At 72.1% G+C, this 56783-nt stretch carries 50 protein-coding genes and 2 pseudogenes (1 of these 52 running past the window's edge); 22 read left to right on the forward strand and 30 right to left on the reverse strand.

Going from position 1 to position 56783, the window contains the following annotated elements:
• Positions 1-135: 135 nt before the first annotated feature.
• Positions 136-1398, reverse strand: a complete 1263-nt coding sequence (locus tag ACIOC0_RS35050) for a helix-turn-helix domain-containing protein (RefSeq protein ID WP_402160031.1) — start codon at positions 1396-1398, stop codon at positions 136-138.
• A 386-nt stretch (positions 1399-1784) separates the two neighbouring features.
• Positions 1785-2177 (reverse strand): hypothetical protein, encoded by a 393-nt coding sequence (locus tag ACIOC0_RS35055; protein ID WP_402160034.1) that lies wholly within the window; start codon positions 2175-2177, stop codon positions 1785-1787.
• Between the two features lie 307 nt (positions 2178-2484).
• On the opposite strand from ACIOC0_RS35055, the gene ACIOC0_RS35060 reads away from it, so the two are divergent.
• Positions 2485-3012 (forward strand): universal stress protein, encoded by a 528-nt coding sequence (locus ACIOC0_RS35060; protein ID WP_130436636.1) that lies wholly within the window; start codon positions 2485-2487, stop codon positions 3010-3012.
• 92 nt (positions 3013-3104) lie between these two features.
• On the opposite strand, the gene glmS is transcribed toward ACIOC0_RS35060, so the two are convergent.
• Complete coding sequence (gene glmS, locus ACIOC0_RS35065; protein WP_130436637.1) at positions 3105-4922, reverse strand: glutamine--fructose-6-phosphate transaminase (isomerizing); 1818 nt, start codon at positions 4920-4922, stop codon at positions 3105-3107.
• A 24-nt stretch (positions 4923-4946) separates the two neighbouring features.
• Positions 4947-5204 (reverse strand): hypothetical protein, encoded by a 258-nt coding sequence (locus ACIOC0_RS35070; protein ID WP_130437517.1) that lies wholly within the window; start codon positions 5202-5204, stop codon positions 4947-4949.
• A gap of 385 nt (positions 5205-5589) precedes the next feature.
• Between ACIOC0_RS35070 and ACIOC0_RS35075 the strand changes: the two are divergent.
• Positions 5590-5889, forward strand: a pseudogene (locus ACIOC0_RS35075) (phosphoesterase); the annotation flags it as partial.
• A gap of 13 nt (positions 5890-5902) precedes the next feature.
• Here the strand turns inward: ACIOC0_RS35075 and ACIOC0_RS35080 are convergent.
• The 11 genes from ACIOC0_RS35080 to ACIOC0_RS35130 form a co-directional block, all read right to left on the reverse strand.
• Entirely contained in the window at positions 5903-6790 is an 888-nt protein-coding gene (locus ACIOC0_RS35080; protein ID WP_402160037.1) for a DUF4429 domain-containing protein, read from the reverse strand.
• A 70-nt stretch (positions 6791-6860) separates the two neighbouring features.
• Entirely contained in the window at positions 6861-8636 is a 1776-nt protein-coding gene (locus ACIOC0_RS35085) for an IucA/IucC family protein (protein WP_402160039.1), read from the reverse strand.
• Positions 8633-9196 (reverse strand): GNAT family N-acetyltransferase, encoded by a 564-nt coding sequence (locus ACIOC0_RS35090; RefSeq protein ID WP_402160042.1) that lies wholly within the window; start codon positions 9194-9196, stop codon positions 8633-8635. The genes ACIOC0_RS35085 and ACIOC0_RS35090 overlap by 4 nt, the downstream gene beginning before the upstream one ends.
• Positions 9193-10470, reverse strand: coding sequence for a lysine N(6)-hydroxylase/L-ornithine N(5)-oxygenase family protein (locus ACIOC0_RS35095; RefSeq protein WP_402160045.1), 1278 nt, complete (start codon positions 10468-10470; stop codon positions 9193-9195). Before ACIOC0_RS35095 ends, ACIOC0_RS35090 begins: the two co-directional genes overlap by 4 nt.
• A complete protein-coding gene (gene desA, locus ACIOC0_RS35100; RefSeq protein WP_402160047.1) occupies positions 10454-11920 on the reverse strand; it encodes a lysine decarboxylase DesA in 1467 nt (488 codons plus the stop codon). Before desA ends, ACIOC0_RS35095 begins: the two co-directional genes overlap by 17 nt.
• A gap of 192 nt (positions 11921-12112) precedes the next feature.
• Positions 12113-12976 carry a siderophore-interacting protein gene (locus ACIOC0_RS35105; protein WP_402160049.1) on the reverse strand — a complete coding sequence of 288 codons (864 nt, stop codon included), beginning with the start codon at positions 12974-12976 and terminating at the stop codon, positions 12113-12115.
• A gap of 152 nt (positions 12977-13128) precedes the next feature.
• Positions 13129-14175 carry an ABC transporter substrate-binding protein gene (locus ACIOC0_RS35110; protein WP_402160051.1) on the reverse strand — a complete coding sequence of 349 codons (1047 nt, stop codon included), beginning with the start codon at positions 14173-14175 and terminating at the stop codon, positions 13129-13131.
• A 177-nt stretch (positions 14176-14352) separates the two neighbouring features.
• Complete coding sequence (locus ACIOC0_RS35115; RefSeq protein WP_402160053.1) at positions 14353-15513, reverse strand: acyl-CoA dehydrogenase family protein; 1161 nt, start codon at positions 15511-15513, stop codon at positions 14353-14355.
• Positions 15513-16466 carry a hydroxymethylglutaryl-CoA lyase gene (locus ACIOC0_RS35120; protein WP_402160056.1) on the reverse strand — a complete coding sequence of 318 codons (954 nt, stop codon included), beginning with the start codon at positions 16464-16466 and terminating at the stop codon, positions 15513-15515. Before ACIOC0_RS35120 ends, ACIOC0_RS35115 begins: the two co-directional genes overlap by 1 nt.
• Positions 16463-18394, reverse strand: coding sequence for an acetyl/propionyl/methylcrotonyl-CoA carboxylase subunit alpha (locus ACIOC0_RS35125; protein ID WP_402160059.1), 1932 nt, complete (start codon positions 18392-18394; stop codon positions 16463-16465). Before ACIOC0_RS35125 ends, ACIOC0_RS35120 begins: the two co-directional genes overlap by 4 nt.
• A gap of 11 nt (positions 18395-18405) precedes the next feature.
• Positions 18406-20022 carry a carboxyl transferase domain-containing protein gene (locus ACIOC0_RS35130; protein WP_402160061.1) on the reverse strand — a complete coding sequence of 539 codons (1617 nt, stop codon included), beginning with the start codon at positions 20020-20022 and terminating at the stop codon, positions 18406-18408.
• A gap of 96 nt (positions 20023-20118) precedes the next feature.
• Here ACIOC0_RS35130 and ACIOC0_RS35135 point away from each other — a divergent pair, with 96 nt between their 5' ends.
• The 4 genes from ACIOC0_RS35135 (at position 20119) to ACIOC0_RS35150 (ending at position 23552) form a co-directional block, all read left to right on the forward strand.
• Positions 20119-20721, forward strand: coding sequence for a TetR/AcrR family transcriptional regulator (locus ACIOC0_RS35135; protein ID WP_389038506.1), 603 nt, complete (start codon positions 20119-20121; stop codon positions 20719-20721).
• Positions 20722-20888: 167 nt separating this feature from the next.
• Positions 20889-22046, forward strand: coding sequence for an acyl-CoA dehydrogenase family protein (locus tag ACIOC0_RS35140; protein WP_130436650.1), 1158 nt, complete (start codon positions 20889-20891; stop codon positions 22044-22046).
• A gap of 35 nt (positions 22047-22081) precedes the next feature.
• Positions 22082-22948: an acyl-CoA thioesterase gene (locus ACIOC0_RS35145; RefSeq protein WP_402160064.1), complete on the forward strand. Its 867-nt coding sequence runs from the start codon at positions 22082-22084 to the stop codon at positions 22946-22948.
• A 304-nt stretch (positions 22949-23252) separates the two neighbouring features.
• Complete coding sequence (locus tag ACIOC0_RS35150; RefSeq protein WP_402160067.1) at positions 23253-23552, forward strand: hypothetical protein; 300 nt, start codon at positions 23253-23255, stop codon at positions 23550-23552.
• Between the two features lie 15 nt (positions 23553-23567).
• Here the strand turns inward: ACIOC0_RS35150 and ACIOC0_RS35155 are convergent, their stop codons facing one another.
• A complete protein-coding gene (locus tag ACIOC0_RS35155) occupies positions 23568-24356 on the reverse strand; it encodes a phosphatase (RefSeq protein ID WP_402160070.1) in 789 nt (262 codons plus the stop codon).
• 95 nt (positions 24357-24451) lie between these two features.
• Positions 24452-25951, reverse strand: coding sequence for a PucR family transcriptional regulator ligand-binding domain-containing protein (locus ACIOC0_RS35160; RefSeq protein ID WP_402160072.1), 1500 nt, complete (start codon positions 25949-25951; stop codon positions 24452-24454).
• Between the two features lie 177 nt (positions 25952-26128).
• Between ACIOC0_RS35160 and speB the strand changes: the two genes are divergently transcribed.
• Positions 26129-27097, forward strand: a complete 969-nt coding sequence (gene speB / locus ACIOC0_RS35165; protein ID WP_402160075.1) for an agmatinase — start codon at positions 26129-26131, stop codon at positions 27095-27097.
• Positions 27094-28779 carry a thiamine pyrophosphate-binding protein gene (locus tag ACIOC0_RS35170; protein WP_402160077.1) on the forward strand — a complete coding sequence of 562 codons (1686 nt, stop codon included), beginning with the start codon at positions 27094-27096 and terminating at the stop codon, positions 28777-28779. Before speB ends, ACIOC0_RS35170 begins: the two co-directional genes overlap by 4 nt.
• A gap of 27 nt (positions 28780-28806) precedes the next feature.
• On the opposite strand, the gene ACIOC0_RS35175 is transcribed toward ACIOC0_RS35170, so the two are convergent.
• A complete protein-coding gene (locus tag ACIOC0_RS35175; RefSeq protein ID WP_352249748.1) occupies positions 28807-29616 on the reverse strand; it encodes an endonuclease in 810 nt (269 codons plus the stop codon).
• A 207-nt stretch (positions 29617-29823) separates the two neighbouring features.
• Positions 29824-32085 carry an ArnT family glycosyltransferase gene (locus ACIOC0_RS35180; protein WP_402160079.1) on the reverse strand — a complete coding sequence of 754 codons (2262 nt, stop codon included), beginning with the start codon at positions 32083-32085 and terminating at the stop codon, positions 29824-29826.
• Between the two features lie 169 nt (positions 32086-32254).
• On the opposite strand from ACIOC0_RS35180, the gene ACIOC0_RS35185 reads away from it, so the two are divergent.
• From ACIOC0_RS35185 to ACIOC0_RS35200, 4 genes are all read left to right on the forward strand, one after another.
• Complete coding sequence (locus ACIOC0_RS35185; protein WP_402160082.1) at positions 32255-33109, forward strand: serine hydrolase; 855 nt, start codon at positions 32255-32257, stop codon at positions 33107-33109.
• 104 nt (positions 33110-33213) lie between these two features.
• Positions 33214-36927, forward strand: coding sequence for an ABC transporter ATP-binding protein (locus ACIOC0_RS35190; RefSeq protein ID WP_402160085.1), 3714 nt, complete (start codon positions 33214-33216; stop codon positions 36925-36927).
• Positions 36928-37081: 154 nt separating this feature from the next.
• The gene (locus ACIOC0_RS35195; RefSeq protein WP_402160088.1) at positions 37082-37483 is read left to right on the forward strand and encodes a hypothetical protein; all 402 of its coding nucleotides are present in this window, start codon (positions 37082-37084) and stop codon (positions 37481-37483) included.
• A gap of 104 nt (positions 37484-37587) precedes the next feature.
• Positions 37588-39012: a S28 family serine protease gene (locus tag ACIOC0_RS35200; protein WP_402160090.1), complete on the forward strand. Its 1425-nt coding sequence runs from the start codon at positions 37588-37590 to the stop codon at positions 39010-39012.
• A gap of 44 nt (positions 39013-39056) precedes the next feature.
• On the opposite strand, the gene ACIOC0_RS35205 is transcribed toward ACIOC0_RS35200, so the two are convergent.
• Both ACIOC0_RS35205 and ACIOC0_RS35210 read right to left on the reverse strand, forming a co-directional pair.
• Entirely contained in the window at positions 39057-40844 is a 1788-nt protein-coding gene (locus tag ACIOC0_RS35205) for a glycoside hydrolase family 3 protein (RefSeq protein ID WP_402160092.1), read from the reverse strand.
• A 590-nt stretch (positions 40845-41434) separates the two neighbouring features.
• Positions 41435-42346, reverse strand: a complete 912-nt coding sequence (locus tag ACIOC0_RS35210) for a LysR family transcriptional regulator (protein ID WP_402160281.1) — start codon at positions 42344-42346, stop codon at positions 41435-41437.
• A gap of 88 nt (positions 42347-42434) precedes the next feature.
• Between ACIOC0_RS35210 and ACIOC0_RS35215 the strand changes: the two genes are divergently transcribed.
• Both ACIOC0_RS35215 and ACIOC0_RS35220 read left to right on the forward strand, forming a co-directional pair.
• The gene (locus ACIOC0_RS35215) at positions 42435-43535 is read left to right on the forward strand and encodes an EamA family transporter (RefSeq protein ID WP_402160095.1); all 1101 of its coding nucleotides are present in this window, start codon (positions 42435-42437) and stop codon (positions 43533-43535) included.
• A 104-nt stretch (positions 43536-43639) separates the two neighbouring features.
• A complete protein-coding gene (locus ACIOC0_RS35220; RefSeq protein ID WP_402160097.1) occupies positions 43640-44272 on the forward strand; it encodes a GNAT family N-acetyltransferase in 633 nt (210 codons plus the stop codon).
• Positions 44273-44315: 43 nt separating this feature from the next.
• On the opposite strand, the gene ACIOC0_RS35225 is transcribed toward ACIOC0_RS35220, so the two are convergent.
• Both ACIOC0_RS35225 and ACIOC0_RS35230 read right to left on the reverse strand, forming a co-directional pair.
• Positions 44316-45737, reverse strand: coding sequence for an MFS transporter (locus tag ACIOC0_RS35225; protein ID WP_402160100.1), 1422 nt, complete (start codon positions 45735-45737; stop codon positions 44316-44318).
• A gap of 197 nt (positions 45738-45934) precedes the next feature.
• A complete protein-coding gene (locus tag ACIOC0_RS35230) occupies positions 45935-46735 on the reverse strand; it encodes a sugar phosphate isomerase/epimerase family protein (protein WP_402160102.1) in 801 nt (266 codons plus the stop codon).
• Positions 46736-46795: 60 nt separating this feature from the next.
• On the opposite strand from ACIOC0_RS35230, the gene ACIOC0_RS35235 reads away from it, so the two are divergent.
• Both ACIOC0_RS35235 and ACIOC0_RS35240 read left to right on the forward strand, forming a co-directional pair.
• Positions 46796-47446 (forward strand): ArsR/SmtB family transcription factor, encoded by a 651-nt coding sequence (locus ACIOC0_RS35235; protein ID WP_402160105.1) that lies wholly within the window; start codon positions 46796-46798, stop codon positions 47444-47446.
• 11 nt (positions 47447-47457) lie between these two features.
• Positions 47458-47661 (forward strand): hypothetical protein, encoded by a 204-nt coding sequence (locus ACIOC0_RS35240; protein ID WP_402160108.1) that lies wholly within the window; start codon positions 47458-47460, stop codon positions 47659-47661.
• Between the two features lie 247 nt (positions 47662-47908).
• On the opposite strand, the gene ACIOC0_RS35245 is transcribed toward ACIOC0_RS35240, so the two are convergent.
• Positions 47909-48955, reverse strand: a complete 1047-nt coding sequence (locus ACIOC0_RS35245) for a LacI family DNA-binding transcriptional regulator (protein ID WP_402160111.1) — start codon at positions 48953-48955, stop codon at positions 47909-47911.
• Between the two features lie 308 nt (positions 48956-49263).
• On the opposite strand from ACIOC0_RS35245, the gene ACIOC0_RS35250 reads away from it, so the two are divergent.
• Genes ACIOC0_RS35250 through ACIOC0_RS35260 form a run of 3 tightly spaced genes read left to right on the forward strand, consistent with a single transcriptional unit; the run spans position 49264 to position 52405 of the window.
• Positions 49264-50421 carry a Gfo/Idh/MocA family protein gene (locus ACIOC0_RS35250; protein ID WP_402160114.1) on the forward strand — a complete coding sequence of 386 codons (1158 nt, stop codon included), beginning with the start codon at positions 49264-49266 and terminating at the stop codon, positions 50419-50421.
• Positions 50418-51569 (forward strand): dihydrodipicolinate synthase family protein, encoded by a 1152-nt coding sequence (locus ACIOC0_RS35255; protein WP_402160117.1) that lies wholly within the window; start codon positions 50418-50420, stop codon positions 51567-51569. Before ACIOC0_RS35250 ends, ACIOC0_RS35255 begins: the two co-directional genes overlap by 4 nt.
• A 35-nt stretch (positions 51570-51604) precedes the next feature.
• Complete coding sequence (locus tag ACIOC0_RS35260) at positions 51605-52405, forward strand: sugar phosphate isomerase/epimerase family protein (RefSeq protein ID WP_402160284.1); 801 nt, start codon at positions 51605-51607, stop codon at positions 52403-52405.
• A gap of 233 nt (positions 52406-52638) precedes the next feature.
• Here the strand turns inward: ACIOC0_RS35260 and ACIOC0_RS35265 are convergent.
• The 3 genes and pseudogenes from ACIOC0_RS35265 to ACIOC0_RS35275 form a co-directional block, all read right to left on the reverse strand.
• Positions 52639-52827 (reverse strand): annotated as a pseudogene (locus ACIOC0_RS35265) (IS701 family transposase); the annotation flags it as partial.
• 294 nt (positions 52828-53121) lie between these two features.
• Positions 53122-53382, reverse strand: a complete 261-nt coding sequence (locus ACIOC0_RS35270; RefSeq protein WP_402160119.1) for a hypothetical protein — start codon at positions 53380-53382, stop codon at positions 53122-53124.
• The gene (locus ACIOC0_RS35275) at positions 53379-53600 is read right to left on the reverse strand and encodes a hypothetical protein (RefSeq protein ID WP_402160121.1); all 222 of its coding nucleotides are present in this window, start codon (positions 53598-53600) and stop codon (positions 53379-53381) included. Before ACIOC0_RS35275 ends, ACIOC0_RS35270 begins: the two co-directional genes overlap by 4 nt.
• 164 nt (positions 53601-53764) lie before the next feature.
• On the opposite strand from ACIOC0_RS35275, the gene ACIOC0_RS35280 reads away from it, so the two are divergent.
• The 3 genes from ACIOC0_RS35280 to ACIOC0_RS35290 all read left to right on the forward strand — a co-directional run bounded on the left by ACIOC0_RS35280 (position 53765) and on the right by ACIOC0_RS35290 (position 55225).
• Positions 53765-54022, forward strand: coding sequence for a GntR family transcriptional regulator (locus ACIOC0_RS35280; protein ID WP_402160123.1), 258 nt, complete (start codon positions 53765-53767; stop codon positions 54020-54022).
• Between the two features lie 367 nt (positions 54023-54389).
• Positions 54390-54869, forward strand: coding sequence for a hypothetical protein (locus ACIOC0_RS35285; RefSeq protein WP_402160126.1), 480 nt, complete (start codon positions 54390-54392; stop codon positions 54867-54869).
• On the forward strand, positions 54866-55225 hold the full coding sequence (locus tag ACIOC0_RS35290) for a hypothetical protein (protein WP_402160128.1): 360 nt from the start codon (positions 54866-54868) through the stop codon (positions 55223-55225). The genes ACIOC0_RS35285 and ACIOC0_RS35290 overlap by 4 nt, the downstream gene beginning before the upstream one ends.
• A 202-nt stretch (positions 55226-55427) precedes the next feature.
• On the opposite strand, the gene rbsD is transcribed toward ACIOC0_RS35290, so the two are convergent.
• From rbsD to ACIOC0_RS35305, 3 genes are all read right to left on the reverse strand, one after another.
• A complete protein-coding gene (gene rbsD / locus ACIOC0_RS35295) occupies positions 55428-55817 on the reverse strand; it encodes a D-ribose pyranase (protein WP_402160131.1) in 390 nt (129 codons plus the stop codon).
• Entirely contained in the window at positions 55814-56716 is a 903-nt protein-coding gene (locus ACIOC0_RS35300; protein WP_402160134.1) for a ribokinase, read from the reverse strand. Before ACIOC0_RS35300 ends, rbsD begins: the two co-directional genes overlap by 4 nt.
• A gap of 66 nt (positions 56717-56782) precedes the next feature.
• Position 56783 carries a 1-nt sliver of a substrate-binding domain-containing protein gene (locus ACIOC0_RS35305; protein WP_402160137.1) on the reverse strand. Its footprint extends 1949 nt past the window's final position, so just 1 of its 1950 coding nucleotides falls inside the window; its start codon lies off the right edge, out of view; only part of the stop codon is in view: it crosses the right edge, with 1 base visible at position 56783.

Here is a 56783-nt window from a genome sequence, read left to right on the forward strand (position 1 = left end):
TTCTGCCCCCCACCCGCGGGGGGCGGCGGGCGTTGCGGCGGCCCCGGGGGGGCCCGCCCCCCGGGGGCCCCCCCCCCGGCCGCGGGGGGGGGGGGGGGGGGGGGCCCCCCCGCCCCCCCCCCCCACCGCCCGTCCTCACATGCCGCTACGCGGTCCCGGCAGGCTCGCCCGCGATCCCGCGAAGGCGTCCCGTGCGTGCTGGCCGTGCTCCGCGGACAGGGCAGCGGCCGACGCCGTGTGCGGCGAGCCCGCCGGCGCGGTCGGTCCCGGCGTGCGCCGCACCTGCGGCGGCACACCCGCCTCCGGGTACAGCCCGCCCATGCCCGGCCCCGCCGGAACCGGCGCAGGCGGCTCACTGTCGGTCTGCGGCCGGTCTCCCTGCGGCCGGCGCGCCCGGTACGCCGCCCGGTAGGCGGCCGGGGACGAGCCGAGCTGCCGCCGGAAGTGCCCGCGCAGCGCCACCGGCGAGCGGAACCCGCACCGCCCGGCGACCTCGTCGACGGAGTAGTCGGAGGTCTCCAGCAGTCGCTGCGCCTGAAGCACCCGCTGGGTGATCAGCCACTGCAGCGGAGCGCTGCCGGTGAGCGAGCGGAACCGCCGGTCGAAGGTGCGCCGGCTCATGTAGGCGCGCGCCGCGAGCGTCTCCACGTCGAACTGCTCGTGGAGGTGCTCCAGTGCCCAGGCGACGACCTCGGCGAGCGGGTCGGCGCCGATCTCCTCCGGTAAAGACCGGTCGAGGTAGCGCTCCTGACCGCCGGACCGGCGCGGCGGGACCACGAGCCGGCGGGCCAGCGCGCCGGCCGCCTCGTTGCCGTGGTCCGTCCGCACGATGTGCAGACACAGGTCGATCCCGGCCGCCGTGCCCGCAGACGTCAGCACATCGCCGTCGTCGACGAACAGCTCCCGCGGATCGACGTGCACCGACGGATAGCGCTTGGCCAGCGTCGGCGCGTACATCCAGTGTGTGGTGGCCGGACGCCCGTCCAGCAGGCCTGCCGCCGCCAGCACGAACGCGCCGGTGCACAGGCCCACGATGCGGGCGCCTTCCTCGTGCGCCCGGCGCAGTGCGTCGAGCGCTTCCGAGGGCGGCGGGGAGGTGATCGAACGCCAGGCCGGCACGACGACCGTGCCGGCCCTGGATATCGCCTCCAGGCCGTGCGGTGCGGTGAGTTCCAGGCCCCCTGTGGTCCGCAGTGGGCCGTCCTCACCGCCGCACACCAGTAGTCGGTAGCGCGGTACGCCGGCGTCCTGGCGGTCAATCCCGAACACCGACAGCGGAATGGAACTCTCGAAAATCGGGCCGCCGCTGAACAGCAGTACCGCGACGATCTCCTTGCGGCGTCGCCCCGACAATTTCCGGGCCGCGGCCTCCGGCGCGGCGATGGAGTCGTGGCTCATCCTGCTAAGCCCCCCTTGGTGGTCGCGGCGCCCCTAACTTGTCGGGCTTGTCGCTCCTGCACGTTTCCCCTCGGTCCTGCACGAGTCCCCCGCCGTAGACAGTCAAGATCGAATCTACTGTGTCGTGCGCCGCCGGCGTGGCCGGTTCAGCACCCGACAGATTGTCGACATGGCAACTTGGCGTGAAGCATTCGATCACGAAGCGTTGCACTCACGGGCCGTGCAGGGAAGTGCGCCTTGTGGCAGTGGCCAATCCACGTAGGGTGTGCGGGGCCCGCCAGACCCTCTTCGTGCAGGTGGGACGGGGGGAGGGGGGTGGTCGGGGCAAGAGGTGCGGGGTGCTTGGAAGTTGGCTGAAAACCGATGTCTCGGGGTGTTAAAACCGGTCAGCCGACCGGTGTGCTTCCGCCGCTGTGACGACCGCCACGCCGCGCTCCGCCCTCGGTGCGGTGCCGGGCCCCGCGCCGGGACCCGTAGGGGGCTTGTGCCCTGTGTTCCCCCAGTGACTCATGTGACTCGTGGGGGCCCTGCGAGAGGCGAGCCGCGTGTTCCTGCGACCGCTGTCGGGCGGCGCACCGCTCGGAGCGGCGCAGCAGCAGCCGGCAGACGGCGGTGACGGCGGCCAGTCCCAGGGCCGTGCCGAGGGCGCCGGCGAGGGAGGCGCCGAACCAGAACAGGACCACCGGGACCAGGACGCAGCTGAAGGCCGCCCAGCGGATCAGGTCGGTGGTCCGGTCGTCCCCGGCGCGGGCGTCGGGGGCTCGGCGGGCTGCGGGCATGGGGCGGCTTCTTCCTGGCTTCCGGAGGGGCGATGGCTCAAGGGGTTCAACGCCCCTCCGGCGGGTCGGTCACCGCCCCCGGTGAGCGCACCCTGCGCAAACCGCCTGTACGGGGCAGCAACCATTGCGTTACGGGCGGCCCTCGTGCATGCTCCCTGGAACCCCCCAGGGGACAAGCGCGGGATCTGGGCCAACGGGGCTTGCCGCCGTACCCTTGGGGGTATGGGCCGGGGAAGGCGATTCCCGGACACGCTCCGCCGCTCACGCTCGTCCCACCCGTATTAAGGATCGATACGCCGAGACAGCCATGGCCGGTCACGAATTCTTCGAACCCGCGGACCGCAAGCGGCCCGTCGCCGACCCGACGGCGGCCGAGCCCCTGGCGGCGGAAGAGACACGCCCGTCCTGCGATCCCGCTTTCAAGCACGGCGTGGTCGTCGGTTTCGACGGCTCCATGTCCAGTGAGCGCGCCCTCGCGTACGCCATCGGCATGGCCCATCGCTCCCGCTCGGGGCTGATCATCGTCCATGTGGCCAACCGGCTGCCCACCACGGTGTGGGCGGGCTGCGAGCCGCCGGTCTTCGTCGATGTGCCGGACCACCGCACCGAGGTGCTCGGGCTGGAGCTCGCCTGCGCCGACTACCTCTCCGAGGTCCCCTGGATCCTGGTCGAGCGCGGCGGTGACATCTGCCACGAACTCGAAGAGGTGGGGCGGGAGTACGAGGCCGACGCGATCGTGGTCGGCTCGACGCACGGCATCGTCGGGCGGATCTTCGGCTCCGTCGCCGGCCGGCTCGCCAAGCGCGCGAAGCGGCCCGTCGTCGTCATCCCGTGACTCCCGACGCGTCCCTCGTCGGAGTGACTTGAGGCGTCAATGCGGGTGGGCCCCCTGACGTGACGTCAGGGGGCCCACCCGCGTCGTTTCTTCTACTCGACGGTGACCGACTTCGCCAGGTTGCGCGGCTTGTCGATGTCCCGGCCGAGGGCCTTCGCCGTGTAGTACGCGAGCAGCTGGAGCGGGATGCCCATCAGGATCGGGTCGAGCTCGTCCTCGTTCTTCGGGACGACGATCGTCTGGTCGGCCTTCTCCTGGCACTCGTGGGCCACCGCGAGGATCTTGCCGCTGCGGGCCTTGATCTCCTCCAGGGCGGCGCGGTTCTTCTCCAGCAGGTCGTCGTCGGGGACGATCGCGACCGTCGGCAGGGCCGGCTCGATCAGGGCCAGCGGGCCGTGCTTCAGCTCCGAGGCGGGGTAGGCCTCGGCGTGGATGTAGGAGACCTCCTTGAGCTTCAGGGAGGCCTCACGGGCCACCGGGTAGCCCCGGACGCGGCCGATGAAGAGCATCGAGCGGGCCTCGGCGAACTGCTCGGCCAGCTTCTCGATCTCGGCCTCCTGCTCCAGGATCTCCGCGATCTGGCCGGGCAGCTTGCGCAGCCCCTCGATGATCCGCTTGCCGTCGCGCACCGACAGGTCGCGGGTGCGGCCCAGGTGCAGCGCGAGCAGGGCGAAGGCGACCGTGGTGTTGGTGAAGCACTTCGTGGAGACGACGCACACCTCGGGGCCGGCGTGCACGTAGATGCCGCCGTCCGCCTCACGGGCGATCGCCGAGCCGACCACGTTCACCACGCCCAGCACCCGCGCGCCCTTGCGCTTCAGCTCCTGGACGGCGGCCAGCACGTCGTACGTCTCACCGGACTGGGAGACCGCGATGTACAGGGTGTCGGGGTCGACGACCGCGTTGCGGTAGCGGAACTCCGATGCCGGCTCGGCGTCGGCGGGGATGCGGGCCAGCTCCTCGATCATCTGGGCACCGATCATGCCCGCGTGGTACGAGGTGCCGCAGCCGAGGATCTTCACCCGGCGGATCTGGCGCGCCTCGCGGGCGTCCAGGTTGAGGCCGCCGAGGTGCACGGTGGAGAAACGGTCGTCGATGCGGCCGCGCAGCACGCGGTCCACGGCGTCGGCCTGCTCGTGGATCTCCTTGTGCATGTAGGTGTCGTGGCCGCCCATGTCGTAGGAGGCGGCCTCCCACTCCACGGTGGTGGGCTCGGCGGTGGTGCGGGTGCCCTCGGTGGTGTAGGTGCGGAAGTCGTCGGCCTTGAGGGTGGCCATCTCGCCGTCGTCCAGGGTGACGACCTGGCGGGTGTGGGCGACCAGGGCGGCGATGTCCGACGCGACGAACATCTCCTTCTCGCCGATGCCGAGGACGACCGGCGAGCCGTTGCGGGCGACGACGATCCGGTCGTTGAAGTCGGCGTGCATGACGGCGATGCCGTAGGTGCCCTCGACCACGCGCAGCGCGTCGCGGACCTTGTCCTCCAGCTTGTCGGCCTGGGACCGGGCGACGAGGTGGACGAGGACCTCGGTGTCCGTCTCGGAGAGGAACTCGACGCCGTCCGCCTCCAGCTTGCGGCGCAGGTCGGCGGCGTTGTCGATGATGCCGTTGTGGACGACGGCGACTTTCAGGTCGGCCGACATGTGCGGGTGGGCGTTGACGTCGGAGGGGGCGCCGTGGGTGGCCCAGCGGGTGTGGGCGATGCCCGTGGTGCCCTTGAAGCGGGCCGGGACCTTCGCCTCCAGGTCGCGGACCCGGCCCTTGGCCTTGACCATCTTCAGGCCGGCCGCCTTCGGGGAGGTGACGACGAGGCCCGCCGAGTCGTAGCCGCGGTACTCCAGGCGCTGCAGGCCCTCCAGGAGCAGCGGGGCGACGTCACGCTTCCCGATGTATCCGACGATTCCGCACATGTATACGTTTCCCCAAGCTTTCGATCACCCGTAGACGATGCGCCGCAGTTGCCGGAGCGTGAGCTCCGGCGGGGCCACCGCACGGTATTTCAGGTCCGCCTCGATCCGTTCGAAGATCTCCGCGTTGACCAGGCCCTGGGCCTGGAGCTCGCGGTGGCGGCGACGGACGTAGTCCTCGGTCGTCTCGTCGAAGTAGGCGAGCACGTCCTGGATCACCCGCAGCGCCTCGCCCCGCCGCAGGGGCGAGGAGCGCGTCAGATGATCAACGAGTTCGTCGTGCACCCGGTAGATCCTGAGGTACCGGCGCGGGTTTCGCAAGAATCCTGCCCGATTACGGGCAACCGCTTGCGGACGATCTTGGGCGCAACATTGGATCTGTCATGAGTGGCTGTTCGCGCTCCGTCCACCCCCGCGCCCCGCGGACCGTTGCCCGGGGCAGCGGGTTCCGGGCCTCATGGACACTCCTCGCACGGGCGTACCCGAGCGGCTCGCCGCCCGCATGAGCATGGCCGAGCAGCACGAGTACCTGCGCACCAGATTCTCCCGGCGCACGATGATCAGGGGCGGCGCGGACCGGCTTCGACTCCCGGATCCGGGACCGGTTCCTCGCCCGGACCGAGCCCGTCGCCGAGTCCGTCCCCTGGATGCCGGCCTTCGGCAACCACGCACCTCCACCGCCCACGCCTCCGAGGGGGGAGTGCGCCAGGAGTGGGTGCCGCTGTTCGAGAAGTACACCGTGGACCTCGTCATCAACGGCCACAACCACCAGTACGAGCGCACCGACGTCATCAAGGGCGGCAAGGTCACCCGCGAGCTCCCCATCGGCGGCACCGCCTACCCCGAGACCGACGGCGTCGTCTACGTCACCGCGGGCGCCGCGGGCCGCACGGCCACGCTCACCGTGCGCGGCATCGCCGAGAGCGGTGAGCGGGTCGATCACTTCACGGTGGCGCGCAAGGCGAAGTAGCCGCGCGCGGTCCTCACATCCGCTTGAGGACCGCCCGCTTGGCCACGGCGAACTCCTCGTCCGTCAGCACCCCGTCCCGGTGCAGCCCGCCCAGCTCACGCAGCCGCCGCAGCAGCACGTCGTGCTCGTCCCCGGCGGGGACGGCCGAGGGAGCGGGAGCGAGCGGCTCACGTGCCCCGGGCGCCGCGCCCTCGGAGGCACCCGAAGGATGCGGCAGGCGCGCCTGCACGGCCGCCGCCACCAGCGCCATCAGCGGATCCTTCTTGAAGCCCCACAACTCGACCGCGTTCGGGTCGTACTTGGGCGGCGCCTTGGTGGCCGCGCCCCGGACGGTGAAGCGCAGATGCCCGTTGCCCAGGCCCGCCGCCGGATGCCATTCCACGGCCGTGATCTCGGTGACGGGCAGCGTGCGGGTCCCGGCGGCCGCCTTGGCCTCCTCCGTCTTCCAGTTCCACTCCAGCTTCACGCACTCGCCGTCGAAGCTCGCCGTGCCGTCCCCGGCGGACACCGACAGCGGCACCGACGGCCCCGGCAGCAGAAACGACTCCACCGCGCCGGAGGGGACCTCCTCCAGCAGCAGCGCGTTGCGCACCTCGTCCGCGAAGTACTCGGCGACACCGAGACGGTCGCTCTCGACGAGGAGTTGATACGGGTCGTGCGGCTCGCTGAGCCGGCCGCCCGTCGCGTGCAGCAACGGGTCGGCGCCGTCCCGCAGCCGCAGCCTCAGCCGTCCGGCCTTCTTCCCCTGCTCGAACGAGACGCCCGCCAACGCCCCCAGTGGCACCGTGAGTTCGCCGAGAGTGCGGCGTAACAGGCCGACGTTCTTGTCCCTCCCCGGGGTCAGCCGCAGCGCGTCGCCGTCGAAGACCCAGGTGCCGTCCTTCTGGATGATTTCCGCCATGGGAGGATTCTTCCAAAGACGGCGACGGGCGCCCCCGAGGACCGTACTCGGGGGCGCCCGTCCCTTTCGATCAGAACCCGGCGACGGGGTTCTCCAGGGTTCCGATCAGCTGGAGGGCGCCCGAGGGGTCCGCCAGGTCCACCATCTGCCTGTTGTCGCGCAGTTGGAGCCGGTTGAGGCAGGACAGCGCGAACTCCGGCGCGAACATGTCGTACTGCTTGAACCGCTCGGCCAGTTCGGGGTTCGCGTCCTGGTACGCACGGGTCACCTCGGCGACCGTGCGCCAGAACTCGCCCTCGTCCAGGATCCCTTCGGCGGCGAGGTCCGCGGCGAGGAAGCGGAAGAAGCAGTCGAAGACGTCCGTGAAGATCGACAGCAGCTTCTTGTCCTCGGGGACTTCCACCCGGATCCGCCGCACCTCCGGTGGCAGCACCGCGTCGGGGTCCATCACCGCGATCTCCTCGGCGATGTCCTTGTAGACCGCGCGCTGCACGACCCCGTCCCGCAGCACCAGGATGGTGTTCTCGCCGTGCGGCATGAAGACCAGGTCGTAGGCGTAGAACGAGTGCAGCAGCGGCGTGTAGTACGCCTCCAGGTAGTGGCGCAGCCACTCGGTCGGCGCCAGCCCCGACTGCTCGATCAGCGCACCGGCGACCGACCTGCCCTCGTGGTCCACGTGGATCAGCGAGGCCATCGTGGCGAGCGACTCGCCGTCCTTCAGGGACGGCACCGGGCTCTCCCGCCACAGCGCGGCCAGCATCTTGCGGTACGGCGAGTAGCGATCGGTCGCCGCCTCGTACTCCAGGTGCCGGTAGCCCACGGCCGCCCGCTCCCGGATGATCGACAGACCCGACGACCTCAGCACCGGGTCGTTCTCGATGAGCCGCGCCAGCCAGTCGTTGATCGCCGGGGTCGCCTCCATGTACGCCGCCGACAGACCGCGCATGAAGCCCATGTTGAGGACGGACAGCGCCGTCTTCACATAGTGCTTCTCGGGATGCGAGCTGTTGAAGAACGTCCGGATGCTCTGCTGCGCCAGGTACTCGTCCTCGCCCTCGCCCAGGCACACCAGGTTCCCCCGGGCGACCTCGGCGGCGAAGGTGACCGCCAGCTTGTTCCACCACTGCCAGGGGTGGACGGGGATGAGCAGGTAGTCGGCCGGGTCCAGCCCCCGGTCGGTGAGCCGCGCCTCGAACCGCTCGACCGTCTCCTCGCCCAGCTCCTGCCGGACGAAGGACTCGTACTCGATGCCGGCGCCCGCGGTGAACGCCGCCCGCGACCGGTGGGCGGCCAGCCACACCAGCCGCACCGGGTTCGCCGTCTCCGGCGCGTACGACAGGTACTCGTGGACGCCGAAGCCGAGCCGCCCGTTGTTGGCGACGAAACAGGGGTGGCCCTCGGTCATCCCGGTCTCGATGGCCTGGAAGCCCGCGCGCGCGAGTTCCGCCGAGGTGAGCCGCGGCTTGGTGAGCTTGTAGCAGGTGCCGGAGAGGGTGGAGGAGATCTCCTCCAGGTAGACCGGCAGGATCTCCTCGCTCAGGCCCAGCGTCGTCTTCAGCTCGATGAAGAAGTCCAGTGCGGCGATGGGGAGTTCGACGCCGTCCCGGCTGCGGGTGATGGAGTCGGCGTCGACCTGCCAGTGGTCGAGGGCGCGGCGCACGGCGGCGAAGCGGTAGTCGGTCAGCCCGTCGTCGCTGCGGACGACGTACCGGCCGTCGTCGCCCTCCGGCTCGGGGGTGAGCAGCCGCTCGTGCGCGAACTCGGCGAGGGCCTTGCGCACCAGCAGACGGTTGGCGGTCTCCCAGCGCTCGGGGGAGAGGTGGGCAACGGAGTCGGCGAGGTTCATACGGCCACCCCCGTCGCGGCGGCGAACTGCTCCCGCGTGCAGAAGCTCAGCAGCGCCTTCTTCTCCGGCTTGACGATCTCCCGCTCCGGGACGAAGCCGACGGCCTCGTTCAGGGCGTGCACGGCCGTGTTGGAGACGTCCGGCTCGACGACGACGCGCCGCACCGCCGCGTCCTCGAAAAGGTGCGCCATCACGGCGGTGATGACCGCCCGGGTGAAGCCGTGCACGGGCCGGTCGGTGGGGGCGACCAGGAAGTGCATGCCGATGTCGCCGGGCCGCGGCTCGTACAGCCCGACCAGTTCACGGTGGGCCGGGTCGTAGTACTCCATCAGGAAGGCCGGCGTGCCGCGGTGCAGCCCGAGCAGGGCGTGGTGGTGCTCGTCGGCGGCTGTCTCCATGTACGCCCGCTCGACGTCCACGAGCGTCGCGTCCTGCATCATCCAGTAGGCGGCCTTGGGGTGTGTCACCCACCCGTGCAGCAACTCGGCGTCCTTCAGGGGGTCGAGGGGCCGGAGGGTGAGGGGCCCGATGTCGGTGGGGGAGCCGGTGGTGGGGGTCATACGGCGAACTCCTGGAACGCGATGGTCTTCTCGACCGGGTAGTACTCGCTGCCGAGCAGCTCTCGGATGATGTAGCTGTTGCGGTAGGGGCCCATGCCCAGGTCGGGCGAGGTGATGCTGTGGGCGTGGACGCCCGCGTTCTGCAGGAACACCTCCCGCCCGGTGCTGTCGATGGCGTAGTTGCGGGCGACGTCGAAGTTGCCCCGGGAGTCGTAGCGGAGTCTGTCGCGGACCGGCCGGAGGAACTCGGGCTCCGTGTAGGCGTATCCGGTGGCCAGGACCAGTCCCTCGGAGGTCAGCTCGAAGTCCTTCTCCTGCTCCTCCTGGCGGAAGGAGAGGCGGTAGGCGCCGTCCTCGTACGCGGCGCCGGTGAGGGCGGAGTTGGTGAGCAGACGGGTGGGGACCGGGCCGCCGAGGTTCTTCTGGTAGAGCAGGTCGAAGATGTCGTTGACGAGGTCGCCGTCGATGCCCTTGAACAGGCCCTTCTGCTGGGCGCTGAGCCGGTAGCGGGTGGCCTCGGGCAGCGCGCGGAAGTAGTCGACGTACTCCGGGGAGGTCATCTCCAGCGTGAGCTTGGTGTACTCCAGCGGGAAGAAGCGCGGGGAGCGGGTGACCCAGTTCAGCTGGTAGCCGTGGACGTCGATCTCGCTGAGCAGGTCCTGGTAGATCTCGGCGGCCGACTGGCCGGAACCGACGATCGTGATCGACCGCTTCTTCTGCAGCTCCGCCTTGTTCTGCACATAGCGGGAGTTGTGGAAGAAGTCGCCGCCGAGGCCGCTGACCGCCTCCGGGTAGTGCGGCGAGGTGCCGGTGCCGAGGACCAGCCGGCGGGCGCGGAACTCCTCGCCCGCGGTGGTGCGCACCACGTACCGCTCGCCGTCGTGGACGATCTCGCCGACGGTCGTGGAGAATCGGACGTTGCTCAGCTTGTTCGCGGCCCAGCGGCAGTAGTCGTCGTACTCGACCCGCAGCGGGTAGAAGTTCTCGCGGATGTAGAACGAGTACAGCCGCCCCTTCTCCTTCAGGTAGTTGAGGAAGGTGTACGGCGAGGTCGGGTCGGCGAGGGTCACCAGGTCCGACATGAACGGCGTCTGCAGATGCGCGCCGTCGAGGAACATGCCGGCGTGCCACTCGAAGTCGGGCTTGGAGTCCAGGAAGATCCCGTTCAGTTCCTCGATGGGCTCGGTGAGGCAGGCCAGGCCGAGGTTGAAGGGGCCGAGCCCGATGCCCACGAAGTCGTAGGTCGTGTCCGTGGTGTCAGGAAGCGCGGTCAAGGGGTTCTCCCAGGTACTGCTCGGCGTGGCCGGCGATGAGGTCGAGGACGGCGGCCATGTCGGCGGTCGTGGTCTCGGGGTTGAGCAGGGTGAACTTCAGGTAGTGGCGGTCGTTCACCTTGGTGCCCGCGACCACGGCGTCGCCGGAGGCGAACAGGGCCTTGCGGGCGTGGAGGTTGGCGCGGTCGATCGCGGCCGGGTCGGTGACGGCCGCGGGGATGTAGCGGAAGACGAGCGTGGACAGCGAGGGCTGGACGACGACGTCGAAGCGCGGGTCGGCGGCGAGCAGTTCCCAGCCCTCGGCGGCCAGGTCGCAAACCTCGTCGAAGAGCGCGCCGATGCCGTCGGCGCCCATCGTGCGCAGGGTCATCCACAGCTTGAGCGCGTCGAAGCGGCGCGTGGTCTGCAGGGACTTGTCCACCTGGTTGGGGATGCGCTCCTCCACCATGCGGCGCGGGTTGAGGTACTCGGCGTGGTAGGTGGCGTGCCGCAGCGTGGCCGCGTCGCGCACCAGCACCGCCGAGGAACTCACCGGCTGGAAGAAGGACTTGTGGTAGTCGACGGTGACGGAGTCGGCGCGCTCGATGCCGTCGATGCGGTCGCGGTACTTCACCGAGGCGAGCAGGCCGCAGCCGTAGGCGGCGTCGACGTGCATCCAGGCGCCGTACCGGTCGCACAGTTCGGCGATCTCGGGCAGCGGGTCGATGGAGCCGAAGTCGGTGGTGCCGGCGGTGGCGACGACGGCCATGGGGATCAGGCCGGCCTCGGTGCAGCGCTCCAGCTCGCGGGCGAGGGCGAGGGTCTGCAGGCGCTTGTCGTGGTCGACGGGGACGGACACCACGGCGTCCGGTCCGAGGCCGAGCAGTTTCGCGGACTTCTTCACGCTGAAGTGGCTGACCTCGGAGGCGAAGACGCGCAGTTTGCCGAGGGCGGCCGGCCCCTCCCATCCGTCGCGTCCCGGCTTGGCCTCCTCGCGGGCCAGCAGCAGCGCCTGGAGGTTGGACTGCGAGCCGCCGGAGGTGAAGACGCCGTCGGCGGCGGGACCGAGACCGATGCGCTCGGCCGTCCAGTCGATCAGTTTGCGCTCGATGAGGGTGCCGCCGGCCGACTGGTCCCAGGTGTCCAGGGAGGAGTTGACGGCGGAGAGAACGGCTTCGCCGAGGACGGCCGGGATGACGACCGGGCAGTTGAGGTGCGCGAGGTAGCGGGGGTGGTGGAAGTAGATCGCGTCGCGGAGGTAGACCTCCTCCAGCTCGTCCAGGACGGCCGCGGTGTCGTGCAGGGGCTTGTCCAGGTCGATGCCCTCGATCCGGGGGGCGAGGTCGTCGACCGAGACGCCGGTGAACGGACGGTCGGTGGCGGCGAGTTTGGCGGCCACCCGCTCGACTCCTTCGGTCACGGAGCGGCGGTAGTGCTCCGCGGTCGTGTCATTGAGCAGGTGCGAGCGCATGGTGGGGGTCCTCCGGGTGGGGACGGTCCGCTCGGGGAACGGACGCAGGGGCGGAACCTCGGGTTCAACTTAGGTAAGCCTAACTTAAGTTGAAGCGCCTCAAGTCCGGCCTCCCCCGTGACGGTCCTCACGTTTGTCCGGCCGTCAACTCGCTTTGCGCGTCCGGGTGTTGGCCACTGCAGCTGCCCGCTCTCACTCCTGCTCGCGCAGCTGCTCCTCGGACAGGCCCCGGCGCCAGTAACCGACGAACGTGACCCGGCGCCGGTCGATGCCGCGCTCGCCGACGAAGTGTCGGCGCAGCTGCTTCACGCACCCCGACTCGCCGGCGATCCACACGTACGGCCGCTCGGCGGACGGCAGCCGGGCGGCGCGCAGGGCGCCGAGGGCCATGGGGGAACCCTCGTCGCCCTCCGCGCCGGTGTGCTCGCCCTCGCCCCGCACGAGCCAGGTGATCTCGGCGTCAGCCGCCGTCGCGAGACCCCGCACGCTCCCGGCGTCGTGGACTTCCAGCCAGGCCCGCACCCGCAGGCCGGCCGGCAGCGACTCCAGGATCGAGGAGATCGCGGGCAGCGCCGTCTCGTCGCCCCACAGCAGCACCAGGTCGGTGTCCTCGGGCGCCCGGAAGCGGATCGCCCGGTTGTCGGCGATCGCCGGACCGAGCAGCACCACCCGGTCCCCGGCGGCGGCCCGGGCGGCCCACCGGGAGGCCGGACCGGCCGGCGTGTGCAGCACGAAGTCGACGTCGATCTCCGAGGTGCGCCCCAAGGCGTCCCGGCGCAGCGACCGGAGCGTGTACGAGCGCATCACCGCCCGTACGCCGTCCGGGAGTTCACGCCACGCCTGCCACCAGCCGTCCCCGAGCTCGTACGGGATCCGCGGCTCGCTCTGCCCGGGGTGCGGCAGGAAGAGCGAGAGTGACTGGTCGTACCCGTCGGAGAAGAAGTGCTGAAGGTCCTCCCCGGTGAAGGTGACCCGGACGAGAGAGGCGTCGAGCCGTGTCGTCCGGGCGACCTGGAGGGCGAAGAAGCGGAACGGTGCGGCAACGGCGGTGGTCATGAGGCGTTCTCCTGATGTCGCGTCAGGTGTCAACGGGGGGCAGGGCGGCTCACCTAGGGGCGCGGGGCTGCGTCGACATGCGGCTCAGCCGCGTGGGCGCGACCAGCCCGATCCGGCGTGCAGCCGCCCACGCTCCACGGCCACCCCACCGGTCAGGCGACCTTCTTCGCCGTCTCCAGCGCCTTCGCGAGGTTCTCCAGCAGCGGCACGCACTTGTCGTACGACAGGATCGGCTCCGGCGACCGCCCGATGACCTGCCCCGCCTTGACGGCCGGCAGCTGCTTCCACGTCGGCTTGGTGATCGCCGACGGCTGCTGCGCCTGGGAGCGGTCGTCCAGCATGATGATGTCGGCCTTGTACTTGTCGACGTTCTCCCAGCTGAGCGACTCGAACCAGCCGCCGCCCTGCGCCTTGGCGCTCTCCGGCGGCTCGACGAAGTTCACGCCGAGGGCCTTGAAGTACTCGAGGTCGATGGAGAGGTTGGTGCCGGAGACGTAGAACAGCTCCGCGCTCGCGGAACCGGCCAGCACCTTGATGTCGGGCTTGGCCTTGGCGGCGGCGCGCAGCCGGGTGGCCGCGGCCTCGAAGCGCTTCTTGGCGTCGGTGGCCTTGGCTGCGGTCAGGTCCGCGCCGAGGGAGCCGGCCAGCGCCCACATGCGCTCCAGGGGCGCGGTGAGCTGGCGGTCGTAGACGGATATGCCGACGCTCGGGGCCAGCTTGGCGATCTTGTCCTTGGAGGCCTCGGGGACGTACCAGAGGGTGCCGGCGTTGTCGAACATGGTGGAGATGAGCACGTCGGGAGCGAGCGCCGCGTACTTCTCGACGTTGAACTCGTCCCAGACGTTGCCGATGATCTCGACCTTGGAGATGTCCATGTCGCCGGCCTGGACGTCGGGCTTGCCGGCGGTCGTCTTGGTCGGGCCGAAGACGCCCGTGACCTGGACGCCGTAGTCGAACAGGGCGGCGGCGACGCCGGTGAAGGCGACGATGTTCGCGGGCGTCTTGTCGAGCTTCACGGTGGTGCCGCGGTCGTCCTTGAACGTCCAGGGGCCCGACTTGGCGGAGGGGGCGGCGGTCGAGTCCGAGCCACCGCTCTTCGCGTCGTCGTCGCCGCACGCCGCGAGGACGGCCCCGAGGCCGAGGGCGCCACCGGCGGCGAGGACGCCGCGGCGGGTGAGGTGGGTGGTGGCGTTGGACATGAGATTGGCTGCTTTCGAACGGGGCCGATGACCCAAGGGCAAGTTCGAATGTAGGTTAGCCTAACCTCAGATCTTGTCCAGTCCCGCTCAGGCGTCAGGTCCGGGCGGGAGCGGACATGCCGAAGGCCGCGACGGGCGCACCGCCGCGGCCACTTCGGGCGCCCCGCTTTCCGGGGATCAGCCCGCCAACCCCAACTCCCTTGCGATCAGCATCCGCTGCACCTCACTCGTGCCCTCGCCGATCTCCAGGATCTTGGAGTCCCGCCACATGCGGGCCACCGGATACTCGTTCATGAAGCCGTACCCGCCGTGGACTTGGGTGGCGTCGCGGGCGTTGTCGACGGCGACCGTCGAGGAGTACAGCTTCGCCAGCGCCGCCTCTTTCTTGAAGGGCTCGCCGGCCACCAGCCGGGACGCCGCGTCACGCCAGGCGAGACGCGCCGTGTGCGCCTTCATCTCCATGTCGGCGATCTTGAACTGTATGGCCTGGTTCGCGCCGATCGGGCGGCCGAACGCCTGGCGTTCGCGCGCGTACTTCACCGACTCGTCCACGCAGCCCTGGGCGAGCCCGGTGGCCAGGGCGGCGATCGCGATCCGGCCCTCGTCCAGGATGCGCAGGAACTGGGCGTAGCCGCGGCCCTCTTCGCCGAGCAGGTTCGCCGCCGGGACGCGCACGTCCGCGAAGGACAGCTCGCGGGTGTCGGAGGCGTTCCAGCCGACCTTGGAGTAGGGGGCGGCGACCGTGAAGCCGGGCGTGCCCGAGGGGACGATGATCGCGGAGATCTCCGGCCTGCCGTCGGGCCCGCGGCCGGTGACCGCCGTGACCGTGACCAGACCGGTGATGTCGGTGCCCGAGTTGGTGATGAAGCACTTCGTGCCGTTGATCACCCATTCGTTCGTCGCCTCGTCCAGCCGCGCCGTCGTGCGTGTCGCGCCCGCGTCCGAGCCGCCGTCGGGTTCGGTGAGGCCGAACGCGCCGAGGATCTCCCCGGAGCACAGACGCGGCAGCCACGTGCGCTTCTGCTCCTCCGTGCCGAACAGGTGCAGCGGCATGGCGCCCAGCGAGACGCCCGCCTCCAGGGTGATGGCGACGGAGGAGTCGACGCGGGCCAGCTCCTCCAGCGCGATGCCGAGCGCCAGGTAGTCGCCGCCCATGCCGCCGTACTCCTCGGGGAACGGCAGCCCGAACAGGCCCATCCGGCCCATCTCGCGGACGATCTCGTACGGGAACTCGTGCCGCTCGTAGAAGTCGCCGATCTTCGGGGCGACCACGTCATGGGCGAACGCCTCCACCGTGCGGCGGAGTTCCTCGAGTTCGGGGGAGAGACGGTGGTCCATCACTGCTCCTTGTGGGACAGGGCCCGCACGGTGCGGGAGGGGCTGGGTCGGCCCAACTGTTCGGCCATCCAGACGCTTGTGGCGACGAGACGGCCGAGGTCGACCCCGGTGTCGATGCCGAGGCCCCGCAGCATCCACACGAGGTCCTCGGTGGCGAGGTTGCCGGTGGCGGACTTCGCGTACGGGCAGCCGCCGAGACCGCCCGCGGAGGCGTCGACGGTGGTGACGCCGTGCTGGAGCGCGGCCAGGGTGTTGGCGAGGGCCTGCCCGTAGGTGTCGTGGAAGTGCACGCCCAACACGCCTGCCGGGACGCCTTGTTCGCCGAGCGCGGTGAGCAGCTCCACGACGTGGCCGGGGGTGGCGACGCCGATCGTGTCGCCGAGGCTCAGCTCGTCGCACCCCATGGCGAGCAGCGCCCGGCACACCCGCACCACCTGGGGGACCGGGACCGCGCCCTCCCAGGGGTCGCCGAAGCACATGGAGAGGTAGCCGCGCACATGGACGGCGTTCGCTTTCGCGCGCGCCACGACCGGCTCGAACATGGCGAGCGCCTCGTCCACCGTGCGGTTGAGGTTGGCCTTGGCGAAGGACTCGGTGGCGCTGGCGAACACGGCGACCCGGCCGGCGCCGAGGGCGAGCGCCCGGTCCAGTCCGCGTTCGTTGGGCACCAGGACGGGCAGCTCGACGGGCAGCGAGGACACCAGCGGGTACAACTGTTCGGCGTCGGCCAGCTGGGGCACCCACTTGGGGTGCACGAAGCTGGTCGCCTCGATCGTCGTCAGTCCCGCCCCGGCGAGCCGGCGCACGAACTCCGCCTTCACCTCGGTCGGCACGGCCGTCTTCTCGTTCTGCAGCCCGTCGCGCGCCCCGACCTCGTGGATCCTGACGCGCGCGGGCAGACCCCCGGTCGGCACGACCATGGGGAGCCCGCGCAGGGCGTCCGGCGATGTCATCCCGCGGCCTCCTCGTGCGGTGCGACGACCGCCAGGACCTGGTCCATGGCGACCGTCGTGCCCGGTGCGACGTCCAGTTCGGCGACCGTTCCGGCGTGCGGGGCGGAGATGACGTGCTCCATCTTCATCGCCTCCACCACCAGCAGGCTCTGCCCGGCGGCCACCTCGTCGCCGACGGCGACCTTCACCACCGTCACCGTGCCCGGCATGGGCGCGGTCAGCGAGTCGGCGCCCGCGTGCGCGGCCCCCGACAGGGAGGCGGCGACCGGGTCGTGGTCGCGCACGTGCCAGGCGTCGCCGTCCCGGCCCAGCCAGTCGCCGGCCCGGTGGAAGGAGTGCCGGACGCCGTCGAGGGTGACGTGGACGCGGTCCTCGGTGACGGTGTGGGAGCCGCGCGCCGTGTAGTGAACGGGCTCGGTCACCCGCAGGGGGAAGGCGACCGGCCGGGGCACACCGCCCATCCGCCAGCCGTTCGGCACGGAGAAGGGATCCGTCCAGCCGTCCCCGCGCGGGCTCAGCGCCTGAAGGCGTACGGCCGCGGCGGCCTCGTAGACCTCCTCGGGCACGTCGGCCGGGACCAGGTCCTCCGCGACCCGCTCGACCAGCCCGGTGTCCAGCTCGCCCGCCACGACCGCCGGATGGGCCAGCAGCCGGCGCAGGAACCCGGCGTTGGTCTGCACGCCCAGCGTGACCGTCTCCGCGAGGGCCGCCCGCAGCTTCCGCAGGGCCGTCGCCCGGTCGGGGCCGTACGCGATCACCTTGGACAGCATCGGGTCGTACAGGCTGCCGACCTCGGAGCCCTCGACGAGCCCCGAGTCGGTGCGGACGCCGTCGCCCTGCGGCTCGCGCAGCCTGAGCACCGTGCCGCCGGAGGGCAGGAAGCCCCGGGCGGGGTCCTCGGCGCAGAGCCGCGCCTCGACGGCGTGCCCGGTGAGGGCGATGTCGTCCTGGCCGAACGCCAACGGCTCGCCCGCCGCCGCCCGCAGCTGCCACTCCACCAGGTCCAGGCCGGTGACCAGCTCGGTGACCGGGTGCTCCACCTGGAGGCGGGTGTTCATCTCCATGAAGTAGTACGCCGTCGGGTCGCCGCCCGGAACGATGAACTCCACCGTGCCCGCGCCCCGGTAGCCGCAGGAGCGGGCCGCCTGCACCGCCGCCTCGCCCATCGCGGCCCGGGTCGTCTCGTCGAGCAGGACGCTGGGCGCCTCCTCGACGATCTTCTGGTGCCGGCGCTGGAGGGAGCACTCGCGTTCGCCCAGGTGGACGACGTTGCCGTGGGCGTCGGCCAGCACCTGGATCTCGATGTGGCGGGGCCGGTCGATCCACCGCTCCACGAGGAGCGTGTCGTCGCCGAAGGAGGCGCGGGCCTCCCGGCGGGCGGCGGCGATCTCGTCGGCGAGCACGGCCGGGTCGCGGACCAGGCGCATGCCCTTGCCGCCGCCGCCGGCGCTCGGCTTCAGCAGCACGGGCACGCCGATCTCGCGGGCCGCCTCGATCAGCTGCGCGTCGTCCAGGCCGCTGCCGGACGAGCCCGGCACGACCGGAACCCCGGCCTCGCGCACGGTCGCCTTGGCGCGGATCTTGTCGCCCATCAGGGCGATCGCCTCGGCGGGCGGCCCGATGAAGACGAGCCCGGCCTCGGCGCACGCGCGCGCGAAGGCGGCGTTCTCCGCGAGGAAGCCGTAACCCGGGTGGACGGCCTGGGCGCCGGTGCGGGCGGCTGCCTCCAGCAGCCGCTCCACGGACAGATAGCTCTCGGCGGCCGGCGCCGGGCCGATCCGCACGGCGGTGTCGGCCTCCCGGACGTGCCGGGCGTCGGCGTCGGCGTCGGAGAAGACCGCCACCGAACGCACGCCGAGCGAGCGCAGGGTGCGGATGACGCGGACGGCGATCTCGCCGCGGTTGGCCACGAGCACGGTGTCGAACAAGGGTCCCCTCCTCACATCCGGAAGACGCCGAACTGGGGGTCCCCCAGCGGCGCGTCGGCACAGGCGGTCAGGGCCAGGCCCAGTACCTGCCGGGTCTCCAGCGGGTCGATCACGCCGTCGTCCCACAGGCGGGCGGTGGCGTAGTAGGCGTTGCCCTGGCGCTCGTACTGCGCTCGGACCGGGTCCTTGAACGTCTCTTCCTCCTCCAAGGACCACTCCTGGCCGCGCGCCTCCAACTGGTCGCGCTTGACGGTGGCGAGGACCGAGGCGGCCTGCTCGCCGCCCATCACGGAGATCTTGGCGTTGGGCCACATCCACAGGAAGCGGGGGGAGTAGGCCCGGCCGCACATCGAGTAGTTCCCCGCGCCGTACGAGCCGCCGACGACGACGGTCAGCTTCGGCACGCGCGCGCAGGCGACCGCGGTCACCATCTTGGCGCCGTGCTTGGCGATGCCGCCCGCCTCGTAGTCGCGGCCGACCATGAAGCCGGAGATGTTCTGGAGGAAGAGCAGCGGGATGCCGCGCTGGTCGCACAGCTCGATGAAGTGGGCGCCCTTCTGGGCCGACTCGGAGAACAGGATGCCGTTGTTGGCGACGATCCCCACCGGGTGGCCGTGGATCCGGGCGAAGCCGGTGACGAGGGTCTGCCCGAACTCCGACTTGAACTCGGCGAAGCGGGAGCCGTCGGTGATACGGGCGATGACCTCCCGTACGTCGTAGGGGGTACGGGAGTCGACGGGGACCGCGCCGTACAGCCCGTAGGGGTCGACCTTGGGCTCGACGGCCGGGCGGACCTCCCACGGCGGGGCCGGGCGGGCCGGCAGCGTGGAGACGATGGTCCGCACGATCCGCAGCGCGTGCGCGTCGTCCTGGGCGAGATGGTCGGTGACGCCCGACACACGCGCGTGGACCTCGCCGCCGCCCAGCTCCTCGGCGGTGACGACCTCGCCGGTGGCGGCCTTCACCAGCGGCGGGCCGCCGAGGAAGATCGTGCCCTGTCCGCGCACGATCACCGCCTCGTCGCTCATCGCCGGGACGTACGCGCCGCCCGCCGTGCACGAACCGAGAACGGCGGCGATCTGCGGGATGCCGGCGCCCGACATACGGGCCTGGTTGTAGAAGATCCGCCCGAAGTGCTCGCGGTCGGGGAACACCTCGTCCTGCATTGGCAGGAAGGCGCCGCCGGAGTCCACCAGGTACAGACAGGGCAGCCGGTTCTCCAGCGCCACCTCCTGCGCCCGCAGGTGCTTCTTCACGGTCATCGGGTAGTACGTGCCGCCCTTGACGGTGGCGTCGTTGGCGACGATCACGCAGTTCCGGCCGCTGACCCGGCCGATCCCGGCGATCACGCCGGCGGCCGGGGCCTGCCCCTCGTACATCCCGTCGGCGGCGAGGGGGGCGAGCTCCAGGAAGGGCGAGCCGGGGTCGAGAAGGGCGTCGACCCTGTCCCTCGGCAGCAGTTTCCCGCGCGCGGTGTGCCGCTCGCGTGCCTTCTCGCCGCCGCCGAGGCGGGCGGCGGCGAGCTTGCCGCGCAGCTCCTCGACGAGTGCGCGGTGGGCCTCCTCGTTGGCCCGCCAGGCCTCCGACGCGGGGTCCGCCGCGCTCGTCAGCTCCGGTGCCTGCTCCATCCTTGCGGTCCCCTCACCCAGTGATCGACTGTTAATGAGCGTTAACCATTTCCATCAGGTTAACGAGCGCTAACCTGGATGTCTAGAATTGTTTTCATGGCCACCAGAACCGACGCCCCCACCCGCCGCGAGCAGATCCTCAGGGAGGCCGCGCGCCTCTTCGCCGAGCGCGGGTTCCACGGCGTCGGCGTGGACGAGATAGGGGCCGCGGTCGGCATCAGCGGACCCGGTCTGTACCGGCACTTCCCCGGCAAGGACGCGATGCTGGCGGAGCTGCTGGTGGGTATCAGCGGGCAGCTGCTGACCGGCGCCAGGCGCCGTCTGGCGGAGGCCGACGGCGACCCGGCCGAGGCGGTCCTCGACTCGCTCATCGAGGGGCACATCGACTTCGCGCTCGACGACCGTCCCCTGATCACCCTGCACGACCGCGAGCTGGACCGCCTGCGCGACAGCGACCGCAAGCTGGTCCGCCAGCTCCAGCGGCAGTACGTGGAGCTGTGGGTGGAGGCGCTGCGCGCGGTGTACCCGGACCTGCCCGAGCCCGCGGCCCGCTCGGCGGTCCACTCGGTCTTCGGCCTGCTGAACTCCACCCCCCACCTGGGCCGCCCGGGCTCCCTCCCCGGCCGCGCGGCCACGGCGCAGCTCCTGCACCGCATGGCCCGCGGCGCGTTCGCGTCGGCCGCACCCCCACAGGAGTGACGAGCGTTACGAACACCCCCCTGGACTCCCTCCCTACCCGCCGGTACGGTTGCCCTGAGCAAGCGCTTAGCCACGGGGAAGCGCAACCATGGATCGAGTCACCCCCGCGGCGAGCAACCAGGTACGCGAGAGCGGCGCCGGTTTAGGCGCACAGAAGGGTGGCGGCGGTGCGCCGTACGGTGTTCAACGAGGATCACGAGGCGTTCCGGGAGACCCTCCGGGCCTTCATCGAGGCCGAGGTCGTCCCCGTCTACGACGAGTGGCTCGCCGCGGGCCAGGCGCCGCGCGACTTCTACTACAAGCTGGCCGAGCTGGGCGTCTTCGGCATCCGCGTCGACGAGGAGTACGGCGGCGCCGGCATCGACTCCTACAAGTTCGAGGCCATCCTCTACGAGGAGACCGCCCGCGCCGGCATCACCTTCGGCGGCTCCGGCGTGCACGTGCTGCTCGGCCTGCCGTACATCAAGCTTCTCGCCACGGACGAGCAGAAGAAGCGCTTCCTGCCGAAGTTCGTCTCCGGCGAGGAGATGTGGGCCATCGCGATGACGGAGCCGGGCACCGGTTCGGACCTCGCCGGCATGCGCACCACCGCCAAGCTCTCCGAGGACGGCACGCACTACGTCCTCAACGGCGCCAAGACCTTCATCACCGGCGGCGTCCACGCCGACCGCATGATCGTCTGCGCCCGCACCTCCGCGCCGACCGCCGAGGACCGCCGCTACGGCATCTCCCTCTTCGTCGTGGACACCAAGGCGGAGGGCTACTCCGTCGGCCGCAAGCTGGACAAGCTGGGCCTGAAGACCTCCGACACGGCCGAGCTTGCGTTCGTCGACGTGAAGGTGCCCGTCGAGGACCTCCTCGGCGAGGAGAACAAGGGCTTCTACTACCTCGGCCACAACCTGGCCTCCGAGCGCTGGGGCATCGCCTACGGCGCGTACGCGCAGGCCAAGGCCGCCGTCCGGTTCGCCAAGCAGTACGTGCAGGAGCGCACCGTCTTCGGCAAGACCGTCGCGTCGTTCCAGAACACGAAGTTCGAGCTGGCCGCCTGCCAGGCCGAGGTGGACGCCGCCGAGGCCGTCGCCGACCGCTCGCTGGAGGCCCTGGACGCCGGTGAGCTGACGCCCGCCGAGGCCGCCTCCGCGAAGCTGTTCTGCACCGAGGTCGCGCACCGCGTGATCGACCGCTGCCTCCAGCTGCACGGCGGTTACGGCTTCATGAACGAGTACCCGATCGCCCGCCTGTACGCGGACAACCGCGTCAACCGCATCTACGGCGGCACCAGCGAGATCATGAAGTCGATCATCGCGAAGGACATGGGCCTGTAAGCCGGACGCAACTACCGGCGGATACAACTGACTCCATGAGCCAGGCACTTCAGGATCTCCTCGATCTGCTCGACCTCGAGCAGATCGAGGAGAACATCTTCCGCGGCCAGTCCCGGTCCGCCGTCGTCCCGCGCGTCTTCGGCGGGCAGGTCGCGGCCCAGGCGCTGGTCGCCGCCGGGCGCACCGTCCCAGCGGACCGGCACGCCCACTCCCTGCACGCGTACTTCCTGCGCATGGGCGACCCGGGCGCGCCCATCGTCTACAACGTCGAGCGCATCCGCGACGGCCGCTCCTTCACCACCCGGCGCGCGGTCGCCGTCCAGCACGGCCGGCCGATCTTCACCCTCTCCGCGTCCTTCCAAGCGTACGAGGAGGGCCTCGACCACCAGGCCCCCGTGCCGTCCTCGCCCGACCCGGCGAGCCTGCCCACCTCCGCGGAGCGGCTGCGCGGCTACGACCATCTCGACCCGGTCGTCGTCGAGAAGTTCCTGGAGGCCCGCGAGGCCATCGACCTGCGGTACGTCGACGAGCCGCCGTACGGCAGGTTCGGCGAGCCGCGCGAACCGCACAGCCAGGTCTGGTTCCGCACCAACGGCAAGCTCGCGGACGATCCGCTGCTGCACGTCGTGCTGGCCACCTACGTCTCCGACATGACGCTGCTGGACTCCGTCCTCCTCGCGCACGGCCGCGGCGGGTGGGCGGTCGGTGACGTCGTCGGCGCCTCGCTGGACCACGCGATGTGGTTCCACCGCCCGTTCCGCGCCGACGAATGGCTGCTGTACGACCAGGAGTCGCCGTCGGCGCACGGCGGCCGCGGCCTCGGCCAGGCCCGCATCTACACGCAGGACGGACGCCTCGCCGTCTCGGTGATCCAGGAGGGCGTGGTCCGGGTCCCGCGGTGACGGGCGGGCGGGACGTGCGGGGCGGTGTCCGAGATGCCGGGGCGCGGCCCCGCGACTAGGCTCGAAGTCCGAACGCCGCACGCGCGGCACACCCGGCAGACCGGTTCCCGCTTCACGCGGAACGCGTCCCCGGCGATCGCCTCGAGACCTCGCCGGCCGCCCCCCGTGCCCCCTCGACGCCTGCGGTGACATCCGGAAGACCCTCCCGCGACGTCTGTTCGCGGCTGCGGCCATCCACCCCTCCGGCGCCCCGTCGAACTCTTCGAAGGGCGCGCGGGCGACGATGGAGCGAAAGGTGATTCCCATGCGAGCACAACGGGTGAGGCGTCTCGCCGTGACGTCCGCCGCCGGCCTGCTGCTGGCCGGCGGCATCGTGGTGGGCACGGCGGGCACCGCGTCGGCGTCCACCGCCTCCCTGGACCGCAACCACAGCCGCCACTGCTACGACGGCTCCTGGTGGTACGGCAACTGCTATCGGGGCGGTTTCCCCGGCAACGTGAGCGGCTTCTACGGCCTGAGCCCGTTCTTCAACCCGTTCAACCCCTACAACTTCTTCTACGGGAACGCCCCTTATTGGGACCTCTACGGCGGCTTCAGGGGCTGACACCGGCCCCGCCCGCTAAGGCAGTCGGGCCGCCGCGAGCAGGTACGCGGTCATCGGGTCGTAGTGGCGCGGGCTGACGACATGGTCGTCCAAGGGCACCGTCACCTGCACGGTGCCCTCCGCCTCGGCGAGGAACAGCGCGGGGTCGTTGCAGTCGGCGTACCCGACGGAGTCGACGCCGTGCTGTCCGGCGTAGCCCGCCCAACCGTGGTCGGCGACGACCAGGTCGGGCAGCGGGCGGCCCTCGCGCTCCAGGCCGGTCAGGATCGCCTTCATCGGCTCGCCCGAGTGGGTGTGCCACAGGGAGGCGCCGTGTTCGAGGACGGCCACGTCCGCGAACTGCATGACGTACCCCTCGTCCGTCTGCAGCCCGTCCGGGATGACGACGATCTCGCAGCCGGCCCGGCGCAGGGCCGCCGCGGTGGCGTGGTGCACGTCGAGCAGGCCGCCGGGGTGGCCGGTGGCGAACAGCACCCGCTGGCGGTCCTCGGCCGCCTTGCGCAGCCGGCCCGCCAGCCGGTCCAGGGCGTCCACGGTCAGCTCGGGGTCGATGGTGTCCTGCCCGTAGCGGAACTCGGGGTCGTCGTTGACGCCGACCCGTTCCGCCATCACGGCGAGCACGTCCTGCTCGTCGGTCCAGCGGTCGCCGAACTCCAGCCCGAACCAGTAGTTGCGCACGCCGTTCGCGAGCTGGCGGTAGTGGGAGAGGTTGTTCTCGCGCGGCGTGGCGACGTCCCCCGCGATACGGGTTCGGACGAGATGGGCGACGAGCTCGTCGCGACTGGGAGTCCCGGGTATCGGCATGCTCCTCATTGTGAGGCAGCCGCCGCCGTCATGAGGCAGTGATCGCCGTCATGAGGCGGTGACCGCCCGCCGCGTCAGTCTCACGAGGGGTCCCCTCACCCGCGCTTCAGCGCGAACCACAGTTCCATGCGCACGTCCGGGTCGTTCAGGTCGACGGAGAGCAGGGCGGCGCAGCGGGCCATCCGCTGGCGGACGGTGTTGCGGTGCACGGACAGCGCGGTCGCCGTCCGGTCCCAACTGCCGTGCAGGGAGAGCCAGGTGCGCAGGGTCTCGGTGAGCGCCGGGGCGCCGGCGAGCGGCGCGAGGAGGGCGCGGGCGTGCGCCTCGGCGTCGTCGGCCGGGACCAGGTCGGTGAGCGCGGAGCGGGCGCCGTGCCGGGCCAGCGGGGTGCGCGTCGCGTGGGCGCGGGCCAGGGCGCGGGCCGCCTGCACGTCGGCGACCGCCCACTCGCCGGGCTCCACGGCGGCGCTCACCCCGAGCGTCCACCCCTCCTGCGCGACCGGCTCCCGCCCGGCCGGCACGAGCACGCGTACCATCCCGTCCCCGGCCCCCTGCTCGGCTCGTTCTCCGGAGTCGACCAGCGCCGACCCGAGCGCGGCCCCCAGCGCCGACGCGGCCATGGCGTCCGGCGCCCGGCCCTGCGGCCGCCCGTGCACCACCCGCCACCGCCCACCGCCCAGCAGCGGGGCCACCTCCTCGGGGGCGGCGCCCAGGAGGAGGCGCACGAGGGCCGAGGAGTGGGCCGCCCCCGTGGCGGTCCGGTGCCCTGCGGTCAGGAGCGACAGCAGCACGGCGGCGACGGAGACGACGGTGTGGTCGCCGGGTTCGCGCCGTGAGGCGGCCACCCCGAGCACGAGACCGCGCCCCGCGCCCAGCGCGTACGCGGTGAGACGGTCGCCGTCCGCGGCGGTGTCGCTGGCGGTGGCGGAGCCCCGCGCGACGACGGCCCGCGCTAGCTCCGCCAGCGCCTCCCGCGTTCCGCTCCCCGGCTCGCGCCCCGCCGCCGCGAGCTGGACGCCCTCGGGCCGGTACAGCACCGCCCAGCCGCCCACGCGCCGGGCCAGCTGCCGCAGGACCGAGGGGACGGGATCCGGGCGGGACGCCGCGGCGGCGAGGCTCTGCTGCGCCTTCGCCACCCGGCGCAGTTCGGCGTGCCGGGCCTCGGCCATCAGCTGCCAGACGGCGCGGGCGACCCCGGAGAACGTGGTCTGCGGCGGCACCTCCAGCAGCGGCAGCCCGTGCGCGTCACAGGCAGCGACCAGCGCGGGCGGCACCCTGTCGTGCACCGGCGCCAGCCCGAAACCGAGCGCGGCCCCGCCCGCGGCGACGACCCGGGCGACGTACGCGTCGAAGTGCTCCTCCGGGCCCGCCGCCTGCGGGATGTGCACCCCCGCCGTCAGCAGCAGCTCACCGCCCAGCAGGTACGGGTACGGGTCCGCCATCTCCGAGGTGTGCGCCCAGTGGACGGCCAGGCCGGGCCCGGACGGCCCGGCGATCTGCCGCAGGCCCAGGTCCTCGCGGGCCAGCAGGGCGGCGAGCGGCACCGGCGGAGTGGGCGGGACCGCGGGATCGGACACGGTGTGCAATCCGTTCATGTCGAGCGTGAGGAGTGGAGGAAACGTACACTTCCGGGCCTCGTCGCGGCCACCTAGGGTCGGCACGCGCACCGAGGCCCGAACTCGTGTCCGACCCGGTTGTGGCCCCCCAGTACAGTCGTCTTCAGCGGTACAGAGCAGTACATATGCGACGACGCGTAGGAAAGAAGGCAGTTCATGAGCAGCAACGAGACGCCGCGCGGCCCGGTCGACTCCTCGCGGATCCCCCGGTACGCCGGTCCCGCGACCTTCGCCCGGCTGCCCCGCCTCGACGAGGTCGGCCGCGCGGACGTCGCCGTCGTCGGCGTGCCGTTCGACTCGGGCGTCTCCTACCGGCCGGGCGCCCGCTTCGGCGGCAACGCCATCCGCGAGGCCTCCCGGCTGCTCAGGCCCTACAACCCGGCGCAGGACGCCTCCCCGTTCGCCCTCGCGCAGGTCGCGGACGGCGGTGACATCGCGGTGAACCCCTTCGACATCCATGAGGCCGTCGAGACCGTCGAGGCGGCCGCCGACGACCTGCTCGGCACCGGCGCCCGCCTGATGACCCTCGGCGGCGACCACACCATCGCCCTGCCGCTCCTGCGCTCGGTCGCCAAGAAGCACGGCCCGGTCGCGCTGCTCCACTTCGACGCCCACCTCGACACCTGGGACACCTACTTCGGCGCCGAGTACACCCACGGCACGCCGTTCCGCCGGGCGGTCGAGGAGGGCATCCTCGACACCGAGGCGCTCTCCCACGTCGGCACCCGAGGCCCGCTCTACGGCAAGCAGGACCTCACCGACGACGAGAAGATGGGCTTCGGCATCGTCACCTCGGCGGACGTCTACCGTCGCGGCGCCGACGAGGTCGCCGACCAGCTGCGCCAGCGCATCGGCGACCGGCCCCTGTACATCTCCATCGACATCGACTGCCTGGACCCGGCCCACGCGCCCGGCACCGGCACGCCCGAGGCCGGCGGCATGACCTCCCGCGAGCTGCTGGAGATCCTGCGCGGCCTGGCGTCCTGCAACCTGGTCTCCGCGGACGTCGTCGAGGTGGCGCCCGCGTACGATCACGCGGAGATCACGTCGGTGGCCGCGTCCCACACGGCGTACGAACTGACCACGATCATGTCCCGCCAGATTGCCGAGGCCCGCGCGAAGTGACACACGACCACGACCTGGTGCTCCGCCCGACCGCCGCTCAGACGGAGGCCGCGCTGAACCCTCCTCCCGGCCGCACCGGCGGAGACCTGGTCGTGGAGACGCTGGCCGGGCTCGGCGCGACGACCGTGTTCGGCCTGCCGGGCCAGCACGCCCTCGGCGTGTTCGACGCCCTGCGCCGCTCCGACCTGCGCTACGTCGGCCTGCGGGTGGAGAACAACGCGGGCTTCGCCGCCGACGCCTACGGCCGTGTCACCGGCGAGGCGACGCCGCTGCTGCTGTCGACGGGCCCGGGAGCCCTGACGTCGCTCGCCGCGCTCCAGGAGGCGGCGGCGGCCAGCGCGCCCGTGCTGGCGATCTGCAGCCAGGTGCCGACGGCCGGGCTGGGCGGCGGCCGTCGCGGCCATCTGCACGAACTCCCCGACCAGGCGGCGTCGTTCAGGGGGATCGTCAAGTCCGTCCACACCGTCCGCGCGCAGTCCCAGATCCCGTCCGCGATCGAGGCGGCCTGGAAGTCCGCGCTGACGGCCCCGCACGGCCCTGTATGGGTGGAGATCCCGCAGGACGTCCTGTCGGCGGCGACGCCGCTCCCGGCGGTGACGGTCGGGGACGCCTTCCCCGAGGAACTGCCCCCGCGCCCCGAACTCACCGCCGTGGCAGCCGACCTGCTCTCCCGCGCCGAGCGCCCGGCGATCATCGCGGGCGGCGGGGTGATCCGGGCGGACGCCTCGGGCAAGCTGCGCAAGCTCGCGGAACGGCTGGACGCGCCCGTGGTGACGACCTTCGGCGGCAAGGGCGCCTTCCCCTGGACCCATCCCCTCTCCCTGAGGTCCTGGCTGGAGGACCGCCACACCACCGACTTCCTGGAGGATGCGGACGTCCTGCTGGTGGTCGGCTCGGGCCTGGGCGAACTGTCGTCCAATTACCACACGTTCGCGCCTCGCGGCCGGGTGATCCAGATCGAGGCGGACCTGGGGAAGCTGGAGGCGAACCACCCCGCGCTGGGCATCCACGCGGACGCCCGTCTCGCGCTCCAGGCGCTGCTGGAGACGGTGGACGAGCGCCGGGACCCTGCCGCCCCGGAGCGGGTCCGCGTCCTCCTCGCGAAGGTCGCCGACCGCATCGCCGCCCAGGAACTCACCCTGGAGCAGGAGGTGCTGGCGTCGGTGCGCGGGGCGCTCCCGGCCGACTCCCCGTCCTTCTGGGACATGACGATCCTCGCGTACTGGGCCTGGTCCGCGTTCGACGCCAAGGGGCCCAACCTCATGCACTCCGCCCAGGGCGCGGGCGGCCTCGGTTACGCCTTCCCGGCGGCGCTCGGCGCGGCGGCCGCCGACCCGACCCGCCCGGTGCTGGCGGTGTCGGGCGACGGCGGCGCGATGTACTCGATCGCGGAGCTCGCGACCGCGCGGCAGCACGACCTGCCCGTGACCTGGCTGATCGTGGACGACGGCGGCTACGGCATCCTGCGCGAGTACATGACCGACGCGTTCGGCCGGGCCACGGCCACCGAGCTGACCGGCCCGGACTTCGTCGCCCTGGCGGAGTCCTTCGGCGTGCCGGCCACGCGCACGACCCCGGAGACCCTGCGAGCCGACCTGGCGCGGGCCCTCGCGACCCCGGGCCCGTCGGTGGTCGTGCTCCCCGCGGTCCTGCGCATGTTCGCGCCGACACACCTGGGCTGACGGCGTTCCCCTACCGGACTGCCTTCGCTACCAGATGGCCTCGACCCATTCCGGGTGGTCGATGAACGGGTTGCGGTTCTTCTGGTAGGTGTCGTAGACGACCTGGTTGCGGCGCTCCTCGAAGGCGCTCGGCGGGTCCTGCTCGTTCCACTGCTTCAGGACGGACAGCTTGCCCATGTAGGGGTTGCTGCCGTTGTTGACCTTCTCGTTCGGTTCGAGGTCGGCGAATCCGTCGCCGCCGTCGTAGCGCACGGCCATGTAGAGGATCATGCGGGCCACGTCGCCCTTGTCCGCGTCGCGCGGCTCGAAGGAGTCGGAGTCCGTGAGGCTGCCGCCTCCGCCGCTGACCGCGCTGCCGCCGTTGTCGAAGTCCTTGTTGCCGCGGATGCTGTTGACCTGGACGTCGGCCGCGCGCAGGTGGTGCAGGTCGGTGCCGGGACCGGTCACCTCGCCGAAGTCGCCGTGGGACTTGGCCCAGGTGTGCTCGCGGTTCCAGTCGCCGAGGTCGCCGCCGTTGAGGGACTTGCTGCGCGAGACGCCGCTGTACAGCAGGATCACGTTGTTGCTGTTGTTCGGGTCCTGGTCGGTGACCTTCAGCGCGTTCCAGACCGCGGAGTACGAGATCTTCGTCTGCGGGGTGATGATCGTGTGCAGGGCCGACTTCAGGCTCGTCCCCGACTTGCCGATCGCGTTCTTGTAGTACGTCTGGTCGTACGCGGTGGTGGTGGCCGCGGCGGGGGTCGCGGTCAGGGCGGGGGCGGTGAGACCGACCAGGACGGCGGAGGTGGCGAGGGCCACCGTCTTCCACCGGCGTGAGCGGGTCGTCGTAGCCAGCATGTGGGGTGTCCGATCTACGCGGGTCGAGGGGAGGCGGCAATCGGGAGAGTGACATGCACATGCAGCCTTGTAAATGAATCCGGCATGTCGAGTGGATGACGGAAAGCGGCAAGTCAGGTTTTGTCTACGCGAGTTGATCGCGATGGGGATGCGAGGACGGCCCCGGCTCGGTCGAGCGGGGGCCGTCGGTGACGCGGTGACGGTCCGTCAGTTCACGTCGGAGGCGTCCAGGCGGTAGATCGTCGAGGAGTTGGAGTCGCTGGCGGAACTGGAGTCGGAGGAGTTCGCGTTCTCGGACGTGTCGCCCGAAGCCGACTCCTGCGTCGCCGCGGCGGAGCTGTATTCGCTCTCCTGTACCGCCGTCCCGTTCTTCTGCACCCACGCGGTCACCTCGGAGCTCGCCGTGGAGCCGCCACCGGGGCCGCCGCCCATGCCGCCGCCGAGCTGGACGTAGTGCAACTCGCCCTTCTTCACCAGCTCCTTGAGCCTGGCCAGGGTCATCGCGTTGTCACTGCCGGACCAGCCCCACATCGAGATCACCGGCTCGCCGCTGCTGAGGACGAGCTGCGCCGCGCTCTGCGAACCGGACACCGCCAGCAGCCACTTGGCGCCGTCCTGGTTCTTCTTCAGGTACGCGATCAGCTCGCTGCTCGCGCCGCCCATCCCGCCTCGCGCCATTCCGCCTCGTGCCATCCCACCTTGGGCCGTTCCTCCTTGGGCCGTTCCGCCGCCCGTGCCCGCGCCGGAGGGAGGCGTGCCGCCGGCCGTTCCGCCGCCCGGCAGTTCACCCCCGCCGGGGAAGCCGCCGGCCTGTCCGTCGCCCTGCCCGTCGGCCTGAGCGCCGTCCTGGCCGCCGCGCTGGGCGCCGTTCGGAGCCTCGCCCTGACCGCCGCCGGGGAACCCGCCTCGTCCGCCACCGCCCCCGAAGCCGCCGTTGCCCGTGGTCGGACCGGCCGTCGGGTTGACGCCGCCCATGCCGCCTCCCGTGCCCGCCGGCACCGACCAGGCGTACGCCGCCGGGCCCGCCACCGCCGCGACGACCGCCGCCGCCACCGAGGCGGCCAGCAGCCGCGCCCGGGCGCCGGAACGGAACACGAACAGGCCCGTGACCGCCAGCGCCATGACCACGCCCACGGACGGCCACAGCCAGGTGTTCCAGCCGGACGCCCGGCGCAGCAGCACGATCGCCCAGACGGCGGTGACGCCCAGCGCGAGCGGCAGCACCCACGCCCAGCGCCGGTCGGCGCGGAACGCGCGCAGCAGCATCGCGCCGCCGCCCCCGCACAGGGCCGCGACGCCGGGGGCGAGCGCGGTCGTGTAGTACGGGTGCATGGTGCCCTCGGCCAGGGCGAACGTCAGGTAGTGCAGCAGCGTCCAGCCGCCCCACAGCAGCAGCGCGGCGCGGGTGAGGTCGGTGCGCGGCGCACGGCCGCACAGGACGAGGCCGGCGACGAGGGCGATGGCCGAGAAGGGGAGCAGCCAGGAGATCTGCCCGCCGAGGACGTCGTTGAACAGCCGGCCGATGCCGGCGGCCCCGGAGAAGCCGCCGCCTCCGCCACCGCCGCCCCCGCCGTTGCCCTCGCCGCCGAAGATCCGGCCGAGACCGTTGTAGCCCATGATCAGGTTCCAGGCGCTGCCGTCGGTGGAGCCGCCGATGTAGGGCCGCTCGTCGGCCGGGACCAGGGACACGGCCGCCGCCCACCAGAAGCTGGACACGGCCAGCGCCACCCCTGCGACCAGCAGGTTGACGATCCGCTTCACCGGCGTCGGCCTGGCCGCGTACAGGTAGACCGCGAAGACGGCGGGCAGCGCGATGTAGCCCTGGAGCATCTTGGTGTTGAAGGCCAGCCCGAAGCAGACCGCCGAGCCGACGAGCGGCAGCAGCCTGCCGTCGCGCACGGCCCGCAGGGCCAGCGCCGCGCCGCCCGCCATCAGGAACACCAGGAGCGTGTCGGGGTTGTTGTCGCGGTTGATGGCGACGGTGATCGGGGTCAGCGCGAGCACCAGCGCGGCGAGGGCCGCCGCGCCGTGGCCCCACACACGCTTCACCGAGGAGTGCACGATCCAGACGGTGGCGAGGGCCGCCAGGATCAGCGGCAGCATCATCTGCCAGGTGCCGAAGCCGAACAGCCGGCAGGACAGGCCCATCACCATCAGGGCGAAGGGCGGCTTGTCGACGGTCAGGAAGTTCCCCGCGTCCAACGAGCCGAAGAACCAGGCCTTCCAGCTCTGTGTGCCGCTCAGCACGGCGGCGCTGTAGAAGCTGTTGAGGGACGAGCCCGAGAGGTTCCAGGAGTACAGCGCCGCCGCCAGGGCGAGGATCGCGAGCAGTGCGGGGAGCGACCAGCGCGGCGCCCGCTCCGGTGGCGCGGGCGCGGCTGACGACGTCGGCGCCGGCGACGACGTGGCCGTCGCGGGCCGGTCGGGGGAGGCGGTCGGCTGGGGGAGGGGATCGGTGGCTGAGGTCACCCTTCGCATGCTGCAGGCCGGTCGTGGGTGGCCGCTGTGCCGGACCTGGTCGTCTCCTGTGAAGGCCGCCGGGGCGTCAAGACGCCCGCCGCTAAACGGCCCCGAGCCCTTCGAGCGCCAAGGCCCCTCATTCGTACAACTTTTCGCTGAACTCGTGTGTCAATCCTGCATGACTCACCGGACATTCAGACGCACGAGGAGACTGCTCGCCACCACGATCGGCGTGGGCGTCCTCGTCACAGGGGTGGCCGCCGCCTCGCCTGCCGCGGCCGCTCCTGCCGCCGTCAGCTGCACCTCGGCCAAGGCGGGACTCGCCGCCAAACTCAAGAAGGACATCACCGCCGCGCTCGCGGGCCGCGCCGGCACCGTCGCCGTGGGCCTCTACGACCGCAGCACCAACACCACCTGCACCCTGCGCGCCTCCACCGCCTTCGACTCCGCCAGCGTGGTCAAGGTCACGGTCCTGTCCGCCCTGCTGTGGGACGCGCAGAAGACCAAGCGGGGCCTGACCGCCCGTGAGCGGACCCTCGCCACGGCCATGATCACCAAGTCGGACAACGCCTCCACCACCGCCCTGTGGAACCAGCTCGGCCTGACCAAGATCAAGGGCTTCCTCGCCGCCGCGAAGATGACGCAGACCAAGCCGGGCGCGAACGGCTACTGGGGCCTGACCCAGATCACCGTCACCGACGAGCAGAAGCTGCTCGGGCTGCTCACCGCCAAGAACACGGTGCTCCTCGACTCCTCCCGCGCCTACGTCCTCCGGCTCATGGGCCAGGTCGTGGCGAGCCAGCGCTGGGGTACGCCCTACGGCAAGCCCGCGAACGTCACCCTCCAGGTGAAGAACGGCTGGCTGTCCCGGGCCACCAACGGCTGGCGCGTGCACAGCCTGGGCACCTTCAAGGGCGGCGGCCACGACTACCAGATCACCGTCCTCACCCACGGCAACAGCACCATGAACTACGGCATCGCCACCATCCAGGGCGTCGCCAAGGTCATCCACCGGGATCTCGCGGCCTCCTGAGCCCCGCCCCGCTCCCTCGTGGGCCGGAACGTGACAGAGGGATGAAATCCGCTTCCCTCGGCGTTGGTGCCTTCCGGTAGATCAGGACGACCGGAGGGCACCGCGTGGAACCGCAACGGGGATGGGCGAGGAGACTGGCGAGCTACGCGTGGCGCCATCCGGCGGACGTGGTACTGGCGCTCGTCTCGTCACTCGCCGGCATGGCCGTGATGGCCGTCGTCCCGCTGATCACCAAGGTGATCATCGACGACGTCATCGGCGGCCACACCCGCTCCATGGCCCCCTGGGCGGGCGCCCTGGTCGCCGCCGCGGTCCTCGTCTACGGCCTCACCTACGTCCGCCGCTACTACGGCGGCCGGCTCGCCCTCGACGTCCAGCACGACCTGCGCACGGAGATGTTCGCGACGATCGCCCGGCTCGACGGGCGCCGGCAGGACGAGTTGTCCACCGGGCAGGTCGTCGGCCGCGCCACCAGCGACCTCCAGCTCATCCAGAGTCTGCTGTTCATGCTCCCGATGACCATCGGGAACGTCCTGCTCTTCCTGATCTCCCTCGCCGTCATGGCGTGGCTGTCCCCGCCGCTCACCCTCGTCGCGCTGGCCGTCGCCCCCGCCCTGTGGTGGATCGCCCGGCGCAGCCGCCGCAGGCTCCACCCCGCGACCTGGTACGCGCAGGCCCAGGCGGCGGCCGTGGCCGGCGTGGTCGACGGGGCGGTCAGCGGGGTGCGCGTGGTGAAGGGGTTCGGGCAGGAGGAGCAGGAGACCGGGAAGCTCAGGGAGGTCGGCCGCAGGCTCTTCGCGGGCCGGCTCCGCACGATCCGCCTGAACGCCCGCTACACCCCGGCCCTCCAGTCCGTCCCCGCCCTCGGCCAGGTCGCGATGCTCGCCCTCGGCGGCTGGCTCGCCGTGCGCGGGCACATCACCCTCGGCACGTTCGTCGCCTTCTCCACCTACCTCGCCCAGCTCGTCGGCCCGGTCCGCATGCTCGCCGTGGTCCTCACCGTCGGCCAGCAGGCCCGCGCCGGCACCGAACGGGTCCTGGAGCTGATCGACACCGAGCCGTCGATCCGGGAGGGCGTCAAGGAGCTGCCCGCCGACGCGCCCGCGACCGTCGAGTTCGACGACGTCTCCTTCGCCTACGAGGACGGCCGCCCCGTCCTGGACGGCCTCACCTTCGAGATCCGCCCCGGCGAGACCCTCGCCGTCGTCGGCTCCTCCGGCTCCGGCAAGTCGACCGTCTCCCTGCTGCTCCCGCGCTTCTACGACGTCACCCGGGGCGCCGTCCTCATCGGCGGCCACGACGTGCGCGAGCTCACCCTCGACTCGCTGCGCGCCGCGATAGGCCTGGTCCCCGAGGACTCGTTCCTCTTCTCCGACACCGTCCGCGCCAACATCGCCTACGGCCGCCCCGACGCCACCGACGACGAGATCAGGGCCGCCGCTCACGCGGCGCGCGCCGACCGGTTCATCGACGAGCTGCCCGACGGCTACGCCACAAAGGTCGGCGAGCACGGCCTGACCCTGTCCGGCGGCCAGCGCCAGCGGATCGCCCTCGCGCGCGCCCTCCTCACCGACCCGCGCCTGCTCGTCCTCGACGACGCCACCTCCGCCGTGGACGCCCAGGTCGAGCACGAGATCCACGAGGCGCTCAAGCACGTCATGGCGGGCCGCACGACCCTCCTCATCGCCCACCGCCGCTCCACGCTGAACCTCGCCGACCGCATCGCAGTCCTCGACGACGGCCGGCTCGCCGACCTCGGCACCCACGAGGAACTGCAGAAACGCTCCGCGCTCTACCGCCGCCTCCTCACCGACCCCGACGAGCTCGGCGGCGTCTCCCCGGGCCACACCCACCCCGCACCGCCGCGCGAGGACACGTCGGTGCGCGCGGAGCTCGACGCCGAGTTCGACGCCGAGCGGGGCCTCACCCCCCGGCTGTGGACGGGCGAGCGCACCCCCCGGGACGCCGCGCTCGACGGCACCCCGGCCACGCCCGAGCTGCTCGCCCAGGTGGAGGCGCTCCCGCCGGCGACCGACCTCCCCGAAGTCGACGAGTCCCGCGCGGTCACCCCCGAGGACTCCTACGGCCTGCGCCGGCTGCTGCGCGGCTTCGGGCGGCCCCTGCTGATCAGCCTCGGCCTGGTCGCCGTGGACGCCGGCATGGGCCTGCTGCTGCCGGTGACGATCCGGCACGGCATCGACGACGGGGTCGGCCGGGCGGCGCTGGGCGCGGTGTGGGCGGCCTCGCTGCTCGCCCTGTGCGCCGTCCTCGCCCAGTGGGCCGCGCAGAGCGGTGAGATCCGGATGACCGGCCGCACCGGCGAGCGGGTCCTGTACGCGCTGCGCCTGAAGATCTTCTCCCAGCTCCAGCGGCTCGGGCTCGACTACTACGAGCGGGAGTTGACCGGCCGGATCATGACGCGGATGACCACTGACGTGGACGCGCTGTCGACGTTCCTGCAGACGGGCCTGGTCACCGCGTTCGTCTCGCTCGTCACCTTCTTCGGCATCATGGTCGCCCTGCTGGTGCTGGACGTGGAGCTCGCGCTCGTCGTGTTCGCGACCCTGCCGCCGCTGGTCGTCGCCACGTACTTCTTCCGCCGGGCCAGCGTGAAGGCCTACGAACTCGCCCGGGAGCGGATCGCGCTGGTCAACGCCGATCTCCAGGAGTCGGTGGCCGGGCTGCGGATCGTGCAGGCGTTCCGGCGTGAGCGGGACGGCGCCGCGCGGTTCGCGGAGCGCAGCGACGGCTACCGCCGGGCGCGCATCCGCGGCCAGTGGATGATCTCGGTGTACTTCCCGTTCGTGCAGTTCCTGTCGTCGGCCGCCGCGGCGGCCGTCCTGGTGGTCGGCGCGGGCCGGATCGACGACGCGACGCTCACCACGGGCGCCCTGGTCGCCTACCTCCTCTACATCGACCTGTTCTTCGCCCCCGTGCAGCAGCTCTCCCAGGTCTTCGACGGCTACCAGCAGGCCACCGTCTCGCTCGGCCGCATCCAGGAGCTGCTGCGCGAGCCGGCCTCCACGAAGTCCGCCGACGAGCCGCTCCAGGTGCTGTCGCTGCGCGGCGAGATCGCCTTCGAGGACGTGCACTTCCGCTACGGCCCCGCCGACGACCCCGAAGAGGCCCTGACCGGCATCGACTTGAGGATCCCCGCCGGGCAGACCGTGGCCTTCGTCGGCGAGACCGGCGCGGGCAAGTCGACGCTGGTCAAGCTGGTGGCCCGGTTCTACGACCCGACCTCGGGCCGGGTGCTGGTCGACGGCACGGACCTGCGTTCCCTCGACCTCACCTCCTACCGCCACCGGCTCGGCGTCGTCCCGCAGGAGGCCTACCTCTTCCCCGGCACGGTCCGCGACGCCATCGCCTACGGCCGGCCGGACGCCGGCGACGCCGAGGTGGAGGCGGCGGCGCGGGCCGTCGGCGCGCACGAGATGATCGCCACGCTGGAGGGCGGCTATCTGCACGAGGTCGCCGAGCGGGGCCGCAACCTGTCCGCCGGGCAACGGCAGTTGATCGCGCTGGCCCGCGCCGAACTCGTCGACCCCGACGTGCTGCTGCTGGACGAGGCGACGGCCGCCCTGGACCTCGCGACGGAGGCCCAGGTCAACCAGGCCACCGACCGGCTCGCCGGCCGCCGTACCACGCTCGTGGTCGCCCACCGGCTGACCACGGCGGCGCGCGCGGACCGGGTGGTCGTGATGGACCACGGCAGGGTCGTCGAGGACGGCGCCCACGAGGAACTGCTCGCGCGCGACGGACGGTACGCGGCGCTGTGGCGGACTTTCGTCGGGGAGCCGGTCGCCACGTCGAGCTGACGGCGGCCGCGCCCGTCCCGCCTGTCCCGCCGCGTCCCGTGCCGCGGCGGGGCAACCGTTCACCCCGCCCGGTGCGTCCGTACATCAGTACGGCGGCACACCAGTGCTGTCGTATGTCTGTACGACGATGGCGGCGGAGCGGGAGGCGCGGACCGTGGACCTTGGTGAGACGCATGGGCGACCGACGGCCGCACTGACCGCACTGGCCGTGCTCGTCGCCTCGGTCCTCATCGGGCTGCTCACGCCGGGCAGCGCCGAGGCCGCCGCGGCCGCCCCCTGCGCCGGCCGGAAGGTGCGGACCGTGACGTTCTCCACCGGCTCGGTGCACGTCTACAACAACCGCGGCATGGTCTGCGCCTACACCGTGCAGAAACGTCCCGGCGCGAACAAGCGGATGTCGATCAGCCTCCAGGCGCGCGGCCACCGGCCCCGGCAGCTGACCGGCGACCGGACCGCCCGGATCGGCCCGGTCGACGTCTACGCCGGCCACCGCTGGGTGCTGGTCAGGGGCTCCGTCGGCGCAGGCTCGGGCAGTTCCGGCTGGTTCCGCTCCTGACAGATACGGGCGTTGCGGACGCCGCCGCCCAACCCCCTCTGGTGTGAAGGGTGTTGCTCCGATAGCTTCCGGCACATCCGACTCACAGGGAAGGGTGCACGCGCATGCGCAAGGCGCTCAGATGGCTGCTGGCGTTCACCGTGCTGATAGGCATGGTGAGCACGGCCCACGCGGCCACCGCCGCACAGCCCGAAGCCGCAGACATAAAGGACCGGCTGCTCTCCATACCGGGCGTCAGCCTGATCCAGGAGAAGCCGTACCCCGGCTACCGTTACTTCGTACTGAATTTCACCCAGCCGGTGGACCACCGGGACCCCGCCAAGGGCACGTTCCAGCAGCGGATCACCGTGCTGCACAAGGACGTCAGCCGGCCCACGGTCTTCTACACCGGCGGCTACAGCGTCTCCACCAACCCCGGCCGCCGCGAGCCCACGCAGATCGTGGACGGCAACCAGGTCTCCATGGAGTACCGCTTCTTCACCCCGTCCCGCCCCGAGCCCGCCGACTGGTCCAAGCTGGACATCTGGCAGGCCGCGAGCGACCAGCACCGCATCTTCACGGCCCTCAAGGCGATCTACCCGAAGAACTGGATCTCCACCGGCGGCTCCAAGGGCGGCATGACGGCCACCTACTACGAGCGTTTCTACCCGCGTGACATGGACGGCGTGGTCGCCTACGTCGCTCCCAACGACGTGGTGAACGACGAGGATTCGGCCTACGACCGCTTCTTCGCCAAGGTCGGCACCAAGGAGTGCCGCGACCGCCTGAACGCCGTCCAGCGCGAGGCGCTGGTGCGCCGCGAGCCGCTGGAGAAGCGGTACACCGAGTACGCCGCGACCGAGGGCCTTACCTTCGACACCATCGGCGGCCTGGACCGCGCCTACGAGGCCGTCGTCCTCGACTACGTGTGGGGCTTCTGGCAGTACAGCCTGCTGTCGGACTGCGACTCCATCCCCGCCGACGCCAAGTCCGCGACGGACGACGAGATCTGGACCTCCATCGACACGATCTCCGGGTTCTCCGCCTACGCCGACCAGGGCCTCGCGGCGTACACGCCGTACTACTACCAGGCGGGCACCCAGCTCGGCGCGCCCACCATCCGTTTCCCGCACATCGAGCGCCGGTACATCCGCTACGGCTACCAGCCCCCGCGCAACTTCGTCCCCCGGGACATCCCGATGCGCTTCCAGCAGTTCGCCATGGGGGACGTCGACGCCTGGGTGCGCCATCACGCCCGCCACATGCTCTTCGTCTACGGCCAGAACGACCCGTGGGGCGCGGAGCCGTTCCGCCTCGGGCCCGGCTCGAAGGACTCCTACGTCTTCACCGCGCCCGGCATGAACCACGGCGCGAACGTCGCCGGACTGGTCGCCGACGAGAAGGCCCTCGCCACCGCCCGCATCCTCGAGTGGGCGGGCGTCGCCCCGGCCGCCGTCAAGGCCGACGCCGCGCAGGCCAAGCCGCTGGCCAGGTTCGACGCCAAGCTGGACGTGCGTGACGTGGAGCGGGAGCCCGCCCTGCGTCCGTGACGCCGCCTCGGGCGCCGCGCCACGCAGTGCGCGGCGTCCCGAGGTCAGTAGGTCAGGCCGTGGCCGACCGGGTACAGCGTGCGCGTCGGATCGTCGGCGCGCCGCACCGGCACCGGCAGCCGCCCGTGCGGCGGCACGACTCCGGCGATCACCCTGGCCGCGGCGCGCAGTTCGACGTCGGTCCAGGAATAAGTCGCCAAGCAGGCGCGCACCCGCGGTAGTCGAGCCACGTCGTACGGGTTGCGGACGGCGACCGCGACCGTCGGCCGCCCGGTCGCCAGCAGCCGCTCCACCAGAGTCCGCTGCGCGCTGTCCGCGGTGACCTCGTACGTCGCCGCCACCACCGCGTCGGCCTCGCCCGCCCGCGTCACCGCCCGCTCGATGACGGCGTCGGACGGGGCCGTCCCCGTGGACAGGGCGGTCGCCGTGAAGCCCAACTCGCCGAAGGCGGCGGCGAGCACGGAGGTCGGCGGGCCCGTGGTGCCCGTCGGGGAGGCCGGATCGGCGCCCACCACCAGAAGCCGGCGGTGCCTGCGGGGCGACAGCGGCAGCAGCGGGCCCTCGTTCACCAGCAGCGTCGTCGTCCGCTCGGCGATACGGTCCGCCGCCGCGAGATGCGCCCGCGCGCCCACCGTCCGCCGCACGCCGACCCGGCTGACGTACGGGTCCGCGAACAGGCCCAGCCTCGCCTTCAGCCGCAGGATCCGCAGGACCGACTCGTCGAGCCGCGCCCGCGTCAGCTCCCCCTCCCGCACGGCCCTCACCACGGCGTCGAAGGCGACGTCCAGCCTCGGCGGGTTGAGGAGCTGGTCGACGCCCGCCTCGAGCGCCAGCACGGGGACCCGTTCGTCGCCGTACTTGGTGCGCACGCCCGCCATGTCCAGGGCGTCGGTCACCACGACCCCGTCGTAGCCGAGGCGTTCACGCAGCAGACCGGTGACGACGGGCCGTGAGAGGGTGGCCGGGTCGCCGCCGGCCGAGTCCAGCGCCGGCATCAGCAGATGCGCGGTCATGATCGAGTCGACGCCGGCCGCGATCGCCGCCCGGAACGGCACGGCGTCCAGCTCCTCCCACACCTGACGGCTGTGCGTGACGACGGGGAAGCCGAAGTGACTGTCGACGGCGGTGTCGCCGTGCCCCGGGAAGTGCTTCGCGGTCGCCGCGACCCCGGCCGACCGGTAGCCCCTGATCTCCGCGTCGACGAAGCCGGCCACCGCCTCCGGGACGGCCCCGAACGAGCGCACCCCGATCACCGGGTTGGCCGGGTCCACGTTCACGTCGGCCACGGGGGAGTAGTTCTGCCGGATGCCCATCGCACGCAGCTCCCGGCCCGCGATCCGCCCGAGCGTGCGGGCGTCGGCGCGGGAACCGCCGGCGCCGACCGCCATCGCGCCCGGGAACAGCGTGGCCGGCGCGCCGACACGGGCGACGATCCCGTGCTCCTGGTCGGTGGAGATCAGCACCGGCAGCCCGCGCGGCCGCCGCAGCGAGGCCCGCTGGATCCCGTTGGAGAGGTCGGCGGTCTGGAGCGGGTCGCGGGTGTTGTGGGCCCAGGTGAAGTAGATGATCCCCCCGACGTGGTAACGGTCGATCAGCTCGGCGGCGCTGCGCACGCCCAGCTCGCGGAGGTTGGCCTCGGCGTCGGCCGGGTCCGGGTCGGTCGCCGAGTGGCCGTACACCCTGGTGACGAAGAGCTGGCCGGCCTTCTCCTCGACGGACATACGCGCGATCAGCGCGCGCAGGCGGCGGTCGTCGGCGCGGGCGGTGCCGCTGAGGGAGAGGGCCGCTGTGAGACCGGCGGTGGCGGTGAGAACGGTACGTCGGGAGGGCATGTGCGCTCCTTGCGGGGACCGGCGGGGGGTCCGGCCGGGGGCCGGGCGGGGCTTCGGTGGCGCACGGTACCCGCGGCGGGGCCGCCATCGGCGGATTGAGGGGGGGCGCGCCGATGGCGGGGCGCTGCGGGCCCCGGACGGTACGGGTCCGGCCGGGGGCCGGGCGGGGCTTCCGGTGGGGCACGGTACCCGTGGCGGGGCCGCCATCGGCGCATTGGAGGGGGCGTGCCGACGGCGGGGCGCTACGGGCCCCGGACGGTACGGCTCGGTCTCGCCCGGTACGGCCCGGCCCGGTGCGACGGCCCGCGCCTCCGACCGAGCGTTGTCACCGGGCTCGGCCCGGCTCGGCACGGCTCAGTCCTGCACGGCTGGATCCGGCCTGGCCCGACCGGCCGGGAACAGTCGGCAGGGCGGCCGTGGCCTCCGGCCTGGCCCGGCTCCGTCCGGCGGTCCGGCTCGGCACGGCTCAGTCCTGCACGGCTGGATCCGGCCTGGCCCGACCGGCCCGGACCGTCGGCACGGCGGCCGTGGCTTTGCGCCGGGGCTCGTGCGCGCCCGCCGGGTGGGTCCGTGCGCGCCCGCCAGGTGGGTCAGTGGGCGGCCGCGACCCTCGGCCAGTGCTCCCGCAGGGTCCGTACCGTCTCCGCGATCGCCGGCCGGCGGGCCGCGCCCGTGCGCCACAGCGCGTACAGCCGCCGCACCGGCATCGGGTCGAGCCGCACCTCCACCACCCCCGCCGGCAGCGGCCCGCGCCCCAGCCGCGGGATGAGGGCGACACCGAGGCCGGCGGCGACCAGGGCGACCAGTGTCGGGTTCTCCTCGGCCTGGTGGACGAGATCCGGCTCGTGCCCAGCCGCGCGCAGCGTGCGCAGCAGCCAGTCGTGGCAGACCCGGCCCGGCGGCTGGCAGATCCACCGCTCGCCGCCCAGCTCCTCCCGGCGGACGGCGCTCCGCCCGGCGAACGGGTGCCCCTCGGGAACCAGCAGGTCGCACAGGTCGTCCCCGATCACCGCCTGCTCCACCCCCGCCGGGGCGGGCAGCGGCGCGATGTCCCAGTCGTGGGCGACGACGAGGTCCACGGCGCCCTTCGCGACCAGGTCCACGGACAGGTCCGGGTCGACCTCGGTGAGACGGGCGTCCAGCGCCGGATGCCGGTCCGCGAGGTCGGCCAGCACGGCGGGCATCAGGCCGCGCGCCGCCGACGCGAACGCGGCCACGCTCAGCCGACCCGCCGGAACACCCCTGCGCTCCTCAAGACCGGTCTCCGCCCGCTCGATGATCGTCAGCAACTCCTGCGCCGTCGAGGCGAGTTGCAGCGCCTCGTCGGTGAGACGGACGCCGCGCCCCTCCCGTTCCAGCAGAGTGGTCCGGGTCTCCCGCTCCAGCTTGGCGATCTGCTGGGACACGGCCGACGGCGTGTAGCCGAGCGCGGCGGCCGCGCCGCCGACGGTGCCGTGCACGGCGACGGCGTGCAGGGCCCGCAGGCGCTGGAGGTCGAGCACGACGGGCTCCTCACGTAAGCGTTGCTTCATCCCATCATGCAGCAGACTTCGCTGGTGCTTCACAGTCACGCGGGGAGATCCTCGACGCATGCGCCTGCCTCCCGCCCATCTCGCCCTCGCCGTCCTGGTCGCAGCCGTCTGGGGCGTGAACTTCACCGTCATCGAGATCGGCCTCGACCACTTCCCGCCGCTCCTCTTCTCCGCCCTGCGTTTCCTCGTGGCCGCGCTGCCCGCCGTATTCTTCGTGGGCCGCCCCAGGACGGCGTGGAAGTGGATCGTCGCGGTGGGCCTGGTGCTCGGGGTCGCGAAGTTCGGGCTCGTGTTCGTCGGCATGGACGCGGGAATGCCGGCCGGACTGACCTCCCTGGTCCTCCAGATACAGGCGGTGTTCACGGCGGGCATCGCCGCGGTCGTCCTCGGCGAACGCCCCACCCCGCTGCGGGTGTTGGGCATGGCCGTGGCCCTCGCCGGCATCGCCGTGGCGGCCGTGGACGAGGGCTCCTCGGGCCCGCTCGGCGCCTTCGTGCTGGTCGTGGCGGCGGCGGCGTGCTGGGGCGCGTCGAACGTCCTCACCCGCAAGGCCTCCCCGCCGGACGCCCTGAACTTCATGGTGTGGGTCAGCACCGTCCCCGTCCTGCCGCTGCTGGCTCTGTCCCTCCTCACGGAAGGCCCGTCCCGGGACTGGGAGGCGCTGCGCACGCTGGACTGGCAGGGCGTCGGCACGATCGCCTTCGTCGCGTGGGTATCGACAGTCTTCGGCTTCGGCGCGTGGGGCTGGCTCCTGCACCGCCATCCGGCATCCATGGTGGCCCCGTTCTCCCTCCTGGTCCCCGTCTTCGGCATGAGCGCGGCGGCGGTGATCCTGGGCGAACCGGTGAGCGGCCTGCGAGGGTGCGCGGCGGCACTGCTGGTGGGTGGAGTGGCGCTGACGTCACTGGCACCGGCGGGGCGGAGGAGGGCGACGGGGGTGCCGGGGACGCCGCCGGGGGAGTCGGGCGAGTCCGGGGAGCTGAGGGAATCGGGGGAGTTGGGGGAGCTGAGGGAGCCGGGGACGCCGTCGGCTTCCGTAGTGCCGCATGACCGGCGGTCACCGGTCCCGGTCGCGGCCCCGGCCTCGGTCCCGGTCGCGGCCCCGGCCCCGGTCCCGGCCGAGGCCCCGGTCCCGGCCTCGGCCGAGGCCCCGGCCTAGGTCCCGGCGCACTCCGGAAACCCGTTCGACGACTCCCGTCGTGTCCGCGAGACTTCCCCCGGATTCGATGACACGCTCGCACAGCCGCGGAAGGACATCACCGGGTGAGTTTCCGACTGGAGGGGCCGGTTCTCGAGGGCGCGCTCGTGCGCCTGGAGCCGCTGGAGCACAGGCACGCCGACGACTTGGCGGTGGCGGCGGAGGAGAACCGGGGGACGTACGCGTACACGTGGGTCCCGAGAGCCGACGAGGTCGGCGACTACGTCGACGCGCAGCTCGCCCGCGCGGCGACGGGCCGGCTCGCGCCGTACGCCCAGATCTCGCTCGCCACGGGCCGGGCGGTCGGCGCCACGTCGTACTGGGAGCCGCGCTCCTGGCTGGACGAGGACCGCCTGGACGCCGTGGAGATCGGGTTCACCTGGCTGGCGGGCTCGGCGCAGGGCACCGGCGTCAACGCCGAGGCCAAGTTCCTCCTCTTCCGGCACGCCTTCGAGGAGTGGGGCGTCTCACGGGTCGACCTCAAGTCGGACGCCCGCAACAGCCGTTCCCGGGCGGCCATCGAGAGCGTGGGCGCCCGCTTCGAGGGCGTGCTGCGCAACTGGTCCCGTTCCTGGGCCCCCGGCGAGGACGGCCGACTGCGCGACACCGCGGTCTTCTCGATCACGGCGGAGGAATGGCCCGAGCGGCGCGTCCGGCTGGAGGAACGGGTGGCGAGGTTCCGGTCACGGACGAGGTGACATCGCCCGTCACGGGCCTGCGTCGAGATCCCCAGGGACAGGCTCAGGGGCCGGCCGGGGCTGCGGCCGGCGGCCCTTCGGGCTCCTGAGCGGCGCCGCCGGGCGAGGCCGGCTCCGGCGGGGCCGAGGGCGGGGCGGCGAGTCGTGGCGGGGGCTCGTGCGACGGACCGGCGGCTCCGCGCGGCGGAACCTCCCTCGGCGGCAGTCGATCCAGCGCGCCCCTCCTCGACCGCACTCTCCCGGACGTGGCCCTGCCCCGTAGTTCGGGGGTCATGGCGGCCACCGCCGTCACCGCGACGAGGCACAGCAGGCCGCCGCCGACCAGGGCGGTCGCGCCCGAGGTCCAGCCGGCCACGAGACCGCCGCGCAGACTGCCGAGGTGCGGGCCCGCCTGGCCGACGACGGTTTCGGCCGCCGTCACCCGGCCCAGCAGGGAGTCCGGAGTCCGGGTCTGCACGATCGTCGTACGGGACAGCACGGCCACCGCGTCCGCCGCCCCGGCCAGGACGAGCATCCCGAGGCAGGCCCACGCGTTCGGCATCAGCCCGAACAGGGCCAGGGCCACGCCCCAGGTGGCGGAGGCGCACAGCATCACCGGCCCCGGACGGGCGAGCCGCGTGACGGGCCCCGAGAACGCGGTCGCCGCCACCCCGCCCACCGCGAGCGCCGACAGGAACAGGCCCAGGGTGTGCGGATCACCGCCGAAGCGTTCCGCGTTGACCAGCGGGAACAGACTGGTCGGCATCGCCAGCACGGTCGCGGCGAGGTCGGTCAGCAGGGCGCCGCGCACCACCCGATGCCCTGTCAGGAAGCGCAGTCCGTCGAGGACGCCGTGCAGGCCCGGGCGGGACCTCTCGCCCTCGGGCGGCAGCGCGGGCAGGCCGAACGCGCCGTGGAAGGCGAGGCCGAAGCTGAGGGCGTCCAGCAGATAGCAGACGCCGATGCCCCACCACCCGAGAACGACGCCGGCGACGGCCGGGCCGAGCAGCATCATCGCCTGGCCCGTGACCTGGTTCAGCGCCAGCCCCGCGGCCACCTGGTCCCCGGGCAGCAGTCGCGGCACGAACACGCCCGCCGCCGGCGCCCCCACCGCCCCGAACGACGCCTGCACCGCGACCAGCGCCAGCACGACGGGCACCGGCACGTGTCCCGTGAAGCCCTGCACCGCCAGCAGCACGGAACAGGCGGCCTGTCCGACCGTCGCCATCAGATACACCCGGCGCCGGTCGGCCCGGTCCACCCACGCCCCCGCGAACAGCCCGACGCCGACCATCGGCACCGCCTGCGCCAGTCCGACCGCCCCGCTCCAGAACGCGCTGTGGGTCACGTCCCACACCTGGAACATCACGGTGACCATGGTCATGAAGCCGCCGAGCGTGGACACCGTGCGCCCGATCAGCAGCCGCCGGAAGACGGGGGAGGTGCGAAGGGGGCGGACGTCGAGGAGGGCACGGCCGAGACTCATGACGCCGGCGGCGCGACGGGCGGCGCGGGACGCGCGGAGGGCTGAGGCACGGCGCGGACGTTAATCCGCGCCGCCACCGCCCCGCCAGCCGATTAACGGCCGACTCGCAGGCCCCTACGGCCGGGTCGCCCTACGGCCGGGTTGCCTTACGGTCGGGTTGCCTTACGGTCCGGTCGGGTTGCCCTGTGGCCGGCCGCTCACGCCGACTCGTTCAACAGCCGCCCCAGATGCCGCCGGCCGGCCTCCAGCAGCCCTTCCAGCGGTTCGGCGGCCTCGTACCACCGCTTCTCGTACTCCCAGCACAGCCAGCCGTCCCAGCCGTGCCGGGAGAGGACCTCCACGCACTCGGCGAGCGGCAGCACGCCCGCGCCCAGCGCCGACGGGGTGGTGTCCTCGGTCGAGGCGATGTCCTTGACCTGGACGTAGCCGAGATACGGCGAGAGAGCCGCGTACGTCTCCAACGGCTGCTCGCCGCTCCGCCAGGGGTGCATCACGTCCCACACCGCGCCCACCTGCCGGTGCCCGACCAGGCCGAGTACGCGCGTGGCGTCGGCGCCGGTGGGATGCGAGTCGTGGGTCTCCAGCAGGATCCGTACGCCGAGGTCGGTGGCGAACTCGGCGGCCACCCCGAGTCGGCGGGCGGCGACGGCGTCCGCCTCGGCGGGGGACTGCCCGTCGGCGCCGCCCGGGAAGACCCGGACATAGGGCGCGCCCAGGTCGCGGGCCAGCTCGGCCAGGTCGCGGATTTCCTCGATGACGGCGTCGTCGTCACCCGGCGCGGCCACGCGCGCGTACCCCGCGACGGCGAGGAGCTCGACCCCGGAGGCCTTGAACGTGGCCGCGACCTCGGCCCGTTGGTCCGCCGGGAGGCCGGGATGCACCGGCTCCTCCGGGTGGGCGCGCAACTCGACGCCGTGATAGCCGTGCGCGGACGCGAGCCGCAGCACCTCGTCGATCGACTGTCCGGGGACACCGAGGGTGGAGAAGGCGAACTTCATAGTGATCGACCCTACTCCACGGGCTTGCAAAGATCTCTTTGCAAAGCTATCTTTGTAGCCATGGACGAGCCCCAGACGCCCTCGGGTCCGCAAGGCCCCCAGGGCCCGCCGATCCGCAGTCTCGACGCGCGCTCGCTGCGCGGGCTCGCGCATCCGCTGCGCATGCGGCTGCTCAACGAGCTACGGCACGAAGGGCCGGCGACCGCATCCCAACTCGCCTCCAAACTGGGCGAGTCCAGCGGAGCAACCAGCTACCACCTGCGTCAGCTCGCCGCACACGGCTTCGTCGAGGACGCGCCGGAGCGGGGCAAGGGGCGCGAGCGGTGGTGGAAGTCGGTCCACGGGGGCGTGAGCTTCGACGGCGGGCTGCTGGAGGACCAGGATCCCGAAGTCCGGGGCGCCGCCGACCTGTTCCTGCACGAGGTGGCCAACCACCACACCCGGGAGCTGGCGACCTGGCTCGGCACCCGGCACGAGTGGTCCGAGGAGTGGAACCGTTCCTCGGACATGAGCGACTGGACGTTGAACCTGACGCCAGGTCAAGCCCTGGAACTCATCGGCGAGATGCACGAACTCGTGGGCCGCTACCGTGCGTCGGCCCTCGGCGACGGCGCCTCCCCGGGCGCGGAGCGGGTCCGCGTCCACACGCACGTGATCCCCACCCGCACGGACCGAACGGACCCGACCGACCCCACGAACCCCTCGGACTGAGAGGCCGCCCGATGCACCCCGAGATCCACCTCGCCCTGCACCGCGCCCACACCGCCGCACTCCGCGCCGACGCCGACGCCCACCGCCTCGCGGCGGCGGCCCGCCGACGCCGCGACGTACGCACCCGCCTCGGCTGGACCCTCGTCGAACTCGGCCTCCGCCTGGCGGCCGTCCCCCGGCCGACGACGATCGCACTCCCCGGGGCCCTCCGCTGACAACACCGGCGCCGCCGGGTACGCCGGCCCGCCGGCGGCGCGGTTCCCCACGCCGCGCTGCCGTCCCGGCGGTTCCCAAGTCCCGTCGGCCAGCCCCAAGGCACCCCGAGGCAGCTCTCCGTCAGCCCTGCGGCACCCGAAGGGGCCCACCACCAGCCGCGCGACACCTCGACGGAGCCCTCGGCCAGCCCTGCGGCACGCCGAAAGATCCCTCCGTCAGTCCTGCGGGCCCCCGAAGGAGCCCCCCTCAGCCCCGCGGCACCCCGGAGGAGCCCCGCACCATCAGCTCCCCCCGGACCGTGGTGATCCCGCCCGGCGGGGGCTCCTCGCGGCCCATGGCGATGCGGCCGGCCCGTGCCCCCGCCTCGGCCAGGGGCAGTCGTACCGTCGTCAGGGAAGGCACCGCGTCGATGCTGAAGGGGAGGTCGTCGAAGCCGGCGACCGAGACGTCCTCCGGGATGCGCAGTCCCGACTCGCGCAGCGCGGCGCACGCGCCCAGGGCGACGGAGTCGTTCGCGGCGACGACCGCCGTCAGGGACGGGTCGCGGCGCAGCAGTTCCAGCGTCGCCTCGTAGCCGGACTGCCGGTCGTAGCGCCCGTACACCGTGCGCCGGGGGTCGTCCTCGATCCCGGCCGCTTCGAGCGCGGCCCGGTGACCCTCCAGCCGGTGCCGGGTCGTGGTCCGCTCTTCCGGCCCCGCGATGTAGCCGAGGTGGCGGTGGCCGAGCCCTATCAGGTGCTCGGTCAGTTCCCGGCCCCCGCCCCGGTTGTCGAAGGTCAGCGCGATCGCGCCGGTGTCGTCGGCGGGCGGGCGCCCGCACAGCACGACCCGCGTCCCCGCCTCCGCCAGCTTGCGCAGCTTCGCCGCCACCGCCGAGGCGTGCGGCTCGTGCTCCACGGCGCCACCGGTCAGCACCACGGCCGCCGCCCGCTGCCGCTGCAACAGGGTCAGATACGTCAGCTCCCGCTCGGGAGAGCCCCCCGTGTTGCACACCACCGCCAGCCGCTCACCGCCGGCTCTGCCGCCCGGCCCCCCGATCTCCGACTGGATCGCGCTCGCCATGATCCCGAAGAAGGGGTCGGCGATGTCGTTGACCAGGATGCCCACCAGGTCGCTGGTCGCGGCCGCCAGCGCGCTCGCCGGCCCGTTCAGCACGTAGTCCAGCTCGTCCACCGCCCGCAGCACCCGTTCCCGGGTGGTTGCGGCCACGGGGTAGTTCCCGTTCAGCACGCGCGACACCGTCGCGGGGGAGACCTGCGCGCGGGCCGCCACGTCCGCCAGGGTCACCGTCATCTCGTCGTCCTCCGGTCGCGCATCTCGTCGTATCCGTCGTTCGCCCACGTGGACAGCCATGCAGGGGGCATGGTTCCCGGGCGTGCCGAGCAGACCTTACGGCCAGGAGCCCCCTTTGTTCGCCCCCTCGAACAACTCGGGATGGACACGGTCTTGTCCGGACCAGTGGTCAGAGGCTAGCTTCTCATCAGATAGAAAGCGCTTGCTGCATCGCTGATCAGGACAGGGCGTCGGCGCAGCGCTCATCCGCGACAAGCCGCGTACGAGACGAGCACAGCGCCGCCTACGACGCCTATGAAGGGACCGACGTGACACGCAAGACGGTGCGTATCGCCATGAACGGCGTGACCGGACGCATGGGCTACCGACAGCACCTGGTCCGCTCCATCCTGGCCCTGCGCGAACAGGGCGGACTCGACCTCGGCGACGGCACCGTGCTGTGGCCGGAACCCGTCCTCGTCGGCCGCCGCGAGCACGCCCTGAAGGCGCTCGCCGAGCAGCACGGCCTGGGCCTGGACAACATCTCGACGGACGTGGACGCGGTCCTCGCCGACGACAGCGTGGACATCTACTTCGACGCCCAGGTGACCTCCGCCCGCGAGGGGGCGATCAAGAAGGCGATCGCCGCAGGCAAGCACATCTACACCGAGAAGCCGACCGCCACCGGCCTCGAAGGCGCGCTGGAGCTCGCCCGCCTGGCCGACGCGGCGGGCGTCAAGCACGGCGTCGTCCAGGACAAGCTCTTCCTCCCCGGCCTGCTCAAGCTCAAGCGCCTCATCGACGGCGGCTTCTTCGGCCGGATCCTGTCGATCCGCGGCGAGTTCGGCTACTGGGTCTTCGAGGGCGACTGGCAGACCGCGCAGCGCCCCTCCTGGAACTACCGTGCCGAGGACGGCGGCGGCATCGTCGTCGACATGTTCCCGCACTGGGAGTACGTGCTCCACGAGCTGTTCGGCCGCGTGAAGTCCGTCCAGGCCCTCACCGCCACCCACATCCCGCAGCGCTGGGACGAGAACGACAAGCCGTACGACGCCACCGCCGACGACGCCGCCTACGGCATCTTCGAGCTGGAGGGCGGCGCGATCGCCCAGATCAACTCCTCCTGGGCCGTCCGCGTCAACCGCGACGAGCTGGTGGAGTTCCAGGTGGACGGCACCGAGGGCTCCGCCGTCGCCGGTCTGCGCAACTGCCGTGTCCAGCACCGCAGTTCCACCCCCAAGCCGGTGTGGAACCCGGACATCCCGACCACCGAGGTGTTCCGCGACCAGTGGCAGGAGGTCCCGGACAACCAGGTGTTCGACAACGGCTTCAAGGCCCAGTGGGAGCTGTTCCTCAAGCACGTCTACGCCGACGCCCCCTACCAGTGGGACCTGCTGGCCGGCGCCCGCGGCGTCCAGCTCGCCGAGCTGGGCCTGAAGTCCTCGGCCGAGGGCCGCCGCCTCGACGTCCCGGAGATCTCCCTGTGACCATCCGACTCCCGGACACGTCAGGCGCGTTGCGGACGTACGAACCCCGCACCGAGCCCCTCGCCCTCACCCCGGGCGCCCCCCTCGCCTCCCGTACGGTGTTCTCGGCGGCGCACGTCGTCGCCGACCCCTTCGCGGACGTTTCGCCCGACTCGGCCGCCGCCGTCGACTGGGACGCCACCCTCGCCTTCCGCCGCCATCTGTGGTCCCACGGCCTGGGCGTCGCCGAGGCGATGGACACCGCCCAGCGCGGCATGGGCCTGGACTGGGCCGGCGCGGCGGAGCTGATCCGCCGCAGCGCGGCCGAGGCCAAGGCGGTCGGCGGACGCATCGCCTGCGGCGTCGGCACCGACCAGCTCACCGCCGGCACGCTCGCCGAGATCCGCTCCGCCTACGAGGAGCAGCTCGCCCTCGTCGAGGCCTCCGGCGCCCAGGCCATCCTGATGGCCTCCCGCGCGCTGGCCGCCGCCGCCCGGGGACCCGAGGACTACGTGGAGGTCTACGGGCACCTCCTCCGCCAGGCCTCCGAGCCGGTGGTCCTGCACTGGCTGGGCCCGATGTTCGACCCGGCCCTCGAGGGCTACTGGGGCTCCGCCGACCTGGACGCGGCGACCGACACTTTCCTCGAGGTCATCGCCGCCCACCCGGACAAGGTCGACGGCATCAAGGTCTCCCTCCTGGAGGCGCAGCGCGAGATCGACATCCGCCGCCGGCTCCCGCAGGGCGTCCGCTGCTACACGGGCGACGACTTCAACTATCCCGAGCTGATCGCGGGCGACGAGCAGGGCTTCAGCCACGCCCTGCTCGGTATCTTCGACCCGCTGGGGCCGCTGGCCGCCGAGGCCGTCCGGGTCCTGGACACCGGCGACACGGCGGGCTTCCGGGCCCTGCTCGACCCCACCGTCGAGCTGTCCCGCCACCTCTTTCAGGCGCCCACCCGCTTCTACAAGACGGGCGTGGTCTTCCTGGCCTGGCTGGCCGGCCACCAGTCGCACTTCACGATGGTCGGCGGCCTCCAGTCGGCCCGCTCCCTGCCGCACTTCGCCCGCGCCTACGAAGTCGCCGACGGGCTGGGCCTGTTCCCCGACCCGAAGCTGGCCGAGGAGCGGATGAAGAACCTGCTCGCCCTGTATGGAGTCACCCAGTGAGCAACCCGGACCTGAGCCGCTTCTCCATCAACCAGATGACGGTGAAGCAGCTGTCGCTGCCCGAACTCGTCGACGCCTGCCGCGACCTGGGCGTCGTCAACGTCGGCCTGTGGCGCGAGCCGGTCCAGGAGCACGGTCTGGAGGCGACGGCGAAGCTCGTCCGCGACGCGGGCCTGACGGTGACGACGCTGTGCCGGGGCGGCTTCCTCACGGCGATCGACCCGGACGCGCGGACGGCCGCCCTGGCCGACAACCGCCGGGCCGTCGACGAGGCCGCCGCCCTCGGCACGGACACCCTGGTCCTGGTCTCGGGCGGCCTCCCGCCCGGCTCGAAAGACCTGCGCGGCGCCCGCGAGCGCATCGCGGACGCGCTGGCCGAACTGGGCCCGTACGCCGAGGACCACGGCGTACGGCTGGCGATCGAGCCGCTGCACCCGATGTACGCCTCCGACCGCTGTGTGGTCTCCACCCTCGCCCAGGCCCTGGACCTCGCGGAACGCTTCCCCGCGCACCAGGTCGGCGTCACGGTGGACACGTACCACATCTGGTGGGACGACCAGGCGCCCGCGCAGATCGCCCGCGCGGGCGCCGGCGGCCGCATCCACTCCTTCCAGCTCGCCGACTGGACCACCCCGCTGCCCGAGGGCGTCCTCACCGGCCGCGGCCAGATCGGCGACGGCGCGATCGACATGCGCGAGTGGCAGGGCCACGTGGAGGCGGCCGGCTACACCGCCCCGATCGAGGTCGAACTCTTCAACGACGTCCTGTGGTCCCGCGACGGCCACGAGGTACTCGCGGAGACGGCGGCGCGGTTCGTGGAGCACGTGGACCGCTGACATCGTCGAGGGGTGGGCGGGCATCCGTGTGGACGCCCGCCCACCCCCCGTCATGTCGTCACTCGAACATGCCGGGCTGGTAGTCACCGGCGGGCTGCTGGAGATCGAGTACCACTACCTAGTAGGGCTTGGTCAGGTCCGTATCGGTGTGTGTATGTCGCGGTGGCAGGTGGGGCAGGCGCCGGCCCAGGCGGCGAGAAGGGTCTGGAATTCTCGGACGACTTGGTAGAGGCTCAGTCCTGCGCCACGTCTTTTGGGTCTCGTGCCAGTCGTTGCAGCGTGCAGAAGGCGTGGGCGGCCGATACGAGGGTGACGTGGTGGTGCCAGCCGCCCCAGGTGCGGCCTTCGAAGTGGGCCAGGCCCAGTGCCTGTTTCATCTCGCAATAGTCGTGTTCGATGCGCCAGCGGAGCTCCGAGGGCCGGGGTCGCGCCGCCGGTCTCGTCGACGCTGAGGGAGCCGCTCTGTCGGCCGGCGGTTGCGAGATTGTGGGCGTCCCGGTCCTCACGGCAGGGCTGGCCGAGGCATTCGCGGGGTTGCTGCAGTGCTGGACTGGACGCACCCCCGCCGCCCCCGGTGTCAGACCCGTGGGACGCCCTGTGACCCCGGGCCGCGGCGATCGCGCCTGATCGCCGTGTGAACGACCCGAGGCCGGCCTCCGCAGCACTCCGGAGGCCGGCCTGTCGGGGGAGGCGAGGCCCGGACTCCCCGCTCTACGTCACCGTTCCCTGTCCGCCGCCATGATGCCCACGCATTCCTCCAGCGCCGCGTGGAGCGACGGTACGAAGGCGGCGAGTTCGGTGTCCGACGACCTGCCTCTCTCCAGTACGGCCCCGACGACCGTCACCAGGACCGCGGCGGCCTTGAGGGCGTGCACGTCGGCCAGTTCCTCCAGTACACCGCCGGGGCGCGCGACCACGAACGCCTCCTTGCCGGTGGCGGGGTCGACGCCGACGCTGCGAAAGCTCCGCGCGCTCATGCGGCGGCCTCCGCCGTGACATGGCACTGGCCCAGAGCCGCGAGGTACGGCCGCACCAGGGGCAGACCGTCGGCGAGGATCACGTCCGCGGGGCGGAGTCGTCCCCGAGGCGCGGGGGCGGGCCACTGGGTGAAGGGGGTCGAGGGCGGGGCGAGGGCGCGGTGCGCTCCGCGCGGCGGCAGGAAGAGGGTGAGGATGGCGGCCAGTAGGCTGCGCACAGGTCGACTCCGTTTCAGTCGGCTGAGCCCCGGCGTGAAGCTTTCACCTTCCCGCCGGGGCGTCTTCGTTTCCGGGACTGTATCGCGAGGAGGGTAGTGGTGGGTAGTGGTTGATAGTAGTGATGGGTAATGCGTGGTGGAAGGCGGCGGCGTACGGTCGACGGGTGGACAAGATCAGCCCCGACTCGCCGCACTATGTCTATGAACAGCTCGCCGCGATCATCGAGCGGAAGATCCGTTCCGGTGAGTACCCGCCGGGCACGCGGCTGCCGGGCGAACTGACCATGACGCACGAGCACAAAGTCGGACCTGGCACAGTCCGTCGCGCTCTGGACATCCTGCGGGACAGAGGACTCGTGGTGACGGTTCGCGCTCGGGGATCGTTCGTCTCCGACCCCCTCCCTCCGGAAAATCGCCCGTAGGTCGGTGCAACTGGCTGTCATCGTCTGACTCGCGACGACTGGAACGGCACCTCGCCGCGTTGTCGGCGCCCACGTTCTTGTTGGCGTTGTCCTGCTGTTCGGTGTCGCCGGTGGCGAACGCGGTGTCCATGCCGTCCTGGCCTTCGAGGATCGCGCCGAGCGACTCGTTCGACGCTGCGGTGATCTCGTCCGCGCGCGTCAGGAGGCGAACGCGACCTTGCCGGAACCGTGAACTGCATGTTGACGCAACGCGGTTGCCCGTGCCATGACGCGCTTCGGACTCGTTCACGACAATGTCCCACTCGCGCTCCCCGACCACTCGTTCGGGTAATGGCGGAGGCGTGAATTTCGAAGTAGTTTCAAAGCCATGGGTACCGAGAGTGCGGCTGTGAACTTCTCCGAGCTCGTGAACAAGAACAAGCAGACGTTGGCGCGGCTCCAGAAGTCACCGAGATTGCTCCTGCATCGCAGAGACGGCGAGGACCTGGTCCTCACCACCGCGGCGCGAGCCGAGCAGGATCAGACCGTGGTGTCGGCAGCCACCCGGATGCTGACTGCGATGGCGCGCCGTGAACCTGGAAGCATGGAGCTGCTCCTCGACATACTGCCGGACGCGTTTCCATGGGTCCGCTTTCTGCCTGAGCCGGATCTCCATGCTTTCGCCGTCGACCTGGTCGAGACCATGCGTGCCGCTGATTCGCTCGGCAACAGCGCCTCCGTCGCCCAGCTGCTCATCGCGTGGCAGCACACCGCCGAGGTGTACTCCGATCCCGAGCTGCTGGCCGCACTGACCCGCGATCACGGCGAGGACTACGGTCCGGCGCCAGACCCGCGGGACGTCGCGTGACCCCGGGCCGCGGCGACCGCGCCGCACCACCGGCGCCAGAAGGCCACTGGGAAGTCCGCTTCGCGGACGCGGCCTCCGCCAAGGGATGGGAGAACCTCGCCCGACAAGCCCGCGAGAACACCTACCGCGCCTGGATCACCATGCGCACCGACCCGAGGCCGGCCGCCGAGACACCCCGGCACCATCGACTCAAGGGCTGTCTCGCGCACGGTACGCATCGGGGACAGCCCTGCGAGCAGTGGCAGATCGAGGTGACCGGCGGCGGCCGTGTCTGGTACCTCCTCGACATGACCCGTGGCACCTGCTGGATCACGTTCGCGGGCACGGGGCACCCGCGAGCCACGGATCGAAGCTGATCGTCCTTTGCCCCTGCCCGCCCCACCCCACCGGAAAATCACCCGTAGCCCGAGCAACCCTCTCCGCCCCCGGTGTGTCGTACAAGGTGTCAGGGCTCTGGAGGGGGATCCGGGGGGATTGCGGGGGTCTTGGCCTCGGGAGGGGAACGCCGAGGGGCCCGGTCGACGGACCGGGCCCCTCTGAGCTTCCTGCAGCGCCCCCTCAGAAGAACACCCCGCACCGCAGCAGCACATTCGCGTACGGTCGCGCCTCGCCCGTGCGCACGACCAGACGGGCCCGCGCCGACAGTTCCTTCAGCTTCTCGTGCGGGACCAGGGCCAGCCCGGGGAAGTGCCCGTCCAGCAGCGCCGAAGCCGCCGGGTTGGCCCGGCGCACTTCGCTCGCCGCCGTCGCCCCCTCCACGACCAGCTCGTCGAGCAGACCCTCCAGCACCTCCGCGAAAGACGGCACCCCCGCCCGGAACGCGAGGTCCACCACGCGCGGCCCGTCCGGTATCGGCATGCCGGCGTCGCACACCAGCACCCCGTGCCCGTGCCCCAACTCCGCCAGCGCGCCCGCCAGATGACGATTGAGGATCCCCGCCTTCCTCACAGCGCGGCCACCTCCTGCGCCGTCGGGAACGACTCCTGCGCGCCCCGCCGGGTGACCGCCGCCGCCCCGACCCGCGCCGCGTACGCCGCCGCCTCCGCCAACGACGAGCCCGTCCCCAGCTTCCAGGCCAGCGCCGCCGTGAAGGAGTCGCCCGCGCCCGTCGTGTCCACCGCGTCCACCGGCACCGACGCCACCCGGACCACGCCCTCGGCCGAGGCCGCCAGCGCGCCGTCCGCGCCCAGCGTCACGACCACCGAGCGCGGCCCCTTCGCCAGCAGGATGCGCGCCCAGTCCTCGGGCTCGTCGCCCACCGCCGCGTCCCCGAGGATCACCCTCGCCTCGTGCTCGTTGACGATCAGCGGATCGCAGGCCGCCAGCACCTCGGCGGGCAGCGGGCGCGGCGGGGAGGGGTTGAGGACGAAGCGGCTGCCGGGTGCGAGACAGCGCACGACCTCCGCGACCGTCTCCAGCGGGATCTCCAGCTGCGCCGACACCACCCGCGAGGCGTGGAAGAGACCGGCCGCCGCCCGCACGTCCTGCGGCGTCAGCCGGCCGTTCGCGCCCGGCGACACCACGATGCTGTTGTCACCCGACGGGTCCACCGTGATCAGCGCGACCCCGGTCGGCGCCCCGCCCACCAGCAGGCCCACCGTGTCCACCCCGGCCGCCCGCTGCGCGTCCAGCAGCAGCCGCCCGTGCGCGTCGTCGCCGACCCTGGCCAGCAGCGCCGTACGGGCGCCCAGACGGGCCGCCGCCACCGCCTGGTTGGCGCCCTTGCCGCCCGGATGGACGGACAGGTCGGAGCCGAGGACCGTCTCCCCGGCCCCCGGCCGCCGTTCGACGCCGATCACCAGGTCGGCGTTGGCCGACCCCACGACCAGGAGGTCGTAGTCGTTCATGAAGAAACTCCCCTGAAGCGTGGCCGGGGCGGGCGGCCGTGGTGACCGCCCGCCCGCGTGCCGGTGT

This window comes from Streptomyces sp. NPDC088254, assembly GCF_044740925.1.
Taxonomy (GTDB): domain Bacteria; phylum Actinomycetota; class Actinomycetes; order Streptomycetales; family Streptomycetaceae; genus Streptomyces.

Bases quoted from the DNA above. Each gene is read 5' to 3' on its own strand.
- ACIOC0_RS35050 (WP_402160031.1), bottom strand. From the start codon at position 1,398: ATGAGCCACGACTCCATCGCCGCGCCGGAGGCCGCGGCCCGGAAATTG.
- ACIOC0_RS35055 (WP_402160034.1), bottom strand. From the start codon at position 2,177: ATGCCCGCAGCCCGCCGAGCCCCCGACGCCCGCGCCGGGGACGACCGG.
- ACIOC0_RS35060 (WP_130436636.1), top strand. From the start codon at position 2,485: ATGGCCGGTCACGAATTCTTCGAACCCGCGGACCGCAAGCGGCCCGTC.
- glmS (WP_130436637.1), bottom strand. From the start codon at position 4,922: ATGTGCGGAATCGTCGGATACATCGGGAAGCGTGACGTCGCCCCGCTG.
- ACIOC0_RS35080 (WP_402160037.1), bottom strand. From the start codon at position 6,790: ATGGCGGAAATCATCCAGAAGGACGGCACCTGGGTCTTCGACGGCGAC.
- ACIOC0_RS35085 (WP_402160039.1), bottom strand. From the start codon at position 8,636: ATGAACCTCGCCGACTCCGTTGCCCACCTCTCCCCCGAGCGCTGGGAG.
- ACIOC0_RS35090 (WP_402160042.1), bottom strand. From the start codon at position 9,196: ATGACCCCCACCACCGGCTCCCCCACCGACATCGGGCCCCTCACCCTC.
- desA (WP_402160047.1), bottom strand. From the start codon at position 11,920: ATGCGCTCGCACCTGCTCAATGACACGACCGCGGAGCACTACCGCCGC.
- ACIOC0_RS35105 (WP_402160049.1), bottom strand. From the start codon at position 12,976: ATGACCACCGCCGTTGCCGCACCGTTCCGCTTCTTCGCCCTCCAGGTC.
- ACIOC0_RS35110 (WP_402160051.1), bottom strand. From the start codon at position 14,175: ATGTCCAACGCCACCACCCACCTCACCCGCCGCGGCGTCCTCGCCGCC.
- ACIOC0_RS35115 (WP_402160053.1), bottom strand. From the start codon at position 15,513: ATGGACCACCGTCTCTCCCCCGAACTCGAGGAACTCCGCCGCACGGTG.
- ACIOC0_RS35120 (WP_402160056.1), bottom strand. From the start codon at position 16,466: ATGACATCGCCGGACGCCCTGCGCGGGCTCCCCATGGTCGTGCCGACC.
- ACIOC0_RS35130 (WP_402160061.1), bottom strand. From the start codon at position 20,022: ATGGAGCAGGCACCGGAGCTGACGAGCGCGGCGGACCCCGCGTCGGAG.
- ACIOC0_RS35135 (WP_389038506.1), top strand. From the start codon at position 20,119: ATGGCCACCAGAACCGACGCCCCCACCCGCCGCGAGCAGATCCTCAGG.
- ACIOC0_RS35145 (WP_402160064.1), top strand. From the start codon at position 22,082: ATGAGCCAGGCACTTCAGGATCTCCTCGATCTGCTCGACCTCGAGCAG.
- ACIOC0_RS35150 (WP_402160067.1), top strand. From the start codon at position 23,253: ATGCGAGCACAACGGGTGAGGCGTCTCGCCGTGACGTCCGCCGCCGGC.
- ACIOC0_RS35155 (WP_402160070.1), bottom strand. From the start codon at position 24,356: ATGCCGATACCCGGGACTCCCAGTCGCGACGAGCTCGTCGCCCATCTC.
- ACIOC0_RS35160 (WP_402160072.1), bottom strand. From the start codon at position 25,951: ATGAACGGATTGCACACCGTGTCCGATCCCGCGGTCCCGCCCACTCCG.
- speB (WP_402160075.1), top strand. From the start codon at position 26,129: ATGAGCAGCAACGAGACGCCGCGCGGCCCGGTCGACTCCTCGCGGATC.
- ACIOC0_RS35175 (WP_352249748.1), bottom strand. From the start codon at position 29,616: ATGCTGGCTACGACGACCCGCTCACGCCGGTGGAAGACGGTGGCCCTC.
- ACIOC0_RS35185 (WP_402160082.1), top strand. From the start codon at position 32,255: ATGACTCACCGGACATTCAGACGCACGAGGAGACTGCTCGCCACCACG.
- ACIOC0_RS35200 (WP_402160090.1), top strand. From the start codon at position 37,588: ATGCGCAAGGCGCTCAGATGGCTGCTGGCGTTCACCGTGCTGATAGGC.
- ACIOC0_RS35205 (WP_402160092.1), bottom strand. From the start codon at position 40,844: ATGCCCTCCCGACGTACCGTTCTCACCGCCACCGCCGGTCTCACAGCG.
- ACIOC0_RS35215 (WP_402160095.1), top strand. From the start codon at position 42,435: ATGCGCCTGCCTCCCGCCCATCTCGCCCTCGCCGTCCTGGTCGCAGCC.
- ACIOC0_RS35225 (WP_402160100.1), bottom strand. From the start codon at position 45,737: ATGAGTCTCGGCCGTGCCCTCCTCGACGTCCGCCCCCTTCGCACCTCC.
- ACIOC0_RS35230 (WP_402160102.1), bottom strand. From the start codon at position 46,735: ATGAAGTTCGCCTTCTCCACCCTCGGTGTCCCCGGACAGTCGATCGAC.
- ACIOC0_RS35235 (WP_402160105.1), top strand. From the start codon at position 46,796: ATGGACGAGCCCCAGACGCCCTCGGGTCCGCAAGGCCCCCAGGGCCCG.
- ACIOC0_RS35240 (WP_402160108.1), top strand. From the start codon at position 47,458: ATGCACCCCGAGATCCACCTCGCCCTGCACCGCGCCCACACCGCCGCA.
- ACIOC0_RS35245 (WP_402160111.1), bottom strand. From the start codon at position 48,955: ATGACGGTGACCCTGGCGGACGTGGCGGCCCGCGCGCAGGTCTCCCCC.
- ACIOC0_RS35260 (WP_402160284.1), top strand. From the start codon at position 51,605: ATGACGGTGAAGCAGCTGTCGCTGCCCGAACTCGTCGACGCCTGCCGC.
- ACIOC0_RS35270 (WP_402160119.1), bottom strand. From the start codon at position 53,382: ATGAGCGCGCGGAGCTTTCGCAGCGTCGGCGTCGACCCCGCCACCGGC.
- ACIOC0_RS35285 (WP_402160126.1), top strand. From the start codon at position 54,390: ATGGGTACCGAGAGTGCGGCTGTGAACTTCTCCGAGCTCGTGAACAAG.
- ACIOC0_RS35300 (WP_402160134.1), bottom strand. From the start codon at position 56,716: ATGAACGACTACGACCTCCTGGTCGTGGGGTCGGCCAACGCCGACCTG.